This window comes from Tolypothrix campylonemoides VB511288_2 (assembly GCF_045999855.1).
Classification (GTDB): Bacteria; Cyanobacteriota; Cyanobacteriia; order Cyanobacteriales; family Nostocaceae; genus Scytonema; species Scytonema bouteillei_A.
Window position 1 is genome coordinate 922,743 of record NZ_JBFPMW010000001.1, and the last position, 57,671, is coordinate 980,413.

Sequence of the window (57,671 nt, forward strand, 5' to 3'; positions counted from 1 at the left end):
AACTGCAAGCAGGTGAAATTCCTGGAGACAGAATTGCTGGAGTGAAATATCAGGTTTTCAAAGTTCGTCTCAAAAATAGCAACATTCAAAAAGGAAAAAGTGGAGGCTATCGAGTCATTTATTATATGAAAACTACTCAAGCAATCATCTTTGCTACTATTTATTCCAAATCCGATGTTTCCGATGTTAGTAATGAAATTATTGAAGAAGCGATCGCGAAGCGCAAGCCGTACCCGGCTTATCGCACAATATGAAAAAGAAATTCAAATATCAGATTTCGGGTAGATGTTACAGAATTGGAGCATCCTGATGGACGAGTGTTGGTTTTTGAAGTGCCAACCCGTCCTGTCGGACAACCATTGGCATTTGATGGAGCCTACCTAATGAGAGTGGGAGAAGATTTAGTGCCGATGACACCAGATGTACTCAAGAGCATTTTTGCGCTCAGATCAACAAGATTGGTTTTCCCAACCTGCCCGATGTAACGCTAGCCCTGACGATGTAATTGCCTTACTAGAGCGCCGGTACAGTAATCACAATTTCGGGTTAGGATGACTAAAGGGGCTGATACAAGAGTTGTGCAGTGTCCAATTAAGTAAAGTTGTGTAAAGTATTTCTCATTTCAGGGGAACAGGTTTAAACTCATGCAACCACCCTTATGGCACCCGCCAGTGGAGTTATCAAAGGCGGAGCAGGCGATCGTTAATCGTATCAAACGTGCTAAGCTGTTCATTTTCTTACGGCAAGTACGTCATCAATTATTTGATGATGAATTCCAAACAGAGTTGGCAAAAATCTATGATGATAGCCCCAGAGGTCAACCACCGATACCGCCAGCACCCCTAGCATTGGCAACCATTCTGCAAGCATACACCGGAGCGAGTGATGACGAGGCCATTGAGTCGATGTTGATGGATAGGCGCTGGCAGTTAGTACTGAATTGTCTGGACTGTGAAGAACCACCATTTAGTAAACCAACGCTGGTGCGGTTTCGCGCTCAACTAATAAAGCGGCGATTAGACCGACGGCTGATTGAACGCACGGTGGAATTAGCAAAACAGACAAGTGGTTTTGGAGCCAAAAATTTACGAGCAGCACTCGATTCATCGCCATTATGGGGAGCAGCAAAAGTAGAGGATACTTATAATCTGTTGGGTCACGCTCTGAAAAAGGCAATCAGCGTGATAGCCCGTCAGCAGGGGCGGGAGCTGACGGTGATAGCGGCTGAATTGGGAGCAGAATTTATCAGTGGTGCAAGTGTGAAAGCTGCACTGGATATAGATTGGGACAATCCAGAAGAACGCTCTAGTGCTTTGTCCAAGTTGCTTGTTGCCCTCCAAGAAGTGGAAAATTGGCTGGAGCAAAATCATCAACTAGGTGTTGCCGATAGTATCGAACAGAATCTGAAAGTGGCACGACAGGTTGAATCTCAGGATGTGGAACTCACCGCAAATGGGACACCACAACTGCGGCGTGGGGTAGCCAAGAATAGACGAATCAGTGTCGAAGACCCGACAATGCGTCACGGGCGTAAAAGTCGCCATCAACGTTTTGATGGTTATAAACGTCATGTCCTTACCGATTTAGATATTGGAATAGTGCGGGCTGTGGGTTTGACTCCAGCTAATGTTCCAGAAGCTTGGGTAAGTGATGCCATTAGTAATGACCTTAAAGCTCAAGACGTGACATTAGTGGAGTTGCAGATTGACCGTGCTTATCTCAGTAGCAAATTAGTACGTCACCGAAGCGAAGAGTTAAATGTTTACTGCAAAGCTTGGCCAGTCCGGAATCGCGATGGACGCTTTCCCAAAACATCATTTGTCTTGGATTGGGAGGAGCAAAAGATCACTTGTCCAAATCAAATCACTTTACCGTTTCAGGTAGGAGCCAAGGTACAATTTCCCAAAACCGCTTGTGCAAGTTGTCCAAGACAAGCAGGCTGTACGACAAATCCACGTGGACGAAGTGTTTCCATCCATCCGGAAGAGCAGTTATTACAGGAATTTCGGCAGCGTCAATTAAGTAAAGTAGGGCGAGCAAGACTGCGTGAGCGCGTGGCGGTGGAGCATTCTTTAGCACATCTGGGACATTGGCAACGGAACCGTGCTCGTTATATTGGATTACGCAAAAACTTGTTTGATCTACGACGCACTGCTGTCGTTCATAATCTTCATGTTTGGGCGCGTTTAGTAGACCAAGCCACTGCCCAAGGACACAGCGTGTGAACTATCCAAGCGCCAAGCCGAACACGTTTCCCCAAAACTTAAGCAAAAAAAGCGTTTTAACTATTTTATCTGCTCTGAATTCAGGTGGTTTTGGCTGTTGATCTGCACGGACTATCATCAAAGTTGTTGACTAACTCTAACGTGAAATTCAACCAAAGAATTTGTGATGCACTTGCTGCATGACTAGGAACAGTTTGGCACGTTTGATATGATTAACGATCGCCCGCTCCGCGTTTGATAACTCCACTGGTAAGTAGCACAAGGGTGGTTGCATGAGTTTCAACCTACTCCCCTTAAATGAGAAATACTTTACATAATTTTACATAATTAGACACTGTACAACTTTTGTGTCAGCCCCTTTGGTCATTCTAACCCGAAATTGTGATTACTGTACCGGCGCTCTAGAGTCTGTTGGTTGGCAACTAAATAATGTCTATAAATTGACAGAAAAAGAAATGATTCAATTGTATCAACACAGTGCTGGAAGCTTGGGATGAGATTTATTGTTAGTCGTTGTGCTGTCTTCGCTATAGATATGCGATGAAGTACTACTACGAATTAATACTATAAATCATCTAAGAATCTTTATACAATAAAAACCGCCTGAATATTTAGTAATTCAGGCGGAACTTTTAATGGGAGTGACTGTGAATACAGCAACCTATAAATTTAGACATCATAAATTAAACATTCAATCGCATTTGGGTTGCGATCGCAATATTCCTCTAAAGCAGTTTTGCGATGTGCTGCTAACCTATGAGATTTCTCTGCTTGCAACTCTTCAACAATATCCCAAGCTACAGCACATTCAGTTGAACTATTTCCTTTCAATTCACAAGCTGTACGGGCTTGCTCAATAGCTTCTAGAATGGCTTGTTCTAAATTTTCGTTGTTTCCATTACCAGTAATGACAGAAGTGGGATTCACTCTTTCCCAGTTGGCATCTACGATTTTAGTCATTAGCTTCTTGATGCTCTCATTCAAAGTTTAACAGTCAGGACAGAGTTTTATCTCTAAAGCTGACTCTTTTAATATATGCACTATTCCACTTCAAATAGTGTATAAAACCGTAACTTTTGTGTGTTATTTTCCGTACTATAACAATCCCAAATGATTTGTATAATCTTCTCTTTCTTTTCTCTACGTTCAGGTGCGCTTCTGCGGTTTATTAAAAAAAGTAATTTTTACAATTAGGATTGCGATGAGATCGGAAACTGCAAAATTCTCGACTTTTTAAAGCCTATAGCTAGTCAATTGGGGTAGCACCTCTTATTTAACGCTCCCTCACGTGACAAATCGATCGCAAGAGGCGGAGCCTCTATAAAGGCATTCCCAGGCGGAGCCTGGGAACGAGGTGAGGGATCTAGATCGGTATTGCGATTAATTTAATAGTGGGCATTGCCAACCCAACTACTAACCAAAATGTTTAATAATTGCATCAGCAAATTCAGAACACTTTAAAGGTTCTACAGGTGGTTCTAACAAACGTGCCAAATCATACGTGACTTGACGATTTGCGATCGCATCCCCCAAACCTTTCTTAATCAAATCTGCTGCTTCTTGCCAACCCAAATACTCCAGCATCATCACACCGGACAAAATCACCGAACCGGGGTTCACCCTATCCAACCCAGCGTGCTTGGGTGCGGTTCCGTGGGTAGCTTCAAAAACAGCACATTCATCGCCAATATTTGCTCCCGGTCCCATACCCAGCCCGCCGACAATGGCTGCAGCTGCATCAGACAAGTAATCTCCATTTAGGTTCATAGTCGCTAAAATGGAGTACTCATCAGGTCGGGTTTGGATTTGTTGGAAAATACTATCAGCAATGCGGTCATTGACCATAACCTTATCTTTCCACTTGCCATTTCCGTGGCTTTCCCAAATTGAATCCAGAACTGTTTTCACTTCTTCAACAATTTGGGCTTGCTTGTCCGAAGTCAAAGCATCAAACCCAGGTTCAATCTTGCGAGCATTGTCTTCCAAAGAAAGATTGGGATTGCTCTCTTTGTTACTCAAAATCCAAGATTCCCGTTCGGTGACGCACTCAGAGCGAAATTCGCTGACTGCCAATTCGTAGCCCCAATCCCTGAAAGCACCTTCGGTGTACTTCATGATGTTGCCTTTATGCACCAGAGTCACCATTTGCTTGTTTTTGGGAAGTAGCAAAGCGTGTTTGATAGCACGCCTTACCAAGCGTTGGGAACCAGTTTTGCTAATCGGTTTAATACCTATTCCAGCATCCAAAGGAATTTGCTTTTTACCGTGTTCTGGAGTTGCAGGGATCAGTTCTTTGTTCAGGATAGAGATTAAGCGATCGCCAATTTCGCTTCCTTGACGCCACTCAATTCCCAAATATATATCCTCTGTATTTTCCCGGTAAATAATGACATCCAGTTTTTCTGGAGTTTTATGAGGAGAAGGAGTCCCAGGATAGTATCGGCAAGGGCGTACACAGGCATAGAGGTCAAAAATTTGACGCAATGCCACATTCAGGGAACGAATGCCGCCACCAATAGGAGTCGTCAGAGGTCCCTTAATCGCGACACCGTATTCCTTAATTGCCGTAAGCGTATCTTGGGGCAAATACTGGTAAGTCCCGTAAACTTCGCAAGCCTCGTCCCCTGCAAAAACCTTAAACCAACTAATCTTGCGCTTGCCCTTGTAAGCTGTTTCCACAGCAGCGTCAAGAACCTTTTGAGCAGCAGGCCAAATATCTATTCCCGTACCATCACCTCGAATAAAAGGGATAATTGGATTGTCAGGAACAACAGGCTCACCGTTTTTGAAGGTGATTTTTGCCCCCGTTGTGGGTGCGGTAATTTTATCGTACATTCAACACTCCTGATTGGCTATGCTGCAACGTCTGTGCTCTTGGGATATTAAACCCGAAAATGAGAAACTTATGATTGGAAGGCGAGAAGATTTTTTTGCGTCTTTATTTGGTAGATTTGTAAGCAACCTCCGATCTAATTCAGAGGCTTCAGCAAGACAAAACGTTTTTCGATGAGGCGCAGAGTCTTCTTTTCCCCTGTTCGTAGAGTGTTTGGCGTGCCTTGCTTGGGATTCACGAAACCGTTGCTATTTTACCGCTTATACACTTTCCACGTCTACTGTTTGAGGAGAGTTCCTTCGAGGTCAACTCCAAGGAATCATCAACTTTTAGAAATACGGAGGCGATCGCTTACAACCATACATAAAAATCTCTCTTCCTCAGATCTCAACCCCTAGCTCCCTTATTTTCATAACAGTACGCTATAAAACAAATTGATAGCTTATAGCTTGTTCACCGATCGCGTTTTACGAGTAACTACTGCATGACAGACCCAATGATTGTATCAGGCACTGCTAGTAACATCGAATCCCTCCGCCAACCCCTAGTCGCTGGGTCTCTTCAAATCCAACAGCAGGTGATTCCACAGCTTGCTAACTTGGGAGAAGGGGGATTAGATGTTCTGATGGAATTTTTATATGAACGCCGTAATAATCCTGCAACTTGGGTAGACGGGAAAGTTTACCAAGTACTTTCTAGCTCTGATTCACCCAAAGCCAAGGAATTTTTGCAAAATAATTTTCCTTCAGGAATAGTTCCCTTAAAATCAGATTCCAATATTGATTATAGTCCCATCCAAAAGCTTCTAGCAGCCCAGGATTTTCAAGCTGCCGATCGCGTGACTCTACAAAAAATGTGTGAACTGGCTGGACCCACAGCAGTACAAAGAAAATGGCTGTATTTTACAGAAGTTGAAAATTTTCCAGCTACAGACCTACAAACATTAAACACCTTATGGGTAGTTCACTCAGAAGGTAAATTTGGCTTTTCCGTTCAAAGAGAAATTTGGTTGGGCTTGGGAAAAAACTGGGATAATCTTTGGGAAAAAATTGGTTGGAAAAAAGGAAATAACTGGACTCGATATCCCAACGAATTTACCTGGAATCTCAGTGCTCCTCGAGGTCATTTACCCCTATCCAATCAACTAAGAGGTGTTAGAGCGATGGCTTCTTTACTATCTCATTCAGTATGGAGTTAATAAATGGCTAATGGCTAATGGCTAATGGTTAATAGACAATTAGCAATTAGCAGTTAGCAGTTAGCAATCAGCAATTAGCAGTTAGCAGTTAGCAATCAGCAATTAGCTATTAGCCATTAGCAATTAGCAAATCATCTAAAATGGCAACCGTTCGTCTAGAAAACATTAAGCGTAGATTTAATAACGTCACGGCTATTGAGGATATTACTCTCGATATACCTGATGGTGAGTTTTGGGTGTTGGTTGGACCATCTGGTTGTGGCAAATCTACTATTTTGCGAACTATCGCTGGTTTGGAAACAGCAACATCTGGCAAACTTTATATCGGGGAAAAGTTGGTTAACAATATTCCCGCAAGACAGCGAGATGTGGCAATGGTATTTCAAAACTACGCCCTCTATCCTCACATGACAGTGGCACAAAACATTGCTTTTGGGCTGCAAATGCGAAAAGTTGACCCGAAAATCATTCAAGAAAGAGTGAAGGTCGTAGCGCGATCGCTTTCTCTAGAACATCTTTTAGAACGCAAACCCAAGCAACTTTCAGGCGGACAGCAGCAGCGTGTTGCTTTGGGAAGAGCTATTGCTCGCGAACCACAAGTTTTTTTACTTGATGAGCCACTATCTAACCTAGATGCTCAATTGCGGGACGATACACGGGCTGAGTTGAAACAACTTCATCAAGAACTGGGAATTACGACTATTTATGTGACTCACGATCAGGTTGAAGCGATGACTTTGGCTGACAAAATAGTGGTTCTCAATCGGGGACGAATTCAACAAATTGGCGCACCAAATACTATCTACTCTCAACCAACGAACCGTATGGTGGCTACTTTCTTGGGTAGTCCTCCAATGAATATCGTACCTGCAAAATTTACAGGTAATGGCTTTGACGTTGTCGGTCAAATATTACCCTGTCCGAGTTCTGTCAAGGAAAAACTGCGTCCTGGGGTGGGACAGGGTTTTGATTTGGGAATTCGTCCGGAACATATTTCTATTGTTGAACCGCAGAGGCGTAGAGAGAAGTTGCGTTCTCAAAGCAGTGGGTTGCGGGAGTTACCCCCGTTGGAGCAAACTTCAGAAGAACACCGAGAAGAAGAGTTTGGTGAGTTAACTGTGGAGGTTAAGGTAGTGGAACCTCTGGGGCGGGAGACTTTGGTGCGAACTGGCTTTCCGGATACGTCGGTGATTTTGAATGTTCAAACTGCTACAAACGTACTTCCTCAAAGGGGCGATCGCCTTTCTTTGGAATTGAATTTGGATAAGCTATTTGTTTTTGATTCCGCAACAGGGGATAAATTATACCCTTATTGAATTTGATGGAAGTTTGTTGTGTGGTGGACTTTCTTGGTAGGAGGACAAATCAAAATCATTGGGATTTAATTCGGGTGGAAATATCTGTATTTGCATTTCATAACTTTGCGATTGATGATAAAGCGCGATCGCTTCTTCCAATTTGTAAAACATAATTGGAACCCATCTGTCATTTTTGTAAAAATAGAGAGCGACTTTATCTGTTGTGTTTTCTGCTATTGGTAGCGGACATTGCCAGGGAGACATCATTGAATAAATTAAATGTTTGAATAGTCGCACGATTCTTCGCTCGAAACTTGACGCTTGAGTTGTCAGCATGGCTTTACACTTTGGGTAGATAACTTAAAAGTTTAAGATTGTTTTAATGTTCTTGTATATTTTTTGAAATCTCTTTTTCAGATCCCATACTCTCAGCATCTGGAGTGATTTATTCAAATTTTAGAATTTAGATAGGAGTTGTAACAGTATTCATTTCTCCTTTCATACATAAATCTTTCTGCTCAGGAAAATATTGCCATCAAATTTAGATCTCACTCTTGCTTTGTAGACCAAAAGTGTTGATGTTGTCTCATTGTTGCGAAGAGCACAAGGTTATACTTCTTCCCATTGATATATAAAGTTTCTCAAAACAAGCCAATAGTTTTATTTCTTTGGGCGTAAATATTTACTCCAAATTTGTGACTTCTGTTACATAACTCAACATAAAAATCAAGACCTGCTGTGGAGTGTGTCTACTTAATCTGAAAGGTATATGCCATCCAAATGATAACGGCTATGTTTATTTAAGCCACTGCATAACCAGTATATTGTCTGGATTCTGTGGATGAAATGCCAGAATAATTATCCATACACGCAAGTACACGCAGGTTGGATTTACCCCCCCTTAATCCCAACCCTTTCAATGCGAACAAAAGAACTACTAAAATTTGCTTTCAGACTTTGCTTTTTTTGATTGACTGTGCAACAATACTTAATTACACTATACTAATCGATTTACCGTATTTTAAAAATAGAATAACCTTATTTTAGGGTAGAGGAGTCATAAAAATGACAGTATTACGCCTGAGTACCGCACTTGCGATGCGTTTTTGGTGGCATACCAAAGCATATGGAACGGTTTTAATAATTGGTTTGCTTACCTTGATAAGCGTGATTTTCTTGCAAGTTTATTGGTCTTGCCGCAGTTTGCTGCAACTTGTAGCACATCAAGAAATTGGAGACCGTGAGTGGAAGACTGTCAGTCGCAAGTAGCAAACTTACAAAAGTTAAGAGCCGTGTCATATTTAGCTCCTAACTTGTTCCATTTTTATCAAGCAGTTGTGGCTTATGCAGGTCGTGTCTTAGGTGTTGCAACTCAACTTCACCAAGGTGAATGCGATCCGCTAGACGATCCCCTGCTCGTTGAAAATCAATTAGACCTGGCATTTATCTGTGGATTACCTCTTATTAGGTATTGCCAGGTTGTACCCGATTGGTTGCAGGTGTTAGTTGCTCCTGTTATGAAAGCAACGCGCTATCAAAATTACCCAATCTACTTTTCCGATGTTATTGTCAATGCGGCTAGTGATTTGACAAAGTTTGAAGATTTAGCTCTTAAAAGTTTTGGCTACAACGATTTAGGTTCTAATAGCGGTTACAATTTGCTGTGCGATCGCTTAATTCAAACCGGGCATTCTAAAAAGTTTTTTAGGAAAGCAATACAATCGGGTTCTCACCAACGTTCCATTGAATGGGTATTAAATGGAAGAGTTGACTGTGCGGCTATTGATAGTGTGGTATTGGAGCAAGAATTGCGACAATTTCCAGAATTATCCCACCAATTGCGCGTGGTAGAGGTACTCGGACCATCTCCCATGCCACCTCTAGTGGTTGCTCAACATCTCGGTAAGTCTTTGATTGAGCAACTTCAATTTGCTTTACTCCAGCCAGATACAGAACTGCAATCTGTTATGGAAGAAGTAGGAGTTCGGCGTTTTGCTGTTGTGGAGTTGGAGGAGTATAAAGTACTTGTAGAAAACTTTTCCTCTCGTAAAAGCGAATTTCTATAAACTTGTTCAAACAAGACTCGTTGAGCATGGCTGCCACCCAGTTTATAGAGTTGTGGTACAACAGGTTTTAGTTGCGCGATCGCAGTTGACCAGTGACCGATTGCGTGGGCAACCAAACCTTTAGCAGCAGGAATAGCAATCTCAAACCAGTTTTGACGTAAGTATGGATTGACAGTTTTGGCATACCTTTCCATACTTTCCAACATTTGGGTTAACCATTCTCGACGCCCTGCTTTTGCCAGTGCATAGATATAATGCAAGTCTTGAAAGGGTAATGCGTGTTCGTAGATGCGAGGGTAAAGATAAAAACTTAACTCTTGCCACCGTTCTCCAACATCCACTCCACGCAACTCCAACCTTAACAGGATTGCGATCGCCCCTACTTGATCTTTGGGAGAGCTTTTCTGAGCGCCACCCCAAACACGAGTGTCATACAGTGAAAAAACTTTTTCTATATCGCCTCTTTCAAGGTAATAAAGCGCTATATGCCACCAATTATGGGTGTAAAGCATGGAGTTGCAGTTTTCCCAAGTATCTGCGTGCTTTTCCATCCAAGCGATCCCCTGACTCACGCGTCCTTGAGTTTCCATTACATGAGCTATAGCGTGATGCGCCCAAGGATCGTGACGATTGATTGTAGTTGCCAGACGACCCAACGCTTCTGCTTCTGCGAGTCGGTGGCACTGTTCCAATCCAAATGCCACCATACCGTACAGGTAATGATTGTCTCGATTGGCGGTGAGAACTTTTTGAGCTATTTTGAGCAGTCTCTCTTTGTCTCCTAAGTAGAAGTAGTGATACTGTCCCTGTTGAACCGAAATCAAATCGCGAGGAAACTCTTGGGTAATTTCTTCGTGTAATGCGATCGCTCTATCAATTGCTCCCGATCCCCAAGCTGCAATGGCTTGTACGTATAACTGTTCTCGTTTCGTTAGTTTTGCTACGTGTTGTTGTGCCACCTGTAAGTGAGCTATTGCTTGCTGAGTTGCTACAGCGTTTTCTTGAGAGAGGTAATGAGCAGCCGCATATGCATGAATTGTGGCACAAGTTGGATCTGCGGCAATTCCCTCTAAAAGACAAGCTTCAGCATCCTTTCCATAACCAAGGGCTTGTTCGATGAAACGATTAATAGCTGCGATCGTTTCTTGAGAATCTGTTGTCACTTCAAGTCCTCGAGCGTCTTTTAGCATTGTGAATCCCTATCACCCCTATGGTTAAACAACTGTCACCTTTATTCCATAACTGTTAATGGGTCTGTTTGCTCCGCACCCCAACTTACGGGAATTGGAGAACTGGCAGCCCCTTTCATAAAATATCACTAAACTTATCGATTTACCGTATTTTAAATCAAGTATGTCACAAACGCTCCTCAAAAGGCAAGAAAAATCTTCAAGCTTTGCAAATACCACAAGCCAACTGATGTATTATGTTACCCTTTATAAAAAGCCGGAGATATTATCCCCGGCTCGATTTAAAATTCGGAAATTGCCCGCTATTGAGCGGATACTATATATCAAGTTTTTATTCACCAATGAAAATTTTAGTAGTAGAGGATGACCAACTTGTTGCCCATGCTCTAGCTGCCGTTCTCAATAATCAGAACTATGTAGTTGAGGTTGCTTCTGATGGACAAGCAGCTTGGGATTTGATTGAGACTTTTGATTATGATTTAATACTTTTAGATGTTATTTTACCAAAAATAGATGGTATCAGCCTTTGCCGTCAGATACGGTCTAAAGGCTTGCGAATGCCGATTTTATTATTAACAGGATGCGATAGCAGTCACGAGAAAGCTATCGGGTTAGACGCAGGAGCAGATGATTATCTTGTCAAACCCTTTGATGAAGAAGAATTAGTTGCTAGGATACGAGCGCTTTTGCGTCGGGGGGGTGTAGCATCACAGCCCGTTTTAGCAAGCGGTCAGTTGCGTCTCGATCCCATAAGCTGTGAAGTTACGTATGGAGAAGAGCATCTTTCATTAACTCCTAAGGAGTATGGACTGTTAGAGCTTTTTATGCGTAATAACCGTCGCGTATTTAGCTGTGGCATGATTTTGGAACATCTTTGGTCCTATGAAGATACTCCGGGTGAAGAAGCTGTTCGCACTCATATTAAAGGTTTGCGACAGAAACTCAAAAGTGCAGGCGCACCGGGGGATTTGATAGAAACAGTTTATGGTATTGGTTATCGTCTCAGGCAGCAGGCGGAAGTCAAACAAGAAGATGAGGAGCACGACCGCAGGGCAGAAGATTCTGTATTATCTTTGCCTAAAGAAAAAACTATACAACAGCAAACTCTTCAGGGGGTTGCTGCTGTATGGAACCGATTTAAAGGACGGGTTGATGAACAAGTCGCCGTTCTCGAGCATGCTGCTGCTAGCATTTCCACTCAAAAAACTTTAAATCAAAAACTTCGGAAAGAGGCTCAAAAAGAAGCTCATACACTTGCTGGTTCCTTGGGGACTTTTGGCTTTTCTTTGGGTTCCCAAATCGCCAGAAAAATTGAGCGTATTCTGAAAGCAAATCAAGCATTGACTGTAGCTGAAAAATCTGAATTTGCCAGTTTAGTTGGGCAATTGCGTCAGGAGATAGAGCAAGATTGTCACGAGACTTGGGCTTTATCGTTACAACCCCAAATGGCTGAACATCCTTTGTTGCTTGCAATTGCAAGTAACAAAGACCAACAAACAACACAGCAGGGGACATTAGCCGAACAAATCGAACAAGAAGCTGGAAGTTGGGAATTGAGAGTCAAAATTGCTACTAGTATAGAGGCAGCAAGAAGTTGTCTCTATCGAGAAAATCCCAACGTTGTGTTGATTGACCTTGATGTTTTTCCAAATCATGAAGATAGCTTTAGTTTATTAGCAGAATTAAGCCAACGCCAACCGCCAGTACCAGCCATAGTTTTCACAGAAAAAAGTGATTTTACCAATCGCTTGCAAGTGGCTCGTAGTGGAGGGCATTTTTTACAAAAGCCCATGGCGATCGCACAAATTTTAGAAGCAGTCAAACAAGTTTTGCTAGATGTATCGCATGTAGAGGCACATATTTTAGCTGTTGATGACGATCCCAAAATAGGTGCAGTGTTGCAAAACTTACTCAGCCCTTGGGGAATTAAAGTGACTTATTTAGAAGACCCCCAAAGCTTTTGGAAAACTTTAGAAGAGGTCAAACCAGATCTACTCATACTAGATGTAGAAATTCCAGAAATTAATGGTATTGAAATTTGTAAAGTTGTCCGTAACGATCCCCACTGGAGTGAGTTACCAATACTATTTCTAACAGTTCACAATGATGCCAATATTGTCAATCAAGTCTTTTCTGTAGGTGCAGATGATTTTGTCAGCAAACCGATTGTTGGACCGGAACTTGTGACACGGATTATCAACCGTTTAGAAAGAAGAAAATTGCGGCAGAAAATTGCCGAAACGCAAGCTAGCAAACCTGTTGCTCTCAGCAATGATACATTTCAAAAAAGCTTGCAAACTCGCGTTAAACAACAAGCAACAGTGGCTCAGTTAGGTCAATCGGCTCTTTCTGGTACAGACCTTTCTAGCTTGATGAAAGAAGCAGTTGATTTAATTGTGGAAAATTTAGAAGTTGAGTACTGCAAAATATTAGAACTCCTTCCAGAAGAAAATGTAATGGTTTTGCGTGCGGGAGTGGGTTGGAATCAAGAACTTATAGAACAGACTATTATCAGCCCTGAAAATTCTATTGCTGGTTACACCCTGCTTGTTCAACAGCCCGTGATTGTTGAAGATTTGCCAACAGAAACTCGCTTTAGCAGTTCTTTTTTATTGCAAGAGCATGGAATTATTAGTGGTTTGAGCGTACCAATAACCAAACGCAATGGTTTTTATGGTGTCATAGGAGCATATGCCCGCACAAAACAAACTTTTACTCAAGATGACATTCATTTTGTACAATCTATAGCTAATGTTTTGTCTGCAGCAATTGAAAGGCAAAATTCAGAAGAAGTTTTACGAAAAGCTAAGGATGAATTGGAATTGAGAGTCGCAGAACGTACTGCTGAACTGATGCGAGCTAACGAACAACTCCAGTCAGAACTTAATGAACGTCACCGGACACAAGAAGAATTGCGAAACTCTCAAACTCGATTTTCAGGGATTGTGTCCATTGCAGATGATGCCATTATTTGTATTGATGGGAATCAACGCATAACTTTATTCAACCAGGGGGCTGAGAAAATTTTTGGTTATTCTGCTGAGGAAGCCTTGGGGCAATCCTTAGATATACTGTTGCCAAGACGGTATACTGATGTACACTCTCAATACGTTTCTGATTTTGGCAGGTCGGTGAAAGTGTCTCGCAGAATGGGCGAACGCCGCGAGATTTACGGTCGTCGCAAAGATGGTTCGGAGTTTCCTGCTGAGGCTTCTATCTCTAAGTTAATGCTTAAAGATGAGACGATATACACGGTCTACTTGCAGGATGTTAGCGATCGCAAGCAAGTAGAAAAGATGAAAAATGAGTTTGTTTCTGTAGTCAGTCATGAACTCCGCACACCCTTAACTTCCATTCATGGCTCTTTAGGAATGTTAGCCAGCAATCTCATTAAGCCAGACTCAGAACAAGGAAAACGCTTGCTACAAATTGCGGTTGACAGTACCGAACGATTGGTAAGGTTAATCAATGACGTTCTGGATATTGAGCGCATTGAATCTGGCAAAGTCAAGATGGAAAAACAAACTTGTAACGTTTCCGAATTGATAAAAGAAGCAGTCAATATCATACAGCCCCTTGCTGACAAAGCCGGAGTGACGCTATCAATTTCCAGCATCAACCAGAATGTATGGGCAGATTTAGATCGGATTGTTCAAACTTTAACTAATTTGCTCAGTAATGCCATTAAATTTTCTACTCCTGGTTCTACGGTTTGGCTAAGTGCGGAAATAACCGATGGAGGAATTTTGTCTCCCTCTTCTCTCGCCTCTCCCTCATCTCCTCAAATTTTATTTACAGTTCGGGATACGGGACGGGGTATTCCATCCGATAAACTTGACAGTATTTTTGAGCGCTTCCAGCAAGTTGATTCCTCAGATTCTCGCAATCATGAAGGAACTGGTTTGGGTTTGGCAATTTGTCGGAGCATAGTACAACAGCATAGCGGGCGTATTTGGGTGGAAAGTACCCTGGGTAAGGGTAGTTCTTTCTATTTCACTCTCCCCGTGTCTTCAAGTTCTCCAGTCTCCATATCACCGTCTCTCCATATACCGTTGGTACTTGTATGCGATGATGAAGTGGAAATTCGCAACCAAATCCAGAAGCTTTTAGAGAACGGGCGTTATCGTGTCATTACCGTCGGTTCTGGAGAAGCGGCGATCGCAGCTGCATCTACAGAACGTCCGGATGTTATTTTACTAGATTTGCTGATGCCGGGGATGAATGGTTGGGAAGTGATAGCAGCGTTAAAGGAACAACCCGAAACTCAGGACATTCCTATCGTAATTTGCAGTGTTTGCACGCCTACTAAAAAACACAAACCCAGCACGGATTTTGTTGATTGGGTGAGCAAACCATTGGAGGAAACATCGCTTTTTGAGTCTCTCAAGCAAGCACTGATGAAAACTTCCAGACGAGTATGTGTTTTGCTTGTCGAGGATGATAGCAATTTGGCAGAAGTGCTCGTGACTTTGTTAGAGCAGCATAATATTGACACCTATCTTGCAAAAACTGGGAAAGAAGCCATTCGTCTGAGCCAAGAAATTAATCCTGATTTGTTAGTTCTCGATTTGGTTCTGCCAGAGGGTGATGGGTTTACAGTTGTAGAGTGGTTGAAACAGCACAGCCGTCTCTATAAGATCCCTTTAATGGTATATTCTGCAAAAGAGCTCGATGATTCCGAGAGACAACGTCTCAATTTGGGTCATACTGAAATTTTGGAAAAAGGGCGGGTGACAGCACTAGAGTTTGAGCAAAGGGTGATGGATTTGCTTCAACGCATGACTTCTGATGAATTATGAAGGAGCGAGGATAAAAACCATGGCAACAAAGCGAATTTTGGTAGTTGACAATGAAGAATACATTCAAGAAGTTACCAAAATTTGTTTGGAAACGGTAGCTGGGTGGGACGTCGTGACAGCTGGTTCTGGGAAGGAAGGGATTAGTAAAGCTGAAGATTTCCAACCCGATGCTATCTTGCTAGATGTGATGATGCCTGATATGGATGGTCCAACAACTTTTGAGAAGTTACAAGAAAATCCGACAACAAAAGCTATTCCCGTGATATTGCTAACGGCAAAAATTCAGGCATCCGATCGCCGTCGCTACGCTCAAATGGGTATAAAAACTGCGATCGCGAAACCTTTTAATCCTTTAGAATTAGCCGGACAAATTGCTGAAGCCCTAGGTTGGTTGCTCTAGATTTTGAGAGAAGAAATACCTTGCTAAGCTCTAGGGTTTCTATCGCTCTTTTATCCCCCATTCCGCACCCCAACTGTCACAAACGGGAATTACTGAACGAAATCTCTAAAAAAAGAATAAAATTATATTAGCTCTGGACGCACAGTGTATAGCAGAACAAATGAAACAGCAATGATACTTAACTTAGCCAAAATCAAATTTACATTTAAGTTGCTAGGATTGTATCAGAATATTGCACAGTATCTGAATTATGGCAAAGCAGGAGGCTCCACTAAGTGGAGAAGCACTGATTAAGGAAGTCTGTCGGAGGATTCGGGTAGCCCGCAGCTATTGGGATGCTCATAACAACGCCGCCTGTAGGGGTGAACGCGATCGCGCTCTCGCCCTGTACAACACTCTAACCAAGGAAGAAAAAGAGCAAATTCCGCAAGTGTTGCGTGTATGGCTGCGCTATCGCAGTGAGAAATATTTTGGCGCACACCGAACACCGCCTAAATCGCCACGAAAATCAAAATAACCCCCACTAAGCAACTTATAGTGGTTGCGATCGCAAAATATAGCGTTTCCTAATCTGCTAAGGTACAGATAGATCTGCGTTCATCTGCGGTTAATTATTTCTTAGATTGCGTCAACAAAACGGGAATTGCTACATAAAGTGCCTTGCGATTTATCTAATTCCCAAACGTAAATACTCAACTTTTATACAAGAATCCATCACCACATTCAGTCCCGCATTCAATGCTTTTTGTGCTGCTACCTCATCAGCAACACCCAATTGCGCCCAAATAGTTTTAGCATTAATGTCTATTGCTTCATTAACGATTTCACTCAAGTACTCAGAACGCCGGAAGACGTTGACGATATCTACTGGCTCTGGAATTGTTTTGAGAGAAGGATAACTGGGCTGAGAGTCAATTTCTTGAACTTGTGGGTTCACGGGATAAACAGTGTAACCCACATTCCGCATAAATTGAGCAATTTGATAGCTAGTACGATATGGTTTATCTGAATGACCCACTACAGCAATGACTTTTGCATGGGTCAACACTTGATGTATGGCACTGTCATTCAATCTTAGGAGTGGCATCGTTATTATTCTTTACACTCAATTCTCAGTTTACCTCTTTATCTTCACAATTTCCTCAAATTTTTTTCTTACATTGAAATTGTAGTTCAAGTAAAGCTACCACATCTTATTCGCAGAAAAATATCTTCTCATTTTTTATCTATTTTTTTGATTTTCCTTCCTAGTGAATGACACAGACAAAAAGCTTTTCAGTGTAGGAGAGAACTATGGTAATCGCTAATAAAGTCCGCGCAATGATTCAATCAATTGCAGCAGGTACTCAACAAGTCACTCGATATATTGTTGATGCAGCTGTGAGAGTATTTGGTCCTAGAAATGACAATTATCCAGAAATAGGAGTTCATCCATTTGAAGGAGAGATAAAAAAGGATAAAGGATGAAGTATGAAAAAAATAGCAGGGCTAAGACGCTTTTAAAGCCCAATTAAAAAGGGGGATTAAGACACTCTTTATAAGAGTATTTCAACCTTCTTCATCCTTCAGTTGGGACGCATTGCTTCTCGACCAAGAATGAACAGCCCTGCTACACCCAAGCAGACAAACCAAACATACTGATACCAATACTTTGCTATTTGCTGAACGGCGTTTAATTCAGGATGGAGCGTGTTCAAGTAAAGCAGCAGCACAACTGTCATCAGCGCTCCAAATCCCACAAAACTCAATCCAACTTTAATACGAGGCGATCGCAGTTCAACATCGCCGATCGTCTCTAAGTCAATTTTTGCCACCTCCCTTAAAGACTCTTCTGCAACAGATGAAACTGTTTCCACATTCCTAGCTATCTTAGACGGTAATAGCGGTACGATCGCCGCTACAGCGGGACGGCGCAACAGAGCCTCTGTGTCCCGCAACACTTCTAATGGCTTGCGGGTTATAGGTGGTTCCGCAAATGGAACTTTCTCGGAAGCAGTTTGGGTCGTAGGTTGAGGTTCAAAATCCATAGCCTTATTAGGATCGAGCGGCGAAATTTGGCGTCAGGTGGAAGACAGCAGTTGCCTTCTGAATCTATTGTACTCACCGCATTAAACAAACAATTTAAATCTAACAAGTTGATTTTCTATTGCTTGCGGTAGAATTTTACTGATTTCTTCCCTGTCTTGAAATTGCAAGATTTGTCCCTTTTGTAAATCAAACGGAAACTGTCCTTGCAATTCAGGACGCTGCATTTGTGCTAGTAAAATTTGCTCCGCTCTTTTACATTGAAGGGCATAACCAATTTCAACACAGACGTTTGGACTGGGTAGCAGTTGAGGGTTGTGCTGCTCATCGAGGCTGACAATAGGTGTGGTATCGGCAATAAATAACAAACTTTTGCGAATTTTCCGCATCATTGTAGAGCTCAGCCTTAAAGGAGCATCTTTAGGGCGGTAAGACTCAACAAACGATAGTGGAACGCGCGATCGCAAATTCAAAATCTCCAAGCTTTGAAACACTGCTTCTCGTAAAGCTTCACTCGCCTCAGGATATTCAATTTGGTGGCATAAAAAAATGGTGGGGTCTAACTGTGCTAATAAAACTTGCTTTGTCAAATACATTTCATGACTTATCAAGTCAATATTTGCCAAGCAATAACCACCACTACCTTCTATATAAAATTCAATATTTTCTCCTTCTAAATAGCGCCCAAACCAAGTTGAGCTTTTCACTTGTTCAATATCTTCTAAAAAATCTGCTCTTAATCCTGTTTTTAAAAGGCTTCTTTTACTGAGCCGCAGATCGGGTGGACGTTTTTCCAGTTCGTGAATCGGCTCATAGTTTTCCAAGTACCATGCTCTTAGAGCAATAATTGACATAAAACGCTATTTCAACTGTCCCATGCTATTTGGAGTTTGTACAAGCTTACACTGGGTGTTACTTGAAAAACAATAACACCCAAGCCTCTACAGATGAGTGACTTCCTCTCTTTGTTCATTTTAGCTAGGGATGTACTGAATGTATCAACTCTTTACAAAAGAGAGGATTCAACAGTTACAGCGCCCCCTGTTGCTCACCACTTGAGGAAATATCACCTTTAGGTTTGGGTGTTATTGCTTTTTGACGAGACAGATGTGAAATTAACAGCGCTTTTACCTCTTTTTCTACGTCTTAACTTTACACACTAGCTGTTTAATCTGCCAGGGAAGCTTTGTTGCTTCAATTACTAAATTAACACCTTAAAATTAGAGAAGTTTAATTCGCAACTAAACTTTACTTGATTAAGCAAAGTAACATTAAGAAAATGGAAGAAATGGTTATTGATTCTATTAATAAGGGTTTCGGGAGTGGGGACAAGGGCGTGTTTTCACGCGTGTTAAATCCCCCTAAATCCACGCCACAGGACAAGGACGACAAAGGGGACATGGGAAAAACTTTGGCTGAATGTCTAATCCCTTTACCCAACACCGGGAACTGTTGACAACTCACTCACCGTCATAGGCGACAACTGGGAACAAGGAACAGGAGGAGGAAATGTTTTTCTTACTCTGTGCTCCCCGATTTCCTTTGCCTTGATGTCAGGGTATTTCCCCTTCCCATTCTGGGGGTGCGTGGTTGACAATGGGTTGGATGTTTTTCAATATGGTTTAAAATTATGCCCAGAACAGCGAATGAGTACGCAGTACACCTACTTATCGAAGGTGGACATCGAGAAGAAGTACGTTTTCCCACTATTCAAGATTTTCAAAAATGGTATAGTGGCGAGCTTATGCCCAAAAGTGCTTCTAATGACTTTATTAGCGTACCGATTAAAAATATTCAAGGTGAATATATGGTAGTGCGTCCTGCTCAGATTCTTGCGATCCGAGTGGAACCCGTTTTTAGTTCTAGTGTGGAAAGATTTGCGTAGATCATGAAAAGAAAGCTTGCTTTAGTTTCTTTATGTCTGGGAATGGCTTCGATCGCTCCAGTATTCTCAGTTTTTGCTCAGGTTCCCGGTTACCCCCCTTATCCAACACAAAATCGACCTGAGACTTGGTCACCACAACCAAGCCAACCCGAAGAACTTCAACCGTTAGTACCCATTGAGCCTGTTGTTGACTGTACCTCAACCTCTAGATGTTTGGGTTATGACGAACAAATTTGGAGTGGAGACGGCAGACAGGGTGATTGGAAAGCGCTGTTAACATCAATAGATAACAGCTTGCGTTATCTAGCAACTAAAGAAGCTATTGCAGCATACCAGAACTATCCCATTAGAGAGTTTACTCTCGACCGCGTTCGTAGGAGTTTGGTGCGCTTCCGCGAGCTTGTTGTCAGTGCTAAATCACCTGCAGATCTACAAGCGGCTGTGAGTCGGGAGTTTACTTTCTACCAGTCTGTTGGGAACGATGGGAATGGAACTGTTAAGTTTACTGCCTACTATCAACCAGTTTATTCTGCCAGTCGAACTCGCACATCTGTCTATAAGTATCCAATTTATGCTTTGCCAGCCAATTTCAAGCAGTGGGCAAAACCACACCCAAAACGAGTTCAGTTGGAAGGCAAAAATGGTTTGTTAGGCAATCAAAGCCGATTGCGTGGTTTGGAATTATTTTGGTTTCGCGATCGCTTGGATGCATACTTGATTCATATCCAAGGTTCTGCCCAACTAAACTTAACTGATGGTTCTGTGACATCTGTTGGTTACGCAGGCGCAACAGATTATCCCTGGACAAGTATCGGAGGAGAACTTATCAAAGATGGCAAACTCCCTGCAAAGGGTTTAACAATGCCAGTCATGATTAAATATTTCAAGCAAAATCCCAATGCAATGAATGTTTACCTTCCACGCTGGGAACGGTTTATTTTCTTTAAAGAAACGAACGGTGAACAAGCCAGGGGAAGCATTCGCGTACCAGTCACAGCAGAACGTTCTATTGCGACTGATAAATCTCTTATGCCACCAGGAGCGTTAGCTCTCATTAATGCTAACTTTCCATATCTCAGTGAAAACGAACGCTTGACTTACCGTACTGTCAACCGTTACGTGCTCGACCAAGATACGGGAAGTGCAATCAAAGGTCCGGGACGGGTGGATTATTTTATGGGTACTGGTAAGATTGCAGGCGATCGCGCTGGTGTAACAGGCGGTAACGGCACGTTATATTATTTATTGCTGAAAGAGTAGGTAATGGGGATAAGGGGACAAGGGAGACAAAGGAGACAAGGGAGAATAACTCTTGCCCAATGCTTCATATCCTAATGCCCCATGCCTTTTTTCATCCATCTCGATAACAACTTATTTACAATGAAATTTAGCGAAATTATACAAAAACTTGGTGATATTGCTGCTTCTAATAGCCTAATTTTTAACACAAACCTCGATCCGGAAATCACAGGGTTGGCATCTGTTGATGAAGCAACAGCTCTTAATCTGAGCTACATAGAAGGAGAAAAATTTGCCTCTTGGGTTGGGAAAACAAACGCTGGTGCTTTAATTTTGCCTAAAAATGAAGTGTTGCAAGCACAAGCACAAGAGCGAGGTATTGTTTGGATTGCAGTACCGGAACCACGGCTTGCATTTGCTAATGTCATTACACTGTTTTACCAACCTTGGCGTCCGGTTTCAGAAATTCATCCCACTGCTGTTATTCACCCGACTGCTAAAGTAGGCCAGAATGTTTACATTGGTGCTCATGTTGTCATTCAGCCGGAGGTAGAAATTGGTGATGGAGTTTGCATCCATCCTAATGTCGTGATTTATCCAAATTCTAAGATAGGCGATCGCACAACTTTACACGCCAACTGTACGATTCACGAACGCACTCGTATTGGTGCAGATTGTGTGATTCACAGTGGTACTGTCATTGGTGCTGAAGGCTTTGGTTTTGTTCCTACTGCTAAAGGGTGGGTAAAAATGGAGCAATCGGGCTGTACTGTTTTGGAAGATGGTGTAGAAGTGGGATGTAACAGTGCCATCGATCGCCCTGCGGTAGGAGAAACACGGGTAGGTCGCAACACAAAGATTGATAATTTAGTCCAAGTAGGTCATGGTTGCCAAATAGGTCCTGGTTGTGCTCTTGCAGGTCAGTCTGCAATGGCGGGAGGTGCTAAACTTGGCAAGGGTGTTATTTTAGCCGGTCAAGCTGGAGTGAGCAATCAAGTTAAGATGGGCGATCGGTCTATCGCATCTGCACAAGCAGGCGTCCATAATGATGTTGCTCCCGGAGAAATTGTTTCTGGCGCACCTGCCATACCTTATAAAAGATATTTGAAGGTGTCAGCTATTTTGAATCGCTTACCAGATATGTATCAAACTTTAAAACAGTTACAACGGAAATTTAATGATTAGTCGTTAGTGGTTGTTGGTTAGTCGCTAAACATTGAAAGATAACCCCCAAAAAATCATAAGTTTCAGACATTGAATTTGCTTATTGTATTAAGATAACGTAAGTTCGACAGACCTCTCCTTGAAGAAGCTACGGTGTATACACAAGTGAGATTGACCTCTTTAATCCCACCAATGTATTGGGGAAGATCTCAATACTTGTCGGGTTTTGCCGTTTTTTCCTCCCCTGCACAAAGGTGCATCCCCTGCTTGTCTCCCGCGATAATTTCTTTAACCGAGCAGTATTGGGGAAGATCCGATTTTCAGTTCCCTCCCCTTTCACGTGCGGAGGGTTAGGCTGGTGTAAAACTGACGCTAGAGAGTCAGCCTTGTATGGCAACACTTTCTGCTGAGTATAAATACTCAAAGGTTGGCAAATCGAGAAAAATTTGTAAAACTCGTATGGGTGACGGCGGTATTACCACGTAAATAGGGAAAAGAGCTTAAATAAAGCTGGAAGAAAACCTTATGCCTCAAAAAAGTATCATAGCCAACTTCCAAGGGGAAACGATTGGTCAACTGGCTGTTGGCAATTACGTTATCAAAATTGGTTCGAGCCATGGTGCTATGGCAAATACAGCAACCGATGCAGAACAACCAACAAAGCTTTCGCGCCCCGCACCAGTTTTGGTACAAGAAGATTCTGTTGATGACCTGTTAGGTTGTCAAGAATTGGTAACAGAAGCGATCGCAGCCCTTGGAGTTGGTCAATCAGTAGAACTGTACGGTTCTGCTGGTTTTGGTAAAACTGCTCTTTTGAGTTGCTTAGCACATGACATACAATCTATGTCTCTTTTTCCGGATGGTGTTATTAAACTATCTCTTGCTCACCCATATGTAAGTGATTTATTACAAATTATTTGGGAAGCGTATTATCAAAGCCATATTCCTTACAAACCAACCGATGGTCAAATTAAGGAACAAATTAAGGACAAAAAAGCTTTAATAGTGTTAGATGACGATGATGAACTCATACAAGAAGAATTGCAAGAGTTGATCGGTTTTCCAAGCAATTTAACATTCTTAATCGCTTCATCAAGAAAACGTTTTCCAAAAAAGGGGCGTTCTCTACTCCTTCCCAATTTATCAATTATTGATTCTATTTCTTTAGTAGAAAAAGAAATGGGACGTTCTCTAACTAGGGAAGAAATGCCTGCTGCAAAATCACTCTGTACTCTTCTAAATGGGCATCCCGTACACATACAAGTAGCAGTTGCCAATATAGTAGAAGAAGGGCGTTCGATAGCTGAAATAGTGAGCCAACTGCCATCTACTGAACCTGTTTCTTCTTTAATTCAACAAACTGTAGCATCACTATCAAAACCACACCAAACCATTCTAGAATTATTGCTAGTGATGGGAAGAATTGGGCTGGGTAAAGAGCAAATCCAGGCGATCGCGCAAATTCATAAAGTTGACCAGTTACTAGAAACACTACAGCGTAGAAACCTAGTAAAGTTGCAGAATTCTCGATACCAAATAATTCAGGCAATAGTTGAAGTTTTACCGCCAGAGTGGAGGTTAACAACGATACGAGAAAAGGCAATAGCATATTTTGTGAAATTCGCGGAAAAATATCAGAAGCAACCCAATTATTTGTTAGAAGAAATTGATGCCACCGTACAGATTTTAGAAGTTGCTGTAAGAAACAGTCGCTGGCAAGATATACTGCGCTTGGTTAGAGCAATCGAAAGTTCACTGGCTTTAAGCAGGCGATGGCGTTTGTGGGAGCAAGTCCTGCAAAGGGGACTACAAGCATCTCAAGCAGAAAAATCCCGCGTTGATGAAGCGTGGGCTTTACATCAATTAGGAATTCGCGCTCTTTGTTTGGAAGAAAACAGCACAGCTAAAAAGTACTTAACAAAAGCAGTACAATTACGAGAATTGTTAGGTGATACTACAGGAGTGACAGCCACTTCCCACAATTTAAATTTCCTCAAAAATGCTTCCTTCCCATCATCTTCAGAGGAAAACCAACAGACAAATTGGGGCGATAACGCAGAAACAAGCGAGCAAACTAGGCTGCAATTACCCTCACAGCAAGTAGTCACTCGACTGAATCTTGTTTCTGACAATTCTTCATCCTCAAATAAAAGCTTATACCCAAGTACTTCTTTACTTTCGCCCACTAGAGTCATCACTGCTGGAATTTTAGCTTCAGTAGGATTTTTGACTTTGTCTAACTGGCAGCGTTTTACACATTCTCCAGTGCAAAACACTGAACCTACACCAGCAAATACCCCATCATTTACTCCCAAATCTCAACCTAATACCGCTAAAACTCCTTTACCAGAAACCATCAATTCAGTGCCTAGAACTAAGAATCAGTTAACCTTCCCCGAACACAAACCCATAATCAATCCACCACTCGCACCAAACTTTGACCAGCAAAAACCAGAATTTCTCAAACGTCGGAAACCACAAGTTGATACACCACCTACACCAAGACAGCCGCCCGTACCGGAACCATCGGTTTCAGCAACCCAACAACCAGAACTCGACCCAACTCCAACCCCAATAGAAGAACCAACACCTACATTTTCGCCATCTCCATCAGTTGAAAATCCTCCAACGGAAGAACCAACACCTACACCAACTTTCTCTCCAATACTGACTCCTGATGTAGCACCGACAACATCATCTGTAGAAGCAGTCCCTTCTCCTGCTGTAACAGTAACACCTCTGGAAAATCCAGCAAACAGCAATTAGGGCTGTCTCGTTCCTGGGCTCCGCCCAGGAATTCATGTAGTACTCAAGGTACTTAAGCTGGTCAGTTATCCCTCAAGGAGAGGCATGAAGCCCCGTCCTTTAGGTCGGGGTGCTGACTCTGCAAAGTTTCGCCGCTCGCTAAGAAATATATTCACAAGCCTTGGCTTGCAAACGAGACCACATAGTAAAGGAACTCTCAAAATTCTTGCTACAGCTAGCTTTAATTATCGTTCATATTATATAAGTAATCGAGATATATTGTTAACATTAGTAAAAAAGCTGAAAAAATTGGGGATAGTAACTGCTATGGGTCGCGTGGGCGTCTTGCTTCTTAATCTTGGTGGTCCAGATAAATTAGAGGATGTAGGGCCATTTCTCTATAACCTGTTTTCAGATCCAGAAATTATTCGCCTGCCATTCTCCTGGTTGCAAAAACCTCTAGCTTGGTTTATTGCCTCACGACGCACTCAAAAATCTCAAGAGAACTACAAGCAAATTGGAGGCGGTTCACCCTTGCGGCGCGTCACTGAAGCGCAAGGGGACGCCTTAAAAGAACAATTGTCCTCCCAAGGACAAGAAGCCAATATTTACGTTGGTATGCGTTACTGGCATCCTTATACTGAAGAAGCGATCGCCAAAATTACTCAAGACAAGGTAGAACACCTCGTTATTTTACCTCTGTATCCCCAGTTTTCCATTAGTACGAGTGGTTCGAGTTTCCGACTTTTAGAACGATTGTGGCAAGAAGACCCACAGCTGCAACAGATCGATTACACCGTTATTCCCTCTTGGTACAAACAACCGGGTTATCTTCGTGCAATGGCTGACTTGATAGCCCAAGAACTAGACCAACTTCCCAATCGTGATGAAGTTCATATCTTTTTTAGCGCTCACGGCGTTCCCAAAAGCTACGTTGAAGAAGCAGGCGATCCCTATCAACAAGAAATTGAAGAATGCACGCGCCTGATTATGCAAACCCTCAATCGACCCAATCCCCATATTTTGGCTTACCAAAGTCGTGTAGGTCCGGTAGAATGGCTCCAGCCATATACGGAAGACGCCATACAAGAACTAGGAGCAAAAGGTGTCAAAGATTTAGTCGTTGTGCCAATCAGTTTTGTTTCAGAACATATTGAAACACTGCAAGAAATTGATATCGAATATAGAGAACTTGCAGAAGAAGTAGGGATTCACAACTTCCGACGCGTACCAGCGCTGAACACGCATCCCGTTTTTGTGAAAGCACTAGCCGACTTAGTCATTGAAGCATTGAAAGCACCCAGCTTTAAGCTTTCCCAAGTCGCTCAAATGAAGAAGAAGGTGAGAATTTACCCACCAGAGCGTTGGGAATGGGGGATGACTACCAGCGCAGAAGTTTGGAATGGTCGTATTGCTATGCTGGGCTTCATTGCGTTGATTATTGAGTTAATTACAGGTCACGGTTTGCTACATATGATTGGATTGTTGTAGCTAATGGCTAATGGCTAATGGCTAATGGCTAATGGTGAGACCAGCGCTGCAGGCGGGTTTCCCGCGCCCTGGCGACTGGCGTATAGCCCTGCGGGCATAGCTTCGCAACGCGAAGCGTCTCCGTAAGGAGATACCCGAAGGGCTAATGGCTGATGGCTAATAAAAAAGCGCCCCAGAAATGGGGCGTTTGCGAGTCATCGCATTTTGTTAAGCACTCATAACAGCAGACCAAAATCTAAATCTTGATAAGCTTAGCCTTTGATAACGGGAGTTTGTAAAGCTACAGGTGTAACATCAAAGGCAGCTAAATCGAGGGGAAAGTTGTGAGCGTTGCGTTCGTGCATCACTTCCATACCTAGGTTGGCACGATTTAGGATGTCTGCCCACGTACTAATTACACGACCTTGAGCATCAATTACGGACTGGTTGAAGTTGAAACCGTTGAGGTTAAATGCCATGGTACTAATACCTAGCGCAGTGAACCAGATACCAATTACGGGTAAAGCACCTAAGAAGAAGTGCAAACCTCGGCTGTTTCTCCAAGAAACATATTGAAAAATCAAGCGCCCGTAGTAAGCATGAACTGCCATAATATTGTAAGTTTCATGCTCTTGCCCAAATTTGTAACCGTTATTGGCAGACTCAATCTCAGTTGTTTCTCGAATGAGGGCAGAGGTTACAAAAGAACCGTGCATGGCAGAGGCAAAAGCACCTCCAAAAACACCTACAACTCCTAATTGATGGAAGGGATGCATGAGGATGTTGTGTTCTGCTTGGAACACCAACATAAAGTTGAAAGTTCCACTGATTCCTAAAGGCATACCATCAGAGAATGAACCTTGTCCAATCGGATAGATTAAGAACACGGCGGTTGCGGCGGCGACTGGTGCGCTGAATGCTACACAAATCCAAGGACGCATTCCCAAACGATACGATAATTCCCACTCACGTCCCAAATAACAGAATACGCCAATGAGGAAGTGGAAAATCACTAACTGGTATGGACCGCCATTATACAACCACTCATCTAAGGAAGCCGCTTCCCAAATGGGGTAGAAGTGCAAACCAATTGCGTTAGACGAAGGAACAACAGCAGCTGAGATGATGTTATTGCCATAGAGCAAAGAACCTGCAACAGGTTCGCGAATGCCATCAATATCAACAGGGGGTGCAGCGATAAAAGCAATAATGAAGCAGATGGTTGCAGAAAGTAGAGTGGGAACCATCAGTATACCAAACCATCCAATGTATAAACGATTTTCAGTACTGGTAATCCACTCGCAAAACTGTTCCCATACATTAGTGCTTTCGCGACGTTGTAAGGTTGTGGTCATATTCTAAAATAAGATGACAGAAGATTTTTGATTGAGTTGCTGTTCTCTTGGAATCAACAACCAATTGCATAGTAAAACTTTCATCTCTGCCTTTGCAGTTATAGAAAGTTACTAGTTTTCGTTAGTTTTCGTTAGCATTACTTTTGGCAAATGACTGTTGAAGAAGCGTTAGTCATTGTGGAAAATCTTCTGGGAACAGTGTCTTTAAATGACCTCCAAGAAGTGATTTTTCGCCAATGTTGGGACCACAGAACGTACCCAGAGATTGCCGAAGAATTGGGTTATGATGCCGATTACATCAAAATAGTGGGATTTCGTCTGTGGAAGATTCTATCGCAAGCGATTGGAGAAAAAGTAACTAAAGATAACCTTCGTTCTGTATTAAGAAGATGCAACTCCCGAACTGTGGAAGCGGAAATAGGGGTGCAACAGAGCAAGGTAAAAAATTACACCTTATCTCCCTCCTGTCAAGATTGGGGTGAAGCCATTGATGTTTCTAACTTTTGTGGGCGTTCTCAAGAACTGGCAATATTAGAGCAATGGATTGTTCAAGAGCACTGTCGGTTAGTTGCACTGTTGGGAATGGGGGGAATTGGAAAAACTGCTCTTTCTGTAAAGCTAGGTGAGCAATTACAGAAGCGGTTTGAGTTTGTTATTTGGCGTTCTCTCCACAATGCACCAACTATTGAAGCACTGCTATTTAATTTCGTTCAAATTCTTTCTTATCGAAAAGAAACTTATTTACCTGAGTCTCTTGGCGATAAAATTTTTCAGCTAATAAGTTATTTACAAAGACATTCCTGTCTGATCGTTCTAGATAATATAGAAGCAATTTTTTCTGGTAGCGAATCAGGGCTTCTTACGGGTCAATATAAGAGTGAGTATGAAGGATATGGTGAACTGTTTAAGCGAATTGGGGAATTACGGCATCAAAGTTGTCTCATTCTAACCAGTCGAGAAAAACCCAGGGAAGTTGCCATTCTTGAAGGTGAAACATTACCTGTCCGTTCCATGTCACTTTCTGGGCTATCAACTTTAGAAGGACAAGCAATTCTTCGTTGTAAAGGAAGTTTTACAGGTTCGTGGGATGATTGGCATAATTTAGTCCAATCTTATGGTGGCAATCCTTTAGCTTTGAAAATTGTAGCCACGACGATTCGAGATTTATTTGATGGTAATATTGCTAGTTTTCTGCTTCAAGGTACCGTTATATTTGGTGATATTCAAGAGCTTCTTGAGCAGCAGTTCCAGCGGTTGTCAAATTTAGAGCAAGAAATTATCTATTGGTTGGCAATTAACCGCGAACCAGTTACAATTGCAGAAATTGATTCAGATTTACTCTCTCTAATTTCTATTGCTCAATTATTAGAAGCACTGCAATCTTTAGAGAGACGCTCTTTGATTGAAATAGTTAGAGGTAGTGCAGGTAATATGTCTGCCTTTACACTACAACCAGTCTTAATGGAGTTTGTCACTAACCGTTTCATTCAAAATGTTATGAAAGAAATTCAAGAGTGGGAAATTAGAAGCCAGCCTTTGCAACTCTTGAAAACTTATGCTCTTATCAAAGCAACAACTAAAGATTATTTAAAAGAAATTCAAATTCAATTAATTCTTAATCCTATTATTGAAAAATTATTGTCCGTATTTGGTAGTAGAGAGCAGATTAAAAAACAATTATCTTCAATGGTTGTGAAGTTACGCGGACAGAAGCCAATTGAGACGGGTTATGTAGGCGGAAACATTGTCAATTTATTCCGTCAATTAAAGATAGATTTAAGCGGGTTTGATTTTTCTCAGCTTACAATTTGGCAAGCAGACTGTAAGGGATTAAATTTGTATAAAACAAATTTTACCGATTCCAATCTTTCCAAATCTACCTTTACTGTCAATCTCAGTTGTACTTTTATAGTGGCACTTAGCCCTGATGGCAATCTATTAGCAACAGGTGACAGTCAGGGCAAAATTTCACTGTGGCAGGTAACAGATGGACAACAATATTTAAGTTGGGAAGCACACATAGGTTGGGTACGTTCAATTGTGTTTAGTGCTGATGGTCAAACTCTATTCAGTAGCAGTGACGATCGCTCCGTCAAGCAATGGGATGTTCGGAACGGTCAATGTTTGCAGGTATTCCCCGATCCTGCGGGCTATGTTTGGTCTATCGCTTTAGCTGAACAACAAGCTGTTAGTAGCGGTCGCGCAATCCTTGCAACTTGTAGCATGGATCAAACGTTAAAGCTTTGGGATGTTGAAACAGGAGAATGTTTCAAAACTCTACTTGCTCATCAAGGTTGGTTCTGCTGTGTTGCTTTGAGTCGAGACGGGCAGATTTTAGCCAGTGGAAGCACTGACCAAACCGTCAAACTTTGGAATGTGAATACTGGGGTATGCTTGAGGATCGTACACGGACACACGAGTAGCATTTGGTCTGTAGCCTTTAGTGTAGATGGAAAAAAAGTTATTAGTGGTAGCGCTAACGGTACTATCAGAATTTGGGATACGGTAACCGGGGAGTGTCTGCATATACTGGAGAGCCATACAAACCATGTTTGGTGTGTCACCTGCAGCCCTGATGGCAAAACGTTAGCAAGTGCTAGTAGCGATCGCACAATTCGACTTTGGGATCTTCAAAGTGGGGAATGTTTAAAAACGCTTCAAGGACACACCAATAGCATACGGTCAATAACTTTTGCTAGAGATGAGTCTACTCTAATTGCTTGCGATGACGATCAAATAACTAAATTTTGGAATATAAACACCGGACAGTGTTTTAGAACTTTTCAAGGATATGGTAGCAGTATGTACTTCATTGCTGTGTCACCTGCTTTTAAAAATCTGACTAACCAAATAATTGCAAGTGCTAATGAAGACCAAAGTGTCAAACTGTGGAATATCAACACCGGAACTTGTCTCAAAACTTTGAAAGGACATACTAATTGGGTACGGGCTGTAGTATTTAGTCCCGATGGGCGAACTTTAGCAAGTGCTAGTTCCGATCAAACAGCAAGGATTTGGGATGTTCAAACAGGAGATTGCTTGTATATTTTGAGAGGTCACAGGAACTGGTTGATTTCAATTGTCTATAGCCCAGATGGGCAAACACTAGCAACCAGTAGCAGCGATAGCACAATTCGATTTTGGGATGTCAAAACCGGGCAATGCCAACACGTGTTGCACAATTCTACTAGTATGATTTTGTCATTGTCCTACACTCACGATGGCAATTTCCTAATTGGGAGTACTGGAGAAGATATGTCAATCCAAGTTTGGGATGTGCATACTCTAGAGTGCGTTAAAATTTTGCAAGGTCACGCTCACGGAGTTTGGGGAACGGCTCTTAGTCCAAACGGGCACATGCTGGCAAGTAGTAGTGAAGATACAACGATAAAAATTTGGGATTTCCAAACAGGTGAATGTTTGTTGACTTTGAGAGAACATTCTCATACAGTATTTAGCGTAGCTTTCAGTCCCAACAGTCGCCTCTTAGCAAGTGGAGGTGGCGATCGTACTGTGAGAATTTGGGATGTTGAAACAGGAGAGTGTTTGAAAGTTCTAAAAGGCCATACACGATGGGTTTTTGGCGTTGCATTCATCCATTGTCACACCTGCTTTCCTACAGTGAAAAATCCAATTCTTGCAAGCAGCAGTCAAGATGGAACTATCCGGTTATGGGATGTTGAGACAGGTGAATGCTTGAAAGTTCTTACAAGCCCGCGCCCTTATGAAGGAATGAACATCACAGGAGTGACTGGTCTGACTGAGGCTCAGAAAACAACTCTGTTGGCGCTAGGCGCAGTTGAAGAATCTACAAGGTAAGTCCAGTCAAATTAATAACAAATGGCCAATGAAGAATAACGCTCCTAACAGGTCAACATTCAATCAGTTGACTTCTACCAAGTTGCAAACAAAATGGGTTCTTGTCAGATTTTGGTAATCTATTGAAGGTTACGCGCTTTAAGGCAGAGGGCAGAAAGGAAAAATGGTATTACCTTTCGTGATAGCGTTTGCGATACCAGCGATACCAAATTTTAGCACTATGAACAGCAAACCATAGAAGAATTAAAGCAATTAATCCACCGTGTGTGGGAGCATCTAAGGCAAAAAAGACTAAAGCAATACATAAAGCATCTTGAATAAAGACTGCCCATAGTGGTATGCCTTTCAATCGGTAAAACCAACCAATTTGAACCAGTTGAAGAACGAAGGCTAATGAACCGCCAATAAGAGCAATCAACCAATTGGGTGTTGCTGTGGCATTAGCAACGGCTAACCCCATAATTGCCCCAACTACTGGGGCAAGTAATAAGTGAAACACTTGTAGTACTCGCTGCCCTAATAGTTTTTTTGAGGCAAATACCTCAACGACTGACCAACTTGTCAGCGAGAACAGCAAGAAAGGTGTGGAAACCTGGGATAAGATTGGCACGTGTGACCAAAGATTGCTACCTTGAAGTATTCCAATAAAAAGCAGTGGCAGGGCTATTCTAATTCCTGCCGCCGCAGATGCAGAGAGTGCGGCTAGGATGTCAATCATAGAGTTATTTTTACATTGCGCTTAACCATGTATTAAAAGGGCAGACACTTAGACTTACCCCCATTTGTTAGAGTTTGACACAAAAACCAAAATTTGACACCATAGTATTTACTGATGTTTATAATCAAACAGATTTTACAGCAAATTCCAGTATTTCTAAGGAAATACTGGAATTTGCTGCGGCAACCTTTTTAATACGAACAAATATGGCTGGTTGGTTTATATTTGTCAGTCCACATTCAGAAAAAATTCGTCACATTCCTGGTAAGTCCTCTGAATCAGTAGCTATTCATTCTCCACTAGTGAACTGTCGCAAGCAGATTCTATGACTTTTAATAACTTAGGAATGTCATATGGTTTAGAAATAAAATGAGAAATTCCCAAAGATAAGGCTAGCTCTTCCAAATAGCCGTAGGCTGTCGCTAATATCACTGTTAGCTTAATACCTTCTCGCTGGAGTTGTTTATACACTTCATCTCCTGTGAATTCTGGCATCCTATTATCTAATATCAATAAATCTGGTTGCTCCTTAATTGCTTTTTCTATAGCTTCTTTGCCATTCTTCGCTTCTTTTACCTCCCAACCTTCGTCCTCAAGGAGAAACGCGAGCATAGCTCTACTATCGTCGTCATCATCTGCAATCAGTACTTTGCCCTTTCTGGTACTCTTATTGTTCATATATAATTTTTGTAATTGGTAGATAAAAAATCTGTGAGTTTGGTGTTGGTGAAGAGAAATTAACAACTGAAGTCGTTGTAAAACTGACTTGTACTAAGTCACAATTTGAGATTTCACGGACTGCTACGTTTACTATTCCACCTTTACCTGCACGATCGAAGGCTTGGAGAAAATAACGCAGCAGATGACGTAAAAGGCTTTTAGGCTCGGCAACTACTGCGATCGCTTCGTACCAATCAGTTATAATTTCTATCTGACGGATGCCTGCTTCCGTTGAGAGAATGTCTATTAAATCGGATATCTTATCCGTTATGGACACAGGTTGGAGTCTATCAATTTCATTGGATGCTAGATTGCGCCAAATTTCCGCACGACGACGAAATAGTTGAATTGATTGTTCAGCCTGTCGCAGCAATTGTACTGCATAATCCAAGCGGTTAAGTGCCATCATCCGGGAAACAACTTCAAGTTTTAAGCGTGCTGCTTGATGTGCTTGGATGATATCCTGACGCAAATCTTCTAGTGGCTGATATTCATCGGGATTGGACTCTAAGACACGACGAATATCTTTTTCTAAGTTTGCTATCAATAAGTCTGCTTCAACTCCGTGAGATGCACACAGCAATATCTCTTTCATCCGTTGTCCAGCATCTGCACGACGCATAGAGATACTTAGCACTCCGATAATTCCTTGTTTGTCATTGCGTAGAGGAATCCCTTGGCATGTGAATGGATGAAACCCCTCAATAAAATGTTCTGCGCTAATAATTTCTACATAATCTGCTTCTACTAGTGGCGTACCAATACCGTTAGCGCCGGCTACACTTTCTGATAGCAAAGAACCGGGTCCGGGGAAAGCTTCCGATCCATGTACGGTCTGCTTATCACCTACTACATTCAAAACGATCGCTTGGTTATCACCCAACATGACTGCATGACGATCGCTACCTGCAGCCTGTGAGAGTATGCGGATGTAAGGACTAGCCAGTTGAATGAGATTGCTATTTTCCGCTATTAAATGCTTTGTATCTGAACTTGATAGTTTTTCTGCTTGCAGCGCGTGGGGGTTAGCACCAAGCAAATGCGATCGCTCCCAAGCTCGATAGATTTTCGAGCGCAACATCTGAGCAGGAATCGCTCCAATGGATTTGTATATGCGTCCTGCTTCTACTACATCAATTTCTTGAGCTTTAAGATCCCTCGATCGATCCATTTTATTGGAATTTGTTAATGTTAAGTTTTTATACTTTATGTTTTACAGTTACTCACTGCTATTAGTCATAGCAAAATATAATGTTCTGTGCTACTTCTTCTCTCACAGAGATGTTGTCACAGACCTGAATGCACAAATATCAAAAAGGTAGCGGGTCAACCTTGGTGATAGGAAAAAACAAGTAAATTTTTTAAGGAAATAATTATCAAAAAAAGAGGAGGGGGAGAAGTCAATATCGGCTACCTGTCTCCCTTATTCCCAGCCAGAGGCTGGGAACGAGAAATTACAGAATAAGCACGGGCATTAGATTTTAGGCTTTTAGGCTTTGGGTATGAGTTCGTCTCTCTTGTCCCCCTTGTCCCAAAGCCCTAAATCCCCAATCTTTGGTAAACTTCCTCCAGGTGTCTGAGATGGTTTTGGGGATCGAAACACGCTTCAATTTCTGCGGTTGATAGCTTTTGGGTGACGCGAGAGTCGTTAGCAATTAATTCGCGGAAATTACCTTGAGGCTTATTCCATGCAGTATGAGCGTTTTGTTGGACGATCGCATAAGCGTCTTCACGGCTCAATCCCTTGTCTACCAATGCGAGTAGAACCCTTTGGCTAAAGACAACGCCACCGTAGCAGTTCAAATTCCGCTCCATGTTTTCGGGATAAACCAACAGGTTTTTCACTAGGTCGGTCATCTCATGAAGCATAAAGTGGGTCAAAATACAAGCATCGGGTAAAATGACGCGCTCGACAGAACTGTGAGAAATATCTCTTTCGTGCCACAGTGCAACGTTTTCTAATGCTGCTCCAGCATGGCTGCGGACAATTCGAGCCATTCCTGTAAGTCGTTCCGAACGGATGGGGTTGCGCTTGTGAGGCATTGCGGAAGAACCTTTTTGCCCTTTGGAAAAGAATTCTTCAACTTCCAAAACGTCTGTTCTTTGCAAATTGCGAATTTCTACCGAAAATCTTTCAATAGATGCCGCTAGTAAGGCTAATTGTTGCACAAAATCGGCATGGCGATCGCGTGAAACCACTTGAGTTGAGGCTGTATCTGGTTGAAGCCCAAGTTTTTGACAAGAAATTGCTTCTACTCGGGGTTCAATATTGGCGTAAGTTCCTACCGCACCAGAAATCTTACCAACTGCAATTGTTTGGCGGACATTTTTCAGGCGTTCTTGGTGTCGCAGAACTTCTGCCAACCAACCAGCCAACTTAAAACCAAAGGTAATGGGTTCGGCGTGAACACCGTGGGAACGTCCGATCATAACCGTGTTTCGATGCTCTTTGGCTTTTTGACGAATAGCATCAATCAACTCTTGCAAGCGTTGCAACAAAATGTCCAGACTTGCAACTAACTGTACTGCCAAAGCTGTATCCAGTACATCAGAACTAGTCAATCCCAAGTGAATGTAGCGTCCTGCTTCACCTACATATTCATTAACATTTGTGAGAAAGGCAATCATATCGTGGCGGACTTCAGCCTCAATTTCCAGTACCCGCTTTGGGTCAAAATTTGCCTTTGCCTTAATTTGTTCAACAGCTGTAGTTGGGATGTAACCTAACTCAGCTTGGGCTTCACAAACAGCGATTTCTACTTGCAACCAGGTTTTATACTTATAAGCTTCTGTCCAAAGATTGCCCATTTCAGGCAAGGTATAACGTTCAATCACGATCCGCCACAGAGTACATACAACTGTCATATTCTACAAAGAAGACAGACCGTCTTGAACACAAGTGTTGGCTACAGGCAACAATTTAAAGTTTGTACCTTTTGATGGGGGTGTAATTGTTTACTCTGGAGGAAAATAAAAACTGGTATTTGTGGAATATCATCTGCGTAGAGTCTGACCCCGACAAAATCGGGGTCTTCTTCTATCTAGGTACATACTGTCGTAAAAATAATTCTACTTCTTTTGATTGTGGGTTCACAAGCTGCCTTAAGTCAAAATTAGACAGCAAAGCTTCTCCAGCATTTCTCTTCTCAATAAGAATCTCAGCCTCTAGCTTACACTAGGGGCTTTTTTTTGAGCGCTCTTAACCCTAACCATGGGCTGAGCTTTTCTCATATCCTCTCATCTCTAATTTTTAAATAAACATTTGGGTTCCACTTCTCCATGAAACGATTGGGATTGTTAAGTTCAGTAAATCCAAACTGACGATAAAACTCACAAGCATCTTTGGTTGCTAGTAACCACCGACGCAATCCCTGCAATTCAGGATGAGACATAATTGTTTCTATCAACCACTTACCCAATCCAACTCCGCGAAAAGGTTCCAAAATAAACACATCGGCAAGATAGGCAAAAATCGAGTAGTCTGTTATACCAATTCTCTAAAAGGAGACTACAGATAAAGCGGCTTTAATATAGCGTCGTCCAGCAATGGATGCAACAGTTTGGTGAGTTAACTGTTTAATCAGAGAAAAAAGATGCTGTCGTTACTTAGAACCGCGATCGCTACCACAATGTGTTTGGCTGATGATCCAAGCTCACGTTGAAGTCATACGGCGTACCGAACAAAAATTTCAAGTGCTTCCCAAACGCCCTTGTAGTGGAAAGAACATTTGGGTGGTTTAATCAGTACCATCGTCGAGCGCAAAGATTATGAGCGTCTTCCCGAAATGAGCGAAGCAGCCATATATGCTGTTATGACTAGAATTATGCTACGTCGTCTTGTCTCCTTTAGATTTACTTTCTAAATAGTCTCTTATTGATGGGTGGGGGAATCTAAATATTAGATATTACCTAGCAATAAAGGTATGACCATGCTTACTCCAACCGCGTAAATCAAATCAAACCAAACAACCCTCAGAAAATTAGCAACTACGATTAAAAATCCAAAAATCTGGCTAATAAAATATAATATATTTTGAGTTTTACCCTTTCTAATTTTTTTGAATTCAGACATAAAACATTTTACATCTTGATTACTAGGAAAGGCGTGCATTCCGATAGAATACCCTATCCACGCTAGAAATACTGTTGTAAAGTGGCTGGGACTTTCCTTTAATATAAATAGTGCCAGTGATTGTTGATATGTTAATATTGCACAAAGTATGGTGTTGATAACTAATGGCCCAGCAGAAATTAACAAAGCATCTCGCAAGCGATTGACTTCACCATGTACAACATAACCTGCGGGATTTCCAATTCTAAAATAACAAACTTCATATACAGGTACTTTAGCCAAATCGCAAAATAATCTATGTGCAGCTTCATGGACTACTACACCAGGAAAAGTAGCTAATGAAATTACCCAACCAGGTATAAACATTTTAATTATTCTCTTATATTTTCAAAATATTGTTGATATATTTCAGGCATATTCATAATTAGTCTTACCCGATCGGATTTATTAAGATGGACTCCTTTCAAGTATGAAACTGCTTTTTCTATATCAGTTACCTGACCTTTGGCAAAGTATACCTCTGCAAGAGAGATTTTTGCTTCTTTAGAATTAGGTACTTTGATTAAAACTAATTCGTAAGATTTAATTGCTTCGTCATATTGCTTTTGAACATATGCATTACGTCCGGCTTTGAGTTCTTTGGATGCTACAAAATATTTTGGTAAAGACAGCAATGAATATAATAAAGAGCAAAGAACTGCTGCACTCAAAATGACAACCCAAAAGGGATATTTATAGGGAGGAATTGTATTCTCCATATTCTCCTAAACTTGCATAATAAGTTTAATAAAGTATAAATGACTAAAGTTTGATTTTGTGCATTGCTAGTAATAAACGTTATATCACAACTATGATAAATGTACAGTGTTAAGTTTGCTGTATTTTGATAACAGTCGCCTGCAATCGCTAGATTAGTTACAACTCTAGTCGTGATGCTAGGTTAGAGGCTATTTATAAAGTAAATCTAAAAGTGAGCAACAAGAAGTTACGGTAAGTATAAGATACTTCATAGACAGTGTATTTACATAGTTGCTCATAGCTCCACCTCCTCGCAACGTTGCGAGGAGGTGTCAAACACTTGAATTCCCAGACATAAAAAGTATTAAGAAATATTTCGCCAACAGCATCAGCAATGGAACAGAAAACCGGGATAAAAAAATAAACTCAATAAAATCGCTAAAAACGTTACAATGTATAGCCTCTGGCTCAAGGGACACAATATGGGTCAACAACAACGTTTCCATCTGGCATAGTGGTATTGAGGAAGAAGGAACCTTGCATTACGGGGAGAAAGAAGAACTTAGCTCCAGTCAGGTTAGCTCCGAGCAAGTTAAGACCAGTCATTTGGAGGCAATTCAGGTTAGCATCCCTCAAGTCGGTATAACTCAAGTTAGCGCCATCAATGACAGCGAGATCCAAATTAGCACCACGCAAATTAGCACCCCAGAGGTAGGCGTATTGCAACCCGGAACCTTCCAAATTGACATAACTCAAGTTGGCGTAAGGCAAATAAGCCTCTCGCAACGAAACTCCACGCAGATCGATACCTCTTAAGTCAGCACGGTGCAAAACAATGTCTAATCTCTTAATACAAAATTAAAGCTGCTTTTCTTGAGTGCAAACTACGGCTGGTAACGTGCGTTATTATTTAATGTGTGAGTTGAATTGTGGAAGACAAAGAAATTTTGCCAAGGTTGGAAGTTGAAGAATTGTTGGAAAGGTATGCTGCTGGGGAGAGAAATTTTAGCGGCTTCGATTTGACTGGAGCAGACTTGAGTAGAGCTGACTTCGGGCGTCGAATTTTGAAGGGCATTATTTACAATGAGCAAATCGATCTCAGTCAAGCCAACCTCAGTGGTGCCAACCTTAGTGGTGCCAATTTTCGGGATGCCATTATGGAATTGGTCAATTTAACTAACGCCAACTTGAGCGGTACTAACCTGGAAGGAGCCCATTTGGGTGGAGCTTCCTTGGAAGGTGCCAATCTCAGAAATGCTAATCTGTGTGGCACCGATCTCGCTGACGCAAACTTGATTGATGCTGACTTAAGCAGTGCTACATGGGGGTTTAGTGCTAAGAATGCTATTTTCCGTAACACTATTATGCCCGATGGTACTATCGAAACCGATCCGAATTGAATCATATGCTGAATCAGCAGCCAGCTTTTCATATCGGGTATCGGGTAGTAATACGTCGAAACTGTTTGAGTTTGTTAATAGCGCGTTCAACAATATTGCGTTGACGGTAAATTTCACGGTGAAAGGGTCCTCGACGTTGCTCATTCGACAGTCGTGGGACAGTAAGACGAATACCAAGGGCAGCGTAGGTAATTACGGATGCGACGAAGAGTGTAAATTTTTGACGGCGCGATCGATACAAATTTGCAGTTTTTCCGCAAGCACTTGAACATGAGGTTTTCTTAGCATTGTAAGATGATTGCCAGGAATTTGATGAACTTCCACTCCTCCTAAAGCAAATTGTTCCCATCCCAAGCTAGAATCTTGATAAGCAGTTTTTGACTGAATGCCAGACTTAAATAGAGTTACTTGGTATGGGTAGAGTTGTGGGACATAACTTAGAGTTGCTTGGCTGTTAGCTTGGAAAATATCTATCATTGGATGAATGGTTAATTCACGCAAAATTTGAGATTTCGATTCTTGAGTTATGAGATTGCTTAAACTTAACTCTTTTAAGTGAAAAAGTGATAATAAATGACTTCTCACCCAATCCGCACTTTGATTGAGATAAGGAATCCGTAGAAACCTATCCCCTTGGTAAGAAGCTACAATTAAATATAAGTAATCCAACAAAAAAGACCAAATCGATCTTGCTACTGTAGAAAACAGAAAACTGAAACTATCGCCGATGGAAGGTTGAAGATGAGAAATAGGTGCTACGGTATCAAGTAGAGCAAGTAAAGCAACTTCATGTCCTGCTTTATAAAGTTGTTGAGCCATCTCAAAAGCAACCAAACCTCCGAAAGACCAACCTCCTAAAAAATAAGGTCCTCTCGGTTGTACTGTACGTAAGGCTTCAATATAATAGGATGCCATATCATCAATCTGTTTGAGTGGTGGGCTTTCACCATCTAGCCCTAAAGGTTGCAATCCATAAAATGGTTGATCTTTTCCTAAATGACCAGCTAATTCATAATAAGGAAAGATTGTTCCAAAGATAGGATGAACGCAGAAAAAAGGAGGTTTTGAACCATCAGGTTGAATTGCGACTAAGGGAGACCAACTTTGAGTTTTTTGTTCTTGAATGAGAAGTTTTGCTAATTTTTGAATTGTTGGATTTAAAAATAGAAAAGATAGCGGTAATTTTCGTTGAAATTCTTGATGGATATTCTCCATTAAACGGACAGCTAGGAGAGAATTACCACCTAAATCAAAAAAGTTGTGTTGAATGCCTATAGATTGAAGATTGAGCGTTTTAGCCCAAATTTCTGCTAATTTAAACTCCACTGGACTACGAGGAGGGACAAACTCTGTATTGGCTGCAATTTGAGTTGAACGATCGAGAGCAGCTAGTGCGCGATGGTCTAATTTGCCATTAGGTGTTAGTGGTAGAGCGTCTAATAGAATAAAAGCCGAAGGTATCATATATTCTGGCAATTTTTCTCTCAAAAAATCATGAAGTTCAATGGTTGTTTGTCTGTATTTGTGATGGGGAACAACATAAGCTACCAACCACTTATCACCAGAAACATTCTCCTTGACAATAACCACGGCTTCTTGGACTGCATGATGTTGAGTCAGTACCATTTCAATTTCTTGTAACTCGATGCGGAAACCGCGCATCTTGACTTGATTGTCGATACGTCCTACAAATTCAATATTCCCGTCTGTTCGATATCTTGCTAAATCTCCTGTTTTGAAAACACGCTCTGGCGCAGTCGGATTTTTATGCTTGGTTGTGTGTGTTCCCTGAGAATTGCTGACAGGATTGGGAATGAAGCGATCGGCTGTGATATCGGGACGGTTGAGGTAACCACGTGCTAACCCCGAACCACCAATATATAACTCACCAGTAATGCCAGTGGGTACGGGTTGTAAATACTTGTCTAATATGTAGACTTGAGTGTTAGCAATAGGGCGACCAATAGGTGGTTTTTCACTGGGAATATTGATTTGCGCGATCGCAGACCAAACCGTTGCTTCCGTTGGTCCGTAAGCATTAAATAACCGATGGTTGGGTCCCCACCAACGTTTGACTGTATCACTCGTACAAATTTCACCCGCACAAATGATAGTTTGCAATGCGGGAAGTTGGGCTTTTGGTAGAATTCCTAAAACAGCAGGTGGAAGCGTGATATGCGTAATTGCTTGTTTTTGTAGCAGTTCGATTAAAGATTGTCCCGGTACAAGGGATTCCTTATTTGCCAAGCAAAGAGTTCCCCCAGACCCTAACGCCATCACAATCTCAAAAACTGATGCATCAAAACTTAAAGAAGCAAATTGTAAAATGCGATTTCCAGGTTGTAAGTCGAAAGTTGCAATTTGTGCCTGCAGTAAATTATAGACTCCTCTATGCTCGATAAGAACGCCTTTTGGCTTTCCTGTGGAGCCAGAAGTGTAGATGACGTAAGCTAAGTTATTGGGTGTGACACTGCTAGTGGGGTTTTCTTGACTGTATTGTGCGATCGCCTCCCCATCTTTGTCCGGGCAAACTACGATAGGAATGTTATTTGTGAATTGGCGATCGCGAATTTGTGAAGTTGTTAATAAAACTGATACTCGAGCATCTTCTAGTATAAATTTAAGACGCTCTAAAGGATATGTTGGGTCTAGAGGTAAGTAAGCGCCACCTGCTTTAAGGATACCCAAGAGCCCCACTATCATTTCTAGGGAACGTTCCAAGCACAGACCCACTAAAACTTCTGGAAAAACTCCTCCTTGTTGCAGGTAATGAGCCAGTTGATTGGCACGGATATTTAGTTCGTGATATGTTAATTGTTGATTTTCCCAAACAACTGCAATCGCATTGGGACTTTGTTTAACCTGTGTTTCAAATAACTGGTGAAAGCATTGAAGAGTTGGTTTTTCTGAAACAAAATTAATACATAACTGCTGTAATTCTGTGTCTGTGAGCAATGGCAAATTTGAGAGTTTTTGTTGGGGAGCGGTAACTATACCTTCTAATATGGTTTGAAAATGTCCCAACATCCGGGTGATGGTGCTGTCATCAAATAAATCAGTGCTGTAGATAACTTTTCCTTTCAAGTTGTCCAAATCTTGCCAGAGATGAAACTCCAGATCGAGTTTTGCTGTTTTGCTGTCAAATTCTAAAAGTGAGAGTTTTAACCCTGGTAACTCCAGCATTTCAACAGGTGTGTTTTGCAAGCTAAAAACAACTTGAAACAATGGATTGCGGCTTAAATCTCTTTCAGGATGCAGTTCGTCTACCAATTTCTCAAACGTACAATCTTGATGGGCATAGGCTTCTAAAGTTACCTCTCGCACTCTACCCAGTAGTTCTTGAAATGTTGGGTTACCTGAGAAATCGGTACGCAGTACCAAGTTGTTGACAAAAAAACCAATCAATCCTTCTATTTCACTGCGATTGCGATTGGCAATTGGTGAACCTACTACAATATCTTCTTGTTGGGTGTAACGATAAAGTAACGTCTGAAATGCTGCGAGTAATGTCATGAACAAAGTCACGCCTTTTCGACGGGAGAGTTCTTCTAACGCCTTACCCAAAGATTGTGGTAGTTGGAAAAATTGTTGTGCTCCCTTGTGGCTTGGAACTTTTGGTCTTAATCTGTCAGTGGGAAGATTGAGGACAGAGATGCCATTTAACTGCTTTTTCCAGTAAGTTAATTGAGTTTGTAGGGGCGAGAGCCCATCTACACCTGGTTCTTCCAGCCAGTCGCGTTGCCATTCAGCAAAATCTGCATACTGAATGGGTAGTTCTGGGAGAGGTGTAGAGATGCAGGATAGCCTATCTCTACAGGCAGTTGCGTACAGTGCGCCCAGTTCTCGAACAAGTACCGCAATTGACCAACCATCTGCAACGATGTGGTGGAGATTGAGTAACAACACGTGTTCTGTTTCGTCGCATCTTAGCAATGTAACTCGTATGAGAGGTCCAATGCTGAGATGGAAAGGACGTTGTGCTTCTTCTGTTGTCAATCGTTTGGCTTGTGTTTCTCGTTCACCGATCGCGAGATGGCGTAAATCTATAACGGAAAACGGTATGGTTAATGAAGGTGCGATCGCCTGCATGGGTTGACCTTCCACCATTAAAAACGTAGTGCGTAAAGTTTCGTGACGACGCACAATTTCATTGAAGGCTTGTTCTAGGGCAGTTAAGTTAAGCGAACCTGTTAAGCGCAGTGCTGCTGATACGTTGTAGAGAGGGTTTCCCGGTAGTAATTGGTCGAGAAACCACAGCCTAGCTTGTGCAAAGGATGTCGGGAAGAGAAAAACTTCTGTATCTTCAGCAGTTGAAGGAGGGTTTTTAGAACAAGATTGGCTCATAAGCTGCTGAATAATTTAGATTTATTAATAATATCTAGCTCAATAGTTACATTAAATCTCATGCAAAGACGCAAAGAGAGAGGCAAAATTATTTAACAACAAATTAACCCAGTTTACCATTATAGCAATATTATTGACTCAGTAGGTGCAGGTAAATAAACTGGGCTCAACCTCGTTACTTAATAAATCTTTATCAAATCTTCACTCAAATCACACCTTTTGTACATATGCTTATTGACATCATTATTCAGGTCACAGTGTATGCCACAAATTACACTGCTATGTGAAAAATTCGGTTACACCCTTGAGCATTTAAGTCTTTCAGAAAAAAGATTACTTAGATTAATTTTAGTTAATAATGTGACTGCTCAGTCTATGTATAAACCGTGTTCTTTGCTAGCATCATTATTGGTTGTAGAAAAAATTATCGATCAAATAACTTCAAAATACCCGAATAACAAGGACTCTGTGTTTGTAGCTATTGAAATTTTAGAAGGGATAGATATAGATACAACCGAGGGATTGATTGAAATTCTTACTAGACTGATTAAAGTAGAATTAATAGCAACTGCTGACAACTTAATCTAAGTTACCTATTCAAGATTGTGCTTTCAAGTATGGAATGTTTGATAGCCCCAAATATTTTTTGGTGAACCGGAGGGGCGTTCCTTCCGTTGAGGGGACTGCGAGGCTTCAAGAGCGCCAATTATTAAAGGAAAGAGGACGCCCGTTCCACAAAATTAGATAATTTATTTCTTGAAAATCCCTAATTACTTAACTTAGCAATTGCAATCCTTTAGATTGTAACTTCTTCTCAATGTACTGCATTTCCTCAATTGATTCTCCACTGACAATTCCGTAAATTTCTGTATATATATTTCCGTATTTGACTTTCTCTAAGGCTGATAGGATGATAAAGTCTTTGCGATCTAGTTCTGATTTCAAAGTTGTGAGAATGAAGTCTAGCGTTCCACTCATGCGGTAATTGGAAGAGTATTTAGCGACTTCTTTTCCCAATCCTAACAAGGTTTGGCGCTGCAAGCAGAGTGGGGTTGAGCCATTGATTCGGAAGTTAGCATCGATCGCATAAAGCTGTCCGTCTTTATCTTCCAATACATCAAAGCCAATCATACCAAAATAGCCCTGCTCGTAAGCATACTTTCCAATAGCAGCTATCATTTCATAGAACTTGCTCATATCTGTTGCGCGGTAGTGAATTAATCCTCCTAAATAGTTTCCGTCTGGAGTAACGAGTTGTCCTGTAGTTCCCACAAGCACAATCTCTCCCGTCTTGTTCAGGTAGAATTGTACGCAGTAATTTTCTACCACATTTTTAACAAACTCAGAGACAATAATTGTATCTAGCAGTTTAATATCAAGATACTTCCTCAGTTCATCAAAGCAGTAATTCAGATCGCTGGTGCTTCTAATAATATAAGTCCCTTCTCCCGAAAGCCCGTGGGAAGTTTTGATGAGGTAGGGAAATTTTTCTGGTAACTTAATATCGTCAAGATTGAAGTTATGCAGATTGTAGCTTTCATATTTCGGACATTGCACTCCGAGATCGGCTAGCGTGACTTTGTTTAACAAGCGGTAGTGAGTGTCTGGATCGACAGCGTGTTTTTCAGGTTTCAGGCGATCGAAGGGGAAAAGAGCAATCAATTTGTCAAAGCGATCGCTTTGGCTGAGTTCATCAAGATAAACAGAACAATGTAAGAGTTCCAAATTTGAGTAGCTAAATCCAAAGTGTTCCTGCCAATATTGAATCAGTAACTTTGGCGGTTGAACAATGGTAATTCCCGGTACAAGGTCACCTAAAACTGCCAAATTTTTCCAAGGTTCTTTCTGGCAAAGTTTGTCAAAAGGTGTTTTATTCGCTTCACTACTACCGTCTTGAAGAAAGAATTTTTTTGTGTTGGGATAAGCAGCCCAAGCTGCAGTTGCAGGGTAGTTAGGTAGCAATCCATACCGTAAATCTTTGATGTCTTTAGCAAAGAGATCGGAAAAAGAATTTCCCTTAAAGTCTTGAAAATTGTATGTTGATTTCATTAATAGTTAGTGGTTAGTGGTGAGTAGGGGCGCAAGGCTCTGCGCCCGCACAGTACTTTTCTGCTTAAGATCGCTGATAATTATTTATTAGTTTAACCTGCGGTTCGGCTGATAATCCCGAGTTGACGATCGACTGGATTGGAATCGTTAGTTTCATCAGACAGCCCTGGAATGGGAACATCTACGTTTTCGCTATCATGAACGGAGTCATTCAACTCATTCATGTTCTCAGATTCTTTTTTATGTGCTGATGGATCGATGACACTTGGGTCAGAACTTTCATGGACTGATAAGTTGATGGGCTGACATGGCTCCTGAGACATTTTGACCTCTTGGCTTAACTTGCATAAACTCACTTACACCAAATTGAAAAAGAATGCGACAGATAGTTGATTGAGATGAAGTCTAAGCACGGCTTCCTCAATCCATTCATCCACTCATCCAAAATGGTATTACTTAGACAAGTTAAGACTAGAGACAACTGCTATTCCCTCTAGCAAGGGACAGAATCTCAAGGAATACATTTTAGCCAAATGGAATCTGTTGGTTCTCCAGACATTCCCAGATATTGGTAACCACCTTCTCTCATGATTTTTATACAAGCATTCACAACATTGACATCATATTTCTTATCTATATTACTTTCCAGTTCCAGGCAAGCGTGCTCTAACGATAACCCCGGACGGTAGGGTCTGTGGGATATCATAGCTTCCATGACATCGGCAACAGATAAGATACGGGATTCTTCCATAATTTCTTCACCTATTAAACCACGCGGATATCCAGTTCCATCTACGCGCTCGTGGTGTTGACCGACAATAGTTGCTATGGGCCATTCAAAGGAAACTTTTCTTAAAATCTCCTCTCCTACCTGAGGATGTTGTTTAATCAGTTCAAACTCAATAAGACTGAGCCGACTTGGTTTTGAGAGAATCTCAGATGGTATGGAAATTTTACCAATATCGTGAAGGAGAGCAGCTATATTAAGGGCTTCTAACCTCTGTGTCGTTAATCCTAACTGTCTGCCTATCGCGATCGCCAGCCAAGCCACACGCCGTTGGTGACCTGCTGTGTAGGGGTCACGGACCTCAAGCGTTTCCGATAGCGCAGCCACTGCTTCTAGCAAAGCTTCTTTAGAACGAGAAATAGCTGCGAGTCTTTCAGCATCAATTCTCTCATATTCAAGTAGGCTTTCAGTCATAAACAGAGCACGAGATAAATCTCCTGCTAACGCTTCAAGGTAATACATTTCTTCATCATCAAAGACATTGGATTCGCTTGAATAAAGGTTGAGTACAGCCACAACTCGACCTGTATGAAATAGGGGGAAAGCGGCTGATGAACGAAAACCACTATTTAAAGCTGACTGACGCCACACCTTATAACTCTCATCATTATTAATATCTCTAGAAGTTTGAGGCTTACCCAGTTTTATTGCTCTCCCCGTTGGTCCTTCAGCTGTCTCTGTATTGTCCCAAGTGATTTCGAGCCGATCGAGATAACCTCCAGTGTCACCCCATTTGGAAAGCAGTGCGATCGGTATTGAGGGATTGTCCGGTACTTCTCCAATCCATGCCATTGCATACTTTCCTTGTTCAACCAATGCTTGCGTGACAGCATCTGCAATTCCTTGACGATCGCGATGTCGTATTATGGCTCGGATAGATGCAACCAGCGATTTGAGCAATTGATTATACCGTAAAAGCGCAACTTGAGCTTGCTTTTTCTCAGATACATCAACAATAATGGAATAAAGCAGTTTTTGCCCGTGTAATTGCACCGGATGTGAGTAAACCTCAACATCACGAGTCTCACCGTTAGCCCGACAATGAATAAATTTAAAATGATTGCGACGTTGCGATCGCGCCGCAGCCATTTCATAAAATACCTCATCTTCACTCAAGAGATTAATTTCAGAAATGCTCATTGAGCAGAGTGTTTCCTGACTCCAACCATAGAAGGTCGCAGCTGCATCATTTGCCTGTACTATCTTGCCATGCAAAGGATCGATAAGCAGTTGGGGAAGCCCATGTTGTTCAAACAATTGGGTGTAAGTTTCTATAGCTTCATTCCGTTCTCTCTGAATCTTTTGCTTTGCTCCATAATGCTTGTCAATCAGAAGATAGAGTAGATAGGCTGTAATAGCTGCAAACAGCAATCCTTTACAAGATTGATAGACTGCTTGCCGAAAATCTCCTTTAGCAAACAAGATATCTGTGACAACAATCCAGGCTGTAGATATTAAGAAATATGTATAAGAAATACGCGTCTTGGGGTCGAGTTTCAATCTGTACATCTTAAAGTTTTCCTATAAGTGTTGAGTTAAAGCTGTTAGTAAAATAACATTCAGCCAAAGTACTTACCTGTACTTGATAGATTTTGGTTGATGGTAGCAATACAAAATTGAGCAATAATAGCATGGCGGTAGTTTACCTCCTCAAAGACTTGCTGGCATTTACTACGGAATCAAATAATTTTTTAGCACATGGAACGCTTGTGGGAGGTGTGGGTACTTAGATTGTTATTATGGTTACTTCTAGGCGGGTAAAGATTAGTGGTGCGAATGAAGAAATAGAAAAACCTAAGTAATTTTACTGTGTTAGGGAGCGATCGCAATAGACTAGAACCAAACAGCTGACAACATAAGAGTGCTTTCTTTTGACTTTTGCCTCGTTGTACTCGTTTGTAGGTGACTGAAAAGATGGATAATTTACGCTGTCTTGATTAAGGGTATGAATAATCCGAGTAACTACCAAGCCATCTATAGCTAAACGTGTACCGAACATTTATACTTTGTTGCTGTTATCAATATGTATTAACGTCGTGGCAAACACTGGTTCAGTGTTAATTAGCTAGTTTTTTAGGGAATTCTAAGTAAGTATACTGTGGCATCTGTTTTGCCACATGAAATTTTTACTCTTGAAAGTATGAAACCGCGCTTACCAATTGCCTCAGACCGGACAGTGTTCTTGACTATACTGGCTTTGCCTGTTATTCACTTTTGTGTTAGTAAAGTAGCCTTATCACTGGCTTTCAAGAATGGTGTAACAGTGGTTTGGCCTACAGCTGGCATTTACTTATCAGCGGTTTTATTGCTGGGGTATCGCATTTGGCCTGCTATCTTGTTAAGTGAATTGCTGATCAACTCCTTCTTAATTTATCAAAATTTTTTAGTTAGCGTTTCCATTTCAATAATCGACCTGTTCGATCCACTGCTTGTGACTTTTGGTATCTATCATTTCATCGGACATTACTATTTTTTGAATCGCTCTCAAGATGTGTTTAAGTTTGTGGGAGTCATCATGGCTTTCCCCTTATTGACTACAACTCTTGCTACAACCGTTCTCTGTCTGAATGGTGTTGCTTCTTGGACAGCTTATGGAGAAAGTTGGTGGTCTTGGTGGACATCAATTGTCATCAGTATGCTTCTAGTAACACCAGTACTGTTGACTTGGAGCAAGCGCTCCAGACAATTGAGACAGTTTAGGAAATTCTGGATTATCGAGCTTGCTCTTTTACTATTCCTAACAGCTGTCATTACTTACGTGGCATTTAGCGGAGAATATTCAGTAGAGTATATGCTGATTCCCCTATTGGCATGGTCGGCATTTCGCTTTCAACATAAGGAAGTTACTCTGTTGATAGTCATTATGTCAGGAATTGCAATTTGGGGAACCGCTAAAGGTTTTGGGTCATTTGTCCGACCATCAGTGAATGAATCTTTAGTCCTACTACAATCTTTTGTAGGAGTCATTGCGTTATCAACCTTGCTATTGTCTGCGGTTATTCATGAAAACAGACAAGCAGCCTTGGAACTTCAACAAGCAAATGAAGAATTAGAGCAACGAGTTGACAAACGCACTCTGGAATTAAAAAATGCTCTCCAAGAACTTCAACACACCCAATTCCAAATGATTCAAAGTGAAAAAATGTCTAGTTTGGGTCAACTGGTTGCAGGTGTCGCCCATGAAATCAATAACCCAGTTAATTTTATTCACGGTAATATTAGCCACCTCAACAAATATATGCAAGATTTGTTGAGGATGCTACAGCTTTATCAGCAACGCTATCTAAGCAACGATCCAGAGATTCAAGCGCTAGCAGAGGAAATTGACTTAGAGTTTCTGGTTGAGGATTTGCAGAAGATGTTGGCTTCTATGAAAATGGGAACTGATAGAATTCGTAGCATTGTGCTATCGCTACGAAACTTTTCCCGCATGGATGAAGCGGAGTTTAAAACTGTGGACATTCATGAGGGAATTGAAAGTACGCTGTTGATTCTGCAACACCGTTTAAAGGACAAACCAGAATGTCGGGCTATTGAAGTGAAGAGAGACTATGGTTCCTTACCCCAAATAGAATGCTATCCCGGACAACTCAATCAAGTGTTAATGAATATTTTAGTGAATGCGATAGATGCTTTGGAAGAGGTGAATGCCAAACGCACGTATCAACAGATCGAGGAAAACCCCAGCCAGATTACTATCCGTACAGCAGTGAAAGATATCCAGTGGATAGAAATTTCAGTAGCAGACAATGGACCGGGAATGACCCAACAAGTGCAAAACCGCATCTTTGACCCCTTCTTCACCACTAAACCTGTAGGTAAAGGAACAGGTATGGGTATGGCAATTAGCTATCAAATTATTACCGAAAAACATAAAGGCAAATTGGAATGTTTCTCGACTCTTGGTAAAGGAACTGAGTTTATTATTCAACTCCCCATCCGCTCATAACTAATTTTTGTTCATGTATAAATTTTTATGAAAAAATCTGGATTTATTGAGCATCACAACTTGTGGACAGAAGCCCAAAAAGAAGTATCTGTATTAAAGCAGGCTCTTTGTTACAGGAATGTTAAAAAAATCTTGTTTTCTATTTTTGCTGAGGTTCTTTTAGTGTACCAATTTCTTCCTGAAACCTTTGCTCCTCTTGAGAGTTCAATTTCCTTAACCTATTACGGATGCTCATAGGCTATCTTTTCTTAAAGAAGATAACTTCATCCGCCGACTCTCACGAGAAAGTGGAACTAAAGCTGGAGCTTGATTTTTTTCTTTGCCATCTTTTAAATTTTCTATTACCTGAGATAATTCTGTAATTGTCGGTGCTTCAAACAGGCTACGCAAAGGTAACTCTACCTTAAAAGCGTCCCTCACTCTAGAAACGATTTGAGTTGCAAGTAACGAATGACCGCCCAATTCAAAAAAGTTATCGCGGATACTCAATCGCTTAATTCCCAAAACATCTGCAAAAATTTTTATCAGTACTTTTTCAACTTCAGTCTGAGGAGCAATATAACCACTTGCTAATTCTGGTTTTATATTGTTAGGTATAGATAAAGCTCGGTAGTCAATTTTACCGTTAGGCGTTAAAGGTAGAGAGTCTAGGACAACAAAAGCTGATGGAACCATATACTCAGGTAGCTTTTGTGCTGTATACATCCGTAATTGCGGTACCAATTGACGTGCTGCTGTTGCTTGTAAGGGATTATTTGCGTAAGAATGCCACAGACGTGAGGAAGAGTTGGCTTGAGAAGTTGTTATATGGCTCCCTTGTTTGATAAAAACTACGTCGTAGCATCCTTCATGATTTGCATCCGACCAACTGATATTAACTTTGTAAGGCAAACCTTCACCTAGAAGATAAAAATCTTCTGGATCGATTCCTACATTATGGAAGCTTTGCAACGCCTCTCGCATTTGAGCCACCGTTTTAAAATCTTCTGCGCCTGACAACCATTGTGCTGTTTTTACAGCGGCTATGACTCTTGCATTTGGCACGTTGGTGATACTTACAGTTTCTAGTTGCTCCTCAGTTAATAGTTGACGCAGTGCGGAAAGTGTTAAGCGATCGCTATTCCAGTCGATCCATTCCCTCCGTTCCTGTTGAAAAGCAGGAGAATTCTCAAGCCCTGCGTTACCGAGTGAGTCAGAGGGATTTGTTGCAACACCAATATGAAGAATAACGTTATAACGAAATTGAGTTAATTCGTTTTGCGAGTATCCCCGCATCAATTGAATCTCGACACTGCTAATTTCTGGAAAGTGCTGCCTTAATGCATGGAAAAAAGCTGGATCGATAACTAACTCTGTTTCTTGAAAAACTTGCATTTGTACCCTCTGTAGCAGCTTTTCTCGCGTCAGGGCGGGTTCTGCTTGATATAGTTGTACCGATGCATGAAAGGCTTGCAGTAAGGGCAAACTGCGGACATCTCCTATAAATATAAAACCGCTAGGCGCAGTGGTACGCACAGCACCTTCTAACACCTGTAAAAGATATTCAATACTGGGAAAATATTGCACGACTGAGTTGAGAACGATCGCATCAAAAGTCCCTGCTTCGATTCCTTCAAAATCCGTCGCTTCTTTTTCAAACAATTTGACATGATTTGAAGGCGAGAGGGGGTTAGTTTCTACATTTGATAGTTGCTGATGTATGTAATTGAGTGCAGACTTGGAAAAGTCCGTTCCACAATATTGGATGCAGTGAGGTGCAATTTTAAAGAGCAACAAACCCGTTCCACAACCAATTTCTAGCACTTTCTTGGGTTGCAGAGCCAGAATTTGATTGACTTGATTGTTCACCCACTCCCGCATCTGTTCTGGTGGAATAGGTTGATTTGTATAACTGCTATTCCATCCCGTAATATTAAATATTGGCTCTAAAACTGTAGCCTGTTGATTGTAGGTTTCGTTATAAAGCATCTGCCATTGCAGAATTTGCTCGTCTTGGAAAATTGGGGATTGAGAAGTAGAAAATGCCAACAAACAGTTACGAGCGAGTACAACATAAGCTACAAGATGCTTTTCGCCCGGAGCATCCTCACGAGCAACAACGACTGTTTGCGTTACAGCCGGATGTTGATTTAAAGCTGCTTCAATTTCTCCTAATTCAATACGGTAACCGCGAATTTTGACTTGTTCGTCAAGACGACCTAAAAATTCAAGATTGCCATCTGCTCTATAGCGGACTAAATCGCCTGTTTTATAAAGTTTCTTTTCAGGGAGAAAAGGAATGTTTGGCAAGTTTTCTAGAAACTGGGCTTGCGTTAATTCAGGATGATTGAGATACCCTCGTGCTAGCCCATCACCAGCAATGTACAACTCTCCAGGTACACCAATGGGTACGGGTTGCAAATGTGAATTTAGGACGTACACTCTTGTATTAGCGATCGCACGACCGATTGGTGGTACTGTATTTGTTTGTTGTGTAGCAGTCACTTCACCGGATGTTGTGACAACAGTATTCTCAGTTGGTCCGTAATTATTGACAACCTGGAATGTTACAGGTGTCGCTGGATATTGATGCAGTTTATCGCCGCCTGTCAGCAATATTCGCAAAGCTGTATTGTCAGACCATGGTAATGACAAAAGTTTTTCGGCTATTGGAGTCGGTAAAAAGCTAATTGTAATGGCTTTTGAGATCAGCCAATCTTGCAGTTTTTCTGGAAAATATTTGATTTCTTCATCTGGAAAATAAAGGCTTGCTCCCGCACTGAGATAAGGTAAAATTTCCCATATACTAGCATCAAAAGCGACTCCAGAAATTTGTGTGGCTTTATCATTTGGGGAAATTGCAAACGCTTTTTGATGCCAAAAAACAAGATTTAACAATCCTTTGTGTTCAATAGCAACACCTTTGGGCTTTCCTGTAGAGCCTGAAGTATAGATGGCATAAGCAAGGTTGTGAACTGCGGTCTTACCAGTCAGATTATCTTCTCTCTGCTGGGCAATTTTCTCCCAATCTTTATCCAAACAAATCACTTGGAAATTTTGTTTGCCCAGATGATTCAACCATCGTTCTTGAGTCAATACAATTGACGCTCCAGCATCTGCAAGCATAAAGCTCAAACGCTCGCTAGGATAAGCTGGATCTAAAGGTAGATATGCACCACCTGCTTTTAATACAGCAAGCATTCCGATGACATAATCAAGGGAACGCTCTACACAGATCCCCACCAAAACTTCTGTATCAATACCCCGCTCTTTTAAATAATGTGCCAGTTGATTGCTGCGTTTGTTTAATTCACCATATGTCAACTGGAGAGACGTGTCATGATGCGTCTTTATCCCTTCAAAGACTAATGCAATCGCATCAGGCTGTTGTTGAACTTGCTCCTCAAATAGTTGATGAATGCATTTATCTTGGGGATATTCAGTATCAGTGTTGTTCCATTCCAATAATAACTGATGTTGCTCGGCTTTGCTAAGAAGATGGATTTCGGCAATGCGTTGTTCTGGATTGTCAACTATATTTTCTAGTAATATCTGGAAATGCTCTAACATTCGGCTAATCGTAGCATCTTCAAACAAATCCGTACTGTAAATGACAAAACCGCTAATTCCTTCTGAATTATCAACCCATAAACCATTTTGAGGGTTTCTTTCCCACAGATGAAATTCTAAATCGAACCGTGTTGTTGCACTATCAAAGGGTATTGGCTTAAGAGTTAATTCTGGTAATTCTAATGCTGACATCGGTGCATTTTGCAGCGCGAATACCACCTGAAATAAAGGGTTCTGATTTAAATTTCTTTCAGGATGCAGTTCTTCTACCAACTGCTCAAAAGGTAAATCTTGATGGGCGTATGCGCCTAAAGCCACCTCCCTGACTTGACTCAACAACGAGCGAAAACTTGGGTTTCCTGATAAGTGAGTACGTAGAATTAAGCTATTGACAAAAAAGCCAATTAACCCTTCTATTTCGCTGCGATTGCGGTTTGCGATGGGCGATCCCACTGCAATATCTTCTTGGTTTGTATAGCGGTAGAGTAGAATTTGGAATGCTGCTAGCAAAGTCATAAACAAAGAAACCCCTTCCTGCTGCGAAAGAGTTTCTAGTGCCAGGCTGAGATTTTTCGGGAGTTTTAGAAACTGCCTTGCACCTCGGTAAGTTGGATGTGTTGGTCGCGGTTTATCGGTCGGCAAACTTAACACAGAAAGACCGTCTAACTGCTTTCGCCAATAATCCAGTTGAATTTGTAGGGGCGAACGGTTGTTCATCCCTATCCCTTGCAACCATTGACGTTGCCAATGTGCAAAGTCTGGATATTGGATGGGTAACTCCGGTAGATTTGCAGCAACATCATACGCAGCGTCTCTACAGGCTGTATAGAATGCGGCGATCTCTCGAATCAGGACTCCAATAGACCAGCCATCCGAAATAATATGGTGCATATTCAGCACCAAAATATGTTCTTCTCGATCCAACCGCAGCAGCATGATTCGCAGTAAAGGACCAGTTGATAAATTAAAAGGACGTTGAGCCTCTTGGGTGATCAGCTTTTGGGCTTCAGTTTCACGTTCAACTTGCGGTTGTTTCTGTAAATCAATAACTGGTAAGGCGATCGCTAAAGAAGGTACAACAATTTGAACGGGTTGCCCATCCCTAAGAACAAAAATAGTCCGTAGAGCTTCATGACGCTGTACGATTTTTTGAAAAGTCTGTTCCAGCGCTGTTACATCAAGTGTCCCAGTAAGACGCAATGCAGCCGGGACATTATAGAAAGGATTGTTAGGGACTAACTGGTCTAGAAACCACAAGCGTTGTTGAGCGAAGGAGAGAGGGAAAGTTCCCGTGCGTGAAATAGGTTCTATCGGTGTAATGGTCTGGTGGATTGCATCATGAGTTGACTTGAGAAATGCAATAATTTCTGCTTTTTGTGCTTGAATCTTAGCTTGCAGTATTGGTGTCAGGGTTCCTTGAGGGGCATTACAGCGAAGGAGATCGTCTTCAAGAAAAACTTGAATGTCTAAGCTGCGAAGATAGGACAAAAACTCAATGATTTTCAAGGTCATACCCCTTCAGTGACCAGCGATCGGTAAATATTGCTAGTTACTATTAATTTTTTGTAGATTTCTAACATATTTAAGCTTGCGAACAAATCAACCCTAAGGGTGAATTGAATGCAGTTCTACTAATTAGACGTTTACTGAAAGCCGAAGCGATCGCTTTCTCACCTCTTACCGGGTGAGTACTCTACGTCTCGGCGGTTGAATAAATTATGTTTAAACCGATCCAGACGCAGAGAGAGAAAAGAAGCACTTGCCGCCCAAACAAAATTTTATGAGTTATGGCGGTTTTCATGTGCGTGGGTTACACCCAATTGTAAGGAGAATCAGCTTTTGAAGCCCCTCTCCTAGGAGGAGAGGGGTTTGGGGTGAGGTCTGTTTTGACTTCGTTAAAAACTCTCAAACCTTTGTGCCGCAAGGATTTTTAAATAATTTTGAAATTTATTTTGCAATTGCAAGCAAATTGGCAAAGTGTATGTTAGTCTTGCATTATGGGAAATCAAAACCGCTAAAGCGTGGGAATCGCTCTGATAGAAAGATGCGATTGAGGGTTTGTTCCTTCATTGGCAAATTATGCGAAATCCGCTACAGCTTACTGTTTATGAGAGGTAGAGCCAGTGAAGCAGGAAAGTGATATCCGCAACAACTTAAAGTCAATCAGAACCCGTTTGGGCATGAGCCAACAAGAATTGGCAAACCTAGCTGGTGTTACCCGTCAGACTATTAGTGGTGTTGAGTCAGGACAGTATGCACCTTCGGTTGCTATTTCATTGCGCTTAGCTAAAGCACTTGGTTGTCAAGTTGAGGATTTATTCTGGTTTGAGCAAGATTTGACCCAAATTGAAGCAACTCTTGTCAAAGAAGTGTCCTTCAACCAAAAATTGCGAGTTAGCCTTGCACGAGTTGGGGGACAATGGGTTGCTTACCCCCTCATTGGGAGAAACGCTTTTCGTATGGATATGATTCCAGCTGATGGTGAGGTCGTTGCAGAAAAGTTCCGTGGTACAAGCAACTCGTCACACCAAGAGGATGAAGTTCAAAACCAAACACATACAAAGAAGGTTCAAGTCCAGCTTTTAGATGATTTGGACAAACTTCACAATACAGTTGCGATCGCTGGTTGCACACCCGTGTTTTCTCTTTGGGCAAAAGCAACCGAACGCTGGTATCCTAAGTTGCGGGTTCAATTTAACTTTGCAAACAGCATGGCTGCTTTACACAGTCTGTGTCGGGGTGAAGTTCATATCGCTGGGATGCATTTATACGATCCTCAAACTGGCGAGTATAACCTTCCCTTCATCCGGGATACCTTAGCTAAAAGACCAGCAGTTGTTATCACTCTTGGTGTTTGGGAAGAAGGAATCTTAGTCCAACCAGGTAACCCAATGGGAATCAAAACTGTCACTGACCTCGTGGAAACTGGAGCAAACATTGTCAATCGCGAGTCGGGTTCTGGCAGTCGGATGCTGCTGGAACAACAATTGCGGGATGTTCAGGTGCCGTTTGATACTGTGAAAGGATTTGACCGTATAGTCAAAAGCCATCAAGATGTAGCTTGTGCTGTTGCATCAGGAATTGCTGATGCAGGTATGAGCACAGCCTCTGTAGCAGCTATCTTTGGTTTGGGATTTATTCCTTTACGTGAATCACGGTATGATTTGGTCATTCTGAAGGAATATCTGGAAGAACCCCCCGTGCAGCAATTGCTTAGTACCTTAGAACATCGGCTTGTTCATTCACAATTAGAAATTCTCGGTGGATATAACATAAACAACATCGGGGAAGTTGTTGCAACTATTTAGAGTGTCTGTCATATTGATTGATTGGTTGGTTGTGGGAAAACTCTGCATAGCTCCTGCTGACAAAATCACTCTAAACAACAGCTACCATGATTATTAAGTTTATTTGATAATACATGGTAGCTAACAACTAACCTCGTGAAAGTCTTGTCGTAAACTCGAGAACGCCTCTTTTGCGATCGCTCGAAGAGCCTTGTTCTTTCATCAGTCAAGCCTGTAAAAGCGGGTAGCAATGCCATGCGTGGATTTTGGATTGAGAAAGCTTGAAATTCACCCAACCCTTTGCTTTTGGTATTTGAGCATTTATCACAAATGATATTTGCATAATC

General features: G+C 41.6%; 42 protein-coding genes and 3 pseudogenes (1 of these 45 only partly in view). 22 read left to right on the top strand and 23 right to left on the bottom strand.

The features are described 5' to 3' along the window. Window positions 1-254: pseudogene (locus AB0756_RS03900) on the top strand (type II toxin-antitoxin system RelE/ParE family toxin) (it extends 97 nt beyond the left edge of the window). A 390-nt stretch (window positions 255-644) separates the two neighbouring features. After that, complete coding sequence (locus tag AB0756_RS03905; protein WP_038089278.1) at window positions 645-2,225, top strand: IS1182 family transposase; 1,581 nt, start codon at window positions 645-647, stop codon at window positions 2,223-2,225. Between the two features lie 148 nt (window positions 2,226-2,373). Here AB0756_RS03905 and AB0756_RS03910 read toward each other — a convergent pair whose 3' ends face one another. From AB0756_RS03910 to AB0756_RS03920, 3 genes are all read right to left on the bottom strand, one after another. Continuing rightward, window positions 2,374-2,499 carry a hypothetical protein gene (locus AB0756_RS03910; protein WP_272900038.1) on the bottom strand — a complete coding sequence of 42 codons (126 nt, stop codon included), beginning with the start codon at window positions 2,497-2,499 and terminating at the stop codon, window positions 2,374-2,376. A gap of 395 nt (window positions 2,500-2,894) precedes the next feature. Continuing rightward, window positions 2,895-3,185, bottom strand: coding sequence for a Calvin cycle protein CP12 (locus AB0756_RS03915; RefSeq protein ID WP_038089276.1), 291 nt, complete (start codon window positions 3,183-3,185; stop codon window positions 2,895-2,897). A gap of 453 nt (window positions 3,186-3,638) precedes the next feature. After that, window positions 3,639-5,060 (bottom strand): NADP-dependent isocitrate dehydrogenase, encoded by a 1,422-nt coding sequence (locus tag AB0756_RS03920; RefSeq protein ID WP_038089274.1) that lies wholly within the window; start codon window positions 5,058-5,060, stop codon window positions 3,639-3,641. 482 nt (window positions 5,061-5,542) lie between these two features. Here AB0756_RS03920 and AB0756_RS03925 point away from each other — a divergent pair, with 482 nt between their 5' ends. Further along, window positions 5,543-6,256 (top strand): GUN4 domain-containing protein, encoded by a 714-nt coding sequence (locus AB0756_RS03925; RefSeq protein WP_038089271.1) that lies wholly within the window; start codon window positions 5,543-5,545, stop codon window positions 6,254-6,256. A 140-nt stretch (window positions 6,257-6,396) separates the two neighbouring features. Next, entirely contained in the window at window positions 6,397-7,572 is a 1,176-nt protein-coding gene (locus AB0756_RS03930) for an ABC transporter ATP-binding protein (RefSeq protein ID WP_038089269.1), read from the top strand. Here the strand turns inward: AB0756_RS03930 and AB0756_RS03935 are convergent. Further along, window positions 7,558-7,890, bottom strand: a complete 333-nt coding sequence (locus tag AB0756_RS03935; protein ID WP_137986546.1) for a hypothetical protein — start codon at window positions 7,888-7,890, stop codon at window positions 7,558-7,560. The two genes, AB0756_RS03930 and AB0756_RS03935, sit on opposite strands and share 15 nt — an antisense overlap. 729 nt (window positions 7,891-8,619) lie before the next feature. Between AB0756_RS03935 and AB0756_RS03940 the strand changes: the two genes are divergently transcribed. Together AB0756_RS03940 and AB0756_RS03945 are read left to right on the top strand one after the other, a co-directional pair. Next, the gene (locus AB0756_RS03940) at window positions 8,620-8,823 is read left to right on the top strand and encodes a hypothetical protein (protein ID WP_050046544.1); all 204 of its coding nucleotides are present in this window, start codon (window positions 8,620-8,622) and stop codon (window positions 8,821-8,823) included. A gap of 68 nt (window positions 8,824-8,891) precedes the next feature. Further along, a pseudogene (locus tag AB0756_RS03945) lies at window positions 8,892-9,512 on the top strand (PhnD/SsuA/transferrin family substrate-binding protein); the annotation flags it as partial. Here AB0756_RS03945 and AB0756_RS03950 read toward each other — a convergent pair. Beyond that, entirely contained in the window at window positions 9,479-10,810 is a 1,332-nt protein-coding gene (locus AB0756_RS03950; RefSeq protein ID WP_050046545.1) for a tetratricopeptide repeat protein, read from the bottom strand. The pseudogene AB0756_RS03945 and the gene AB0756_RS03950 overlap by 34 nt on opposite strands. A 341-nt stretch (window positions 10,811-11,151) precedes the next feature. Here AB0756_RS03950 and AB0756_RS03955 point away from each other — a divergent pair, with 341 nt between their 5' ends. The 3 genes from AB0756_RS03955 (at window position 11,152) to AB0756_RS03965 (ending at window position 16,526) form a co-directional block, all read left to right on the top strand. Then, entirely contained in the window at window positions 11,152-15,609 is a 4,458-nt protein-coding gene (locus AB0756_RS03955; RefSeq protein ID WP_038089326.1) for a response regulator, read from the top strand. A gap of 19 nt (window positions 15,610-15,628) precedes the next feature. Next, complete coding sequence (locus AB0756_RS03960) at window positions 15,629-16,009, top strand: response regulator (protein WP_038089324.1); 381 nt, start codon at window positions 15,629-15,631, stop codon at window positions 16,007-16,009. A 250-nt stretch (window positions 16,010-16,259) separates the two neighbouring features. Further along, window positions 16,260-16,526, top strand: a complete 267-nt coding sequence (locus AB0756_RS03965) for a hypothetical protein (RefSeq protein WP_038089266.1) — start codon at window positions 16,260-16,262, stop codon at window positions 16,524-16,526. 150 nt (window positions 16,527-16,676) lie between these two features. Here AB0756_RS03965 and AB0756_RS03970 read toward each other — a convergent pair whose 3' ends face one another. Next, the gene (locus AB0756_RS03970) at window positions 16,677-17,096 is read right to left on the bottom strand and encodes a CoA-binding protein (protein ID WP_038089263.1); all 420 of its coding nucleotides are present in this window, start codon (window positions 17,094-17,096) and stop codon (window positions 16,677-16,679) included. Between the two features lie 206 nt (window positions 17,097-17,302). On the opposite strand from AB0756_RS03970, the gene AB0756_RS03975 reads away from it, so the two are divergent. Beyond that, the gene (locus AB0756_RS03975; protein WP_167844808.1) at window positions 17,303-17,476 is read left to right on the top strand and encodes a hypothetical protein; all 174 of its coding nucleotides are present in this window, start codon (window positions 17,303-17,305) and stop codon (window positions 17,474-17,476) included. Window positions 17,477-17,574: 98 nt separating this feature from the next. On the opposite strand, the gene AB0756_RS03980 is transcribed toward AB0756_RS03975, so the two are convergent. Both AB0756_RS03980 and AB0756_RS03985 read right to left on the bottom strand, forming a co-directional pair. Next, window positions 17,575-18,036: a hypothetical protein gene (locus AB0756_RS03980; RefSeq protein ID WP_038089260.1), complete on the bottom strand. Its 462-nt coding sequence runs from the start codon at window positions 18,034-18,036 to the stop codon at window positions 17,575-17,577. Window positions 18,037-18,117: 81 nt separating this feature from the next. After that, window positions 18,118-18,888, bottom strand: coding sequence for a hypothetical protein (locus tag AB0756_RS03985; RefSeq protein WP_038089251.1), 771 nt, complete (start codon window positions 18,886-18,888; stop codon window positions 18,118-18,120). A gap of 776 nt (window positions 18,889-19,664) precedes the next feature. On the opposite strand from AB0756_RS03985, the gene AB0756_RS03990 reads away from it, so the two are divergent. The 5 genes from AB0756_RS03990 (at window position 19,665) to hemH (ending at window position 26,558) form a co-directional block, all read left to right on the top strand. Then, window positions 19,665-19,919, top strand: a complete 255-nt coding sequence (locus tag AB0756_RS03990; RefSeq protein WP_038089243.1) for a hypothetical protein — start codon at window positions 19,665-19,667, stop codon at window positions 19,917-19,919. A gap of 3 nt (window positions 19,920-19,922) precedes the next feature. Then, window positions 19,923-21,179: a murein transglycosylase A gene (gene mltA, locus AB0756_RS03995; protein ID WP_050046546.1), complete on the top strand. Its 1,257-nt coding sequence runs from the start codon at window positions 19,923-19,925 to the stop codon at window positions 21,177-21,179. A gap of 120 nt (window positions 21,180-21,299) precedes the next feature. Continuing rightward, window positions 21,300-22,343 carry a UDP-3-O-(3-hydroxymyristoyl)glucosamine N-acyltransferase gene (lpxD, locus tag AB0756_RS04000; RefSeq protein ID WP_038089321.1) on the top strand — a complete coding sequence of 348 codons (1,044 nt, stop codon included), beginning with the start codon at window positions 21,300-21,302 and terminating at the stop codon, window positions 22,341-22,343. Window positions 22,344-22,847: 504 nt separating this feature from the next. Beyond that, entirely contained in the window at window positions 22,848-25,088 is a 2,241-nt protein-coding gene (locus tag AB0756_RS04005; RefSeq protein WP_038089241.1) for a hypothetical protein, read from the top strand. A 306-nt stretch (window positions 25,089-25,394) separates the two neighbouring features. Beyond that, complete coding sequence (hemH, locus tag AB0756_RS04010; RefSeq protein ID WP_038089231.1) at window positions 25,395-26,558, top strand: ferrochelatase; 1,164 nt, start codon at window positions 25,395-25,397, stop codon at window positions 26,556-26,558. A gap of 251 nt (window positions 26,559-26,809) precedes the next feature. On the opposite strand, the gene psbA is transcribed toward hemH, so the two are convergent. Next, a complete protein-coding gene (gene psbA, locus AB0756_RS04015; RefSeq protein WP_038089230.1) occupies window positions 26,810-27,892 on the bottom strand; it encodes a photosystem II q(b) protein in 1,083 nt (360 codons plus the stop codon). Between the two features lie 150 nt (window positions 27,893-28,042). Between psbA and AB0756_RS04020 the strand changes: the two genes are divergently transcribed. Then, window positions 28,043-31,711: a WD40 domain-containing protein gene (locus AB0756_RS04020; protein WP_038089229.1), complete on the top strand. Its 3,669-nt coding sequence runs from the start codon at window positions 28,043-28,045 to the stop codon at window positions 31,709-31,711. A 169-nt stretch (window positions 31,712-31,880) separates the two neighbouring features. Here the strand turns inward: AB0756_RS04020 and AB0756_RS04025 are convergent, their stop codons facing one another. From AB0756_RS04025 to AB0756_RS04045, 5 genes are all read right to left on the bottom strand, one after another. Next, on the bottom strand, window positions 31,881-32,429 hold the full coding sequence (locus AB0756_RS04025) for a DUF4126 domain-containing protein (RefSeq protein ID WP_038089227.1): 549 nt from the start codon (window positions 32,427-32,429) through the stop codon (window positions 31,881-31,883). A 285-nt stretch (window positions 32,430-32,714) separates the two neighbouring features. Next, a complete protein-coding gene (locus tag AB0756_RS04030) occupies window positions 32,715-33,107 on the bottom strand; it encodes a response regulator (protein ID WP_038089225.1) in 393 nt (130 codons plus the stop codon). Further along, complete coding sequence (locus AB0756_RS04035) at window positions 33,097-34,320, bottom strand: GAF domain-containing protein (protein WP_038089223.1); 1,224 nt, start codon at window positions 34,318-34,320, stop codon at window positions 33,097-33,099. The genes AB0756_RS04030 and AB0756_RS04035 overlap by 11 nt, the downstream gene beginning before the upstream one ends. A 368-nt stretch (window positions 34,321-34,688) precedes the next feature. Then, window positions 34,689-35,984, bottom strand: coding sequence for an adenylosuccinate lyase (purB, locus tag AB0756_RS04040; RefSeq protein ID WP_038089318.1), 1,296 nt, complete (start codon window positions 35,982-35,984; stop codon window positions 34,689-34,691). Between the two features lie 392 nt (window positions 35,985-36,376). After that, window positions 36,377-36,643, bottom strand: coding sequence for a GNAT family N-acetyltransferase (locus tag AB0756_RS04045; RefSeq protein ID WP_137986547.1), 267 nt, complete (start codon window positions 36,641-36,643; stop codon window positions 36,377-36,379). A gap of 139 nt (window positions 36,644-36,782) precedes the next feature. Between AB0756_RS04045 and AB0756_RS04050 the strand changes: the two are divergent. After that, a pseudogene (locus AB0756_RS04050) lies at window positions 36,783-37,012 on the top strand (transposase); the annotation flags it as partial. A 35-nt stretch (window positions 37,013-37,047) separates the two neighbouring features. Here the strand turns inward: AB0756_RS04050 and AB0756_RS04055 are convergent. The 3 genes from AB0756_RS04055 to AB0756_RS04065 all read right to left on the bottom strand — a co-directional run bounded on the left by AB0756_RS04055 (window position 37,048) and on the right by AB0756_RS04065 (window position 38,790). After that, window positions 37,048-37,587 (bottom strand): metalloprotease family protein, encoded by a 540-nt coding sequence (locus AB0756_RS04055; RefSeq protein WP_038089220.1) that lies wholly within the window; start codon window positions 37,585-37,587, stop codon window positions 37,048-37,050. Between the two features lie 5 nt (window positions 37,588-37,592). After that, the gene (locus tag AB0756_RS04060; protein WP_038089216.1) at window positions 37,593-37,979 is read right to left on the bottom strand and encodes a tetratricopeptide repeat protein; all 387 of its coding nucleotides are present in this window, start codon (window positions 37,977-37,979) and stop codon (window positions 37,593-37,595) included. 448 nt (window positions 37,980-38,427) lie between these two features. Further along, complete coding sequence (locus AB0756_RS04065; RefSeq protein WP_050046549.1) at window positions 38,428-38,790, bottom strand: pentapeptide repeat-containing protein; 363 nt, start codon at window positions 38,788-38,790, stop codon at window positions 38,428-38,430. Window positions 38,791-38,888: 98 nt separating this feature from the next. Between AB0756_RS04065 and AB0756_RS04070 the strand changes: the two genes are divergently transcribed. Continuing rightward, window positions 38,889-39,359, top strand: a complete 471-nt coding sequence (locus AB0756_RS04070) for a pentapeptide repeat-containing protein (protein WP_050046550.1) — start codon at window positions 38,889-38,891, stop codon at window positions 39,357-39,359. Between the two features lie 192 nt (window positions 39,360-39,551). On the opposite strand, the gene AB0756_RS04075 is transcribed toward AB0756_RS04070, so the two are convergent. After that, complete coding sequence (locus tag AB0756_RS04075; protein ID WP_038089211.1) at window positions 39,552-43,703, bottom strand: non-ribosomal peptide synthetase; 4,152 nt, start codon at window positions 43,701-43,703, stop codon at window positions 39,552-39,554. Between the two features lie 261 nt (window positions 43,704-43,964). On the opposite strand from AB0756_RS04075, the gene AB0756_RS04080 reads away from it, so the two are divergent. Next, the gene (locus tag AB0756_RS04080; RefSeq protein ID WP_167844807.1) at window positions 43,965-44,291 is read left to right on the top strand and encodes a hypothetical protein; all 327 of its coding nucleotides are present in this window, start codon (window positions 43,965-43,967) and stop codon (window positions 44,289-44,291) included. 186 nt (window positions 44,292-44,477) lie between these two features. On the opposite strand, the gene AB0756_RS04085 is transcribed toward AB0756_RS04080, so the two are convergent. From AB0756_RS04085 to AB0756_RS04100, 4 genes are all read right to left on the bottom strand, one after another. Continuing rightward, entirely contained in the window at window positions 44,478-45,752 is a 1,275-nt protein-coding gene (locus AB0756_RS04085; RefSeq protein ID WP_038089205.1) for an ATP-grasp domain-containing protein, read from the bottom strand. Between the two features lie 92 nt (window positions 45,753-45,844). After that, window positions 45,845-46,075, bottom strand: coding sequence for a hypothetical protein (locus tag AB0756_RS04090; protein WP_038089202.1), 231 nt, complete (start codon window positions 46,073-46,075; stop codon window positions 45,845-45,847). Between the two features lie 188 nt (window positions 46,076-46,263). Next, the gene (locus AB0756_RS04095; protein WP_050046551.1) at window positions 46,264-48,048 is read right to left on the bottom strand and encodes an HD domain-containing phosphohydrolase; all 1,785 of its coding nucleotides are present in this window, start codon (window positions 48,046-48,048) and stop codon (window positions 46,264-46,266) included. A gap of 295 nt (window positions 48,049-48,343) precedes the next feature. Further along, on the bottom strand, window positions 48,344-48,538 hold the full coding sequence (locus AB0756_RS04100; RefSeq protein WP_137986549.1) for a hypothetical protein: 195 nt from the start codon (window positions 48,536-48,538) through the stop codon (window positions 48,344-48,346). Window positions 48,539-48,679: 141 nt separating this feature from the next. Between AB0756_RS04100 and AB0756_RS04105 the strand changes: the two genes are divergently transcribed. Both AB0756_RS04105 and AB0756_RS04110 read left to right on the top strand, forming a co-directional pair. Then, a complete protein-coding gene (locus AB0756_RS04105) occupies window positions 48,680-50,488 on the top strand; it encodes an MASE1 domain-containing protein (RefSeq protein ID WP_038089199.1) in 1,809 nt (602 codons plus the stop codon). Window positions 50,489-50,515: 27 nt separating this feature from the next. After that, window positions 50,516-50,725 carry a hypothetical protein gene (locus AB0756_RS04110; RefSeq protein ID WP_038089196.1) on the top strand — a complete coding sequence of 70 codons (210 nt, stop codon included), beginning with the start codon at window positions 50,516-50,518 and terminating at the stop codon, window positions 50,723-50,725. On the opposite strand, the gene AB0756_RS04115 is transcribed toward AB0756_RS04110, so the two are convergent. Next, on the bottom strand, window positions 50,720-55,549 hold the full coding sequence (locus tag AB0756_RS04115; RefSeq protein WP_038089192.1) for a non-ribosomal peptide synthetase: 4,830 nt from the start codon (window positions 55,547-55,549) through the stop codon (window positions 50,720-50,722). The genes AB0756_RS04110 and AB0756_RS04115 overlap by 6 nt on opposite strands. Before the next feature lie 611 nt (window positions 55,550-56,160). Between AB0756_RS04115 and AB0756_RS04120 the strand changes: the two genes are divergently transcribed. After that, window positions 56,161-57,345 (top strand): substrate-binding domain-containing protein, encoded by a 1,185-nt coding sequence (locus AB0756_RS04120; RefSeq protein WP_038089190.1) that lies wholly within the window; start codon window positions 56,161-56,163, stop codon window positions 57,343-57,345. Window positions 57,346-57,671: the final 326 nt, after the last annotated feature.

Coding starts and splice junctions, on each gene's coding strand:
- AB0756_RS03905 (WP_038089278.1), top strand. CDS start 645: ATGCAACCACCCTTATGGCACCCGCCAGTGGAGTTATCAAAGGCGGAG.
- AB0756_RS03910 (WP_272900038.1), bottom strand. CDS start 2,499: ATGCAACCACCCTTGTGCTACTTACCAGTGGAGTTATCAAACGCGGAG.
- AB0756_RS03915 (WP_038089276.1), bottom strand. CDS start 3,185: ATGACTAAAATCGTAGATGCCAACTGGGAAAGAGTGAATCCCACTTCT.
- AB0756_RS03920 (WP_038089274.1), bottom strand. CDS start 5,060: ATGTACGATAAAATTACCGCACCCACAACGGGGGCAAAAATCACCTTC.
- AB0756_RS03925 (WP_038089271.1), top strand. CDS start 5,543: ATGACAGACCCAATGATTGTATCAGGCACTGCTAGTAACATCGAATCC.
- AB0756_RS03930 (WP_038089269.1), top strand. CDS start 6,397: ATGGCAACCGTTCGTCTAGAAAACATTAAGCGTAGATTTAATAACGTC.
- AB0756_RS03935 (WP_137986546.1), bottom strand. CDS start 7,890: ATGCTGACAACTCAAGCGTCAAGTTTCGAGCGAAGAATCGTGCGACTA.
- AB0756_RS03940 (WP_050046544.1), top strand. CDS start 8,620: ATGACAGTATTACGCCTGAGTACCGCACTTGCGATGCGTTTTTGGTGG.
- AB0756_RS03950 (WP_050046545.1), bottom strand. CDS start 10,810: ATGCTAAAAGACGCTCGAGGACTTGAAGTGACAACAGATTCTCAAGAA.
- AB0756_RS03955 (WP_038089326.1), top strand. CDS start 11,152: ATGAAAATTTTAGTAGTAGAGGATGACCAACTTGTTGCCCATGCTCTA.
- AB0756_RS03960 (WP_038089324.1), top strand. CDS start 15,629: ATGGCAACAAAGCGAATTTTGGTAGTTGACAATGAAGAATACATTCAA.
- AB0756_RS03965 (WP_038089266.1), top strand. CDS start 16,260: ATGGCAAAGCAGGAGGCTCCACTAAGTGGAGAAGCACTGATTAAGGAA.
- AB0756_RS03970 (WP_038089263.1), bottom strand. CDS start 17,096: ATGCCACTCCTAAGATTGAATGACAGTGCCATACATCAAGTGTTGACC.
- AB0756_RS03975 (WP_167844808.1), top strand. CDS start 17,303: ATGGTAATCGCTAATAAAGTCCGCGCAATGATTCAATCAATTGCAGCA.
- AB0756_RS03980 (WP_038089260.1), bottom strand. CDS start 18,036: ATGGATTTTGAACCTCAACCTACGACCCAAACTGCTTCCGAGAAAGTT.
- AB0756_RS03985 (WP_038089251.1), bottom strand. CDS start 18,888: ATGTCAATTATTGCTCTAAGAGCATGGTACTTGGAAAACTATGAGCCG.
- AB0756_RS03990 (WP_038089243.1), top strand. CDS start 19,665: ATGCCCAGAACAGCGAATGAGTACGCAGTACACCTACTTATCGAAGGT.
- mltA (WP_050046546.1), top strand. CDS start 19,923: ATGAAAAGAAAGCTTGCTTTAGTTTCTTTATGTCTGGGAATGGCTTCG.
- lpxD (WP_038089321.1), top strand. CDS start 21,300: ATGAAATTTAGCGAAATTATACAAAAACTTGGTGATATTGCTGCTTCT.
- AB0756_RS04005 (WP_038089241.1), top strand. CDS start 22,848: ATGCCTCAAAAAAGTATCATAGCCAACTTCCAAGGGGAAACGATTGGT.
- hemH (WP_038089231.1), top strand. CDS start 25,395: ATGGGTCGCGTGGGCGTCTTGCTTCTTAATCTTGGTGGTCCAGATAAA.
- psbA (WP_038089230.1), bottom strand. CDS start 27,892: ATGACCACAACCTTACAACGTCGCGAAAGCACTAATGTATGGGAACAG.
- AB0756_RS04020 (WP_038089229.1), top strand. CDS start 28,043: ATGACTGTTGAAGAAGCGTTAGTCATTGTGGAAAATCTTCTGGGAACA.
- AB0756_RS04025 (WP_038089227.1), bottom strand. CDS start 32,429: ATGATTGACATCCTAGCCGCACTCTCTGCATCTGCGGCGGCAGGAATT.
- AB0756_RS04030 (WP_038089225.1), bottom strand. CDS start 33,107: ATGAACAATAAGAGTACCAGAAAGGGCAAAGTACTGATTGCAGATGAT.
- AB0756_RS04035 (WP_038089223.1), bottom strand. CDS start 34,320: ATGGATCGATCGAGGGATCTTAAAGCTCAAGAAATTGATGTAGTAGAA.
- AB0756_RS04055 (WP_038089220.1), bottom strand. CDS start 37,587: ATGTTTATACCTGGTTGGGTAATTTCATTAGCTACTTTTCCTGGTGTA.
- AB0756_RS04060 (WP_038089216.1), bottom strand. CDS start 37,979: ATGGAGAATACAATTCCTCCCTATAAATATCCCTTTTGGGTTGTCATT.
- AB0756_RS04075 (WP_038089211.1), bottom strand. CDS start 43,703: ATGAGCCAATCTTGTTCTAAAAACCCTCCTTCAACTGCTGAAGATACA.
- AB0756_RS04080 (WP_167844807.1), top strand. CDS start 43,965: ATGCCACAAATTACACTGCTATGTGAAAAATTCGGTTACACCCTTGAG.
- AB0756_RS04085 (WP_038089205.1), bottom strand. CDS start 45,752: ATGAAATCAACATACAATTTTCAAGACTTTAAGGGAAATTCTTTTTCC.
- AB0756_RS04090 (WP_038089202.1), bottom strand. CDS start 46,075: ATGTCTCAGGAGCCATGTCAGCCCATCAACTTATCAGTCCATGAAAGT.
- AB0756_RS04095 (WP_050046551.1), bottom strand. CDS start 48,048: ATGTACAGATTGAAACTCGACCCCAAGACGCGTATTTCTTATACATAT.
- AB0756_RS04100 (WP_137986549.1), bottom strand. CDS start 48,538: ATGTTCGGTACACGTTTAGCTATAGATGGCTTGGTAGTTACTCGGATT.
- AB0756_RS04105 (WP_038089199.1), top strand. CDS start 48,680: ATGAAACCGCGCTTACCAATTGCCTCAGACCGGACAGTGTTCTTGACT.
- AB0756_RS04110 (WP_038089196.1), top strand. CDS start 50,516: ATGAAAAAATCTGGATTTATTGAGCATCACAACTTGTGGACAGAAGCC.
- AB0756_RS04115 (WP_038089192.1), bottom strand. CDS start 55,549: ATGACCTTGAAAATCATTGAGTTTTTGTCCTATCTTCGCAGCTTAGAC.